The organism is Streptomyces synnematoformans (genome assembly GCF_039531005.1).
Classification (GTDB): domain Bacteria; phylum Actinomycetota; class Actinomycetes; order Streptomycetales; family Streptomycetaceae; genus Streptomyces; species Streptomyces synnematoformans.
In genome coordinates this window covers 54,782-112,452 of record NZ_BAAAPF010000002.1, presented here as the reverse complement: position 1 = coordinate 112,452, position 57,671 = coordinate 54,782, and the positions used below count along the sequence as shown (strand labels likewise).

The window sequence follows — 57,671 nt, the reverse complement described above, 5'->3', positions numbered from 1 at the left end:
AGCGCGCCGAAGCCGGACCAGACCAGCCGGGCGCGCAGGTCGTGCCGCTGCCGCTGCCAGGACTCGGGGAGCGAGAAGGCCAGCACGGTCCAGGTGCCGTCCCAGTCGGTGTTGACCGGCCCGCGCTGCCACACGCGCGCCTCGCCGTCGCGCAGGATCTCCGCGGAGCGCTCGGTGAGGCCGAAGTACATCCTGCGGCCCCGGCGGTGCCGGGCGAGCAGGCCCCGGCCCACCATGCGGGTGAGGGTCGAGCGCAGCGCGTGCTCGCTCACGCCGAGCCGGGCGAAGACGTCGATGAAGCTGCCGGAGAAGACGGCGACGTCCCGGCCGAGCACGTAGTTGCCGAGGAAGGTCAGCATCACCGACTGCGGGCGCAGGCCCGCGGTGCCGCCGGCGGAGCCCGTGCGTCTGGCCAGAGGGTCGTCGTCCACTGCAGCGTTCACCGATTCTGCTCCCATGCGGTCAGCGTAATGACAGCGCGCGGCGCGGCGGCCCCGCGGCGGCGTGCCCGCGACCCGTTACCGCGACCCATTGATGTTGGGCAGATTATTGACGACAGTCAAGTTCACGCCTATCTTCACACTGCATTCCCGGCCTCGCCGACCGCCTTCCAGGCCTGGCCCCGCACGGCCGCACGGCACCACGAAACGCCCCTCGCCCGGACACCCCCAACTGCCCCCGGGCGCGGCACCCTCGGGAGGTTGACATGCGCAGATTCCTGCCCCTGCTCGCCGCGGTGGCGCTGCTCGCCACCGCCTGCGGCGACGGCGCCGGAGCAGACGGCGACGGCGGCCCGATCCAGCTCGGCTTCATCGAGTCGCTGTCCGGCACCTACGCCCCTCTCGGCACCGAGGCGGCGAAGACCGTCGAGCTGGCGGTGGACCAGATCAACAAGGAGGGCGGTATCGACGGCCGCACGATCGAGCTGACCACGCTCGACGACAAGACCGCCCCCGACCAGGCCGTCATCCACTTCAACAAGCTCAAGGAGCAGGGCGTCGACGCCATCATCGGCTCGACGTTCTCCAACGCCGCGCTGGCGGTCGCGCCGATGGCGGAGCGGGAGCAGATCCCGTACGTCTCCCTCGCGCCCGCCGACGAGCAGGTGGACCCGGTCCGGCCGCACACCTTCGTCGTGCCGGCGATCTCCTCGAAGTACGCCGAGTCGATGCTGCGGTACTTCGAGGCGGAGGGGATCACCAGGATCGCCGTGGCCTACGACACCAACAACGCCTACGCGAAGGCCGGGTTCGAGGGGATGGAGGAGGGCGCGTCCGCGCACGGCGTGGAGATGGTGCGGATCGAGCGGTTCGAGACCAACACCTCCGACTTCAGCTCCGTCCTCACCCACGTCCGGGGTTCGGACGCGCAGGCGCTGGCCGTGTGGGCGAGCGGGGCGCCCGGGGTGACGATCGCCAAGCAGTACGCCGCCGCCGGGCTCGACATCCCGATGGTGATGACCGCGTCGCAGGCCAGCAAGCTGTGGCTGGAGCCGGTCGGCTCCGCTGCCGAGGGCGTGTACGTGCAGAGCGCGGTCGGCGTGGTCGGCGACGAGCTGCCGGACGGCAGGCTGAAGTCCGTCATCGACAGGATGGCCGACCCGTTCGAGGAGAAGTACGGCTACCCGCCGCCGCAGTTCGCCATGGACGGGTACGCGGGTGTGCTGCTGATCGCCGCCGCGTTCGAGCAGGCCGGCGGCACCGACAAGGCGGAGGTGCGCGCCGCGCTGGAGTCGATGGACCTGGTCACCCCGACCGGCCGCTACACCTACAGCGCCGACGACCACTCGGGCCTGGACGTCGTCAACATCTCCATGAACCAGGTGCGGGACGGCAGGCTGGTACCCACCGAGTGGGGCCGCGAGCAGCTGGCCAAGGCCGCGGAAGACGCGGGATGACGGCCGCGGCGATGCTGCGCGTCGAGGAGCTGAGCCGCGCCTTCGGCGCCGTGTACGCCGTGCGGGACGTGAGCCTGTCCGTCGCCGAGGGCGAGACCCGCGCGGTGATCGGCCCCAACGGCGCCGGCAAGTCCACGCTGTTCAACCTCGTCAGCGGTCATCTCACGCCCGGCCACGGCACCGTGCACTACGCCGCGGGCGACCGGCTGCGCCGTATCGACCGGCTGTCCGCGCACGCCCGCGCCCGCCAGGGCATCGCGATCGTGTTCCAGAGCGCACGGCTGTTCCACGGGATGACCGCCCTGGAGAACGTCATGGTCGGCGCGCACGCCCGCACCCGGCACGGCTTCCTCTCCGCCGCGCTGCGGCTGCCGCGGCACCACCGCGAGGAGGCCGCCATCACCGCCGACGCGCTCGCGGCGCTCGACCGCGTGGGCCTGCGGGACTGGGCCCACCGCTCCGCGGACGCGCTGCCGCTCGGGCAGCAGCGTGCCCTGCAGGTGGCCAGGGCGCTGTGCGCCCGGCCGCGGCTGCTGCTGCTCGACGAGCCGGCGTCGGGACTGCGCGCCGGCGAACGCGAGGCGCTGGCCCGGCTGATCGAGGGCCTGCGCGCGGAGGGACTGACGATGATGCTCATCGAGCACGACGTGGCGTTCGTCGCCCGGCTCGCCGACCGGGTCACCGTGCTCCACCTCGGGCGGCAGATCGCGGAGGGCACCCCCGAGCAGATCCGCGGCGACGACGCGGTCCTGGCGGCCTACCTCGGGCAGGAGGCCCCCGCATGACCTCCTCCACGCGGGACTCCGCCCCGCCCGGCGCCCCCGGCGCCCCCGGCGCCCCCGGCGCATCCTGTGCCCCCGCGGCCGCGGTGGTCGCGGTCGACGACGTCGTCGTCCGCCACGGCACCGCGACCGCCGTGGACCGGGTCAGCCTGACCGTCGCCCCCGGCGAGGCGGTCGCCCTGGTGGGCCCGAACGGAGCCGGGAAGACCTCGCTGGTCAACACGATCATGGGGTTGATCCGGCCGGCGGCCGGTCGCGTGGCCGTACGCGGCCGGGCGGCGCTGGTGCCCGAGGGCCGCCAGATGTTCCCCGACCTGGACGTGGAGGACAACCTCCGGCTCGGCGCCTGGCCGCTGCGCTCCCGCGGCGCCGCCGCACGCGACACCTCCCGGGTCTACGAGGTGCTGCCGGACCTGGCGGGCATCCGCCGCCGCAAGGCGGGCACGCTGTCCGGCGGTGAGCAGCAGATGGTCGCGTTCGGCCGGGCGCTGATGGCCGACCCGGACGTGCTCGTCGTCGACGAACTCTCCCTCGGCCTCGCCCCGCTCATCACCGCGGCGCTCGCGGACCACCTGCGGGAGCTCAACACCGTCCGCGGTCTCGCCCTGCTGCTGATCGAGCAGAACGCCCGGCTGGCGCTGGAGCTGTGCACGCGCGCCTACGTCCTGGAGTCGGGCCGCGTCCGCGCCGAGGGCCCGTCGGCCCGGCTGGCGGAGAGCGCCGAGGTCGCGGCCGCCTACCTCGGCGGCCCCGCGGAGCCGCCGCCGGCGGCCGGCGGCGCGGAAGGAGACGGGGCGTGAGCGAGTTCGTCCAGTACCTGGTCTCCGGGCTCGCCGTCGGCTGCAGCTTCGCGCTGCTCGGCAGCGGCCTGGTGACGATCCACCGGGTGACCCGCGTGGTGAACTTCGCCCAGGGCATGTTCGCCGTGGTCGCGGGCCTGACCGCGGGCTCGCTGCTGTCGGCGGGGCTGCCGCACGGTCTGGCCGAGGCCGTCGCCGTGCTGACGGCGGGCGCGGCGGGGCTGCTCGTCGGCGTCGCCGCCGTCGGCCGACGCGGCACCAGCCCGCAGTCCGCGCTGATCGTCACCCTCGGCATCGGCTTCCTGGCCTACGCGGTCGAGATCGTGATCTGGGGCGAGGACCCGCGCTCGTTCCCCGGGCTCGGCGGGGCGGTGGAGATCGCCGGCGCGCACCTGCAGAAGCAGTACTTCCTGGTGATCGGTGCGGCGGCGCTCGCCTTCGCCGCGCTGGGCCTGTTCTTCACCCGCACCCTCCTCGGCAAGGCGCTCGGCGCCTGCGCCTCGAACCCGTACGCCGCGCGCGCCGTCGGCATCGACGTCACCCGCATGGGGCTCGTCGCCTTCACCCTCGGCGGCGTGCTCGGGGGCGTGGCCGGCGTGCTCGTCACGCCGCTGCAGTCCCTGTCGTACAACAGCGACGTCCTGCTGATCACCAACGGGTTCGCGGCCGCGATCCTCGGCGGCCTGACCCGGCTGGGCCCCGCGCTGGCGGGCGGGCTCGCCCTGGGCGTCGCGGAGTCCATGGTCGCCGGCTACTACGAGGCCTCCTACCAGAGCGTCGTGGCGCTGGCCCTGATGCTCGCGGTCATGGTCTGGCGGGCCTCGCAGCACACCGCCCTGCAGGAGGAGGCTTCACTGTGAACAAGCCGACGACGCAGCCGCGCTCCCAGGGGGGACCGCCGACCCGCGCGCGGCGCGCAGCGGGGAAGCGGTCACCGGCGCCGGCGCGGACACCGGCCCGGCTCGCCGCCTTGGGACCCGCCGCCCGGTTGCGCCGGCCCCGCGTCCTGGCCGTCGTCGCCGTGTGCGCCGCCGCCCTGGCGCTGCCGCAGGTGCTGCCGGCCTCGGACGTCCCGGTCCTCGTCACGCTGCTGCTGTCGGCCATCGTGGTCACCGGGCTGTCGATGCTCATGGGCTATGCGGGTCAGATCTCCCTCGGCCACGCGGCGTTCTACCTCATCGGCGCCTACACGGCCGCGCTCCTCGCCACCCACGGCAGGCCGACGTGGCTCGGCCTGGCCGCCGCGCCGCTGGCCGCGGCCGTCGTCGCCGCGGTGATCGGCGTGCCGCTGCTGCGGCTGCGCGGCCACCAACTGGCGTTCGCGACACTCGCCATGCAGCTCATCCTGCTCAACGTGGTGGGACAGCAGGAGTGGACCGGCGGCGACATCGGCCTGCAGGGCGTGCCCCGGCTGACGGTGGCCGGATACGAGTTCAGCAGCGCGAAGTCGTACGCCTACCTCACGCTCGCCGCCCTCGCCCTGGTCGTGATCGTCACCCGCAACGTGGTCGCCTCCCGCCCCGGCCGCGGCCTGCGGGCGCTGGCGACCAGCGAGGTGGCCGCCGAGTCCGCCGGGGTGCCGGTGGTGGCGTACAAGCTGGCGGTCTTCAGCCTCTCGGCCGGCTTCGCGGGCCTCGCGGGCGGGATCTACGCCTTCTACACCGGCTACCTGGCGCCCGGGTCCTTCCCGGTGCTGCTGTCCTTCGAGTTCGTGGTGATGGCCGTGATCGGCGGCCTGGGCACCGTGTGGGGCGCGCTCGCCGGCGCGGCCGTGATCACGCTGCTGCTGCAGGAGCTGAACGAGCTGGGCACCGCCGAGGGCATGCCGGGCTCCGCCCCCGCCGTGCTGTCGTACGCGGTGTACGGGCTGCTCCTCGTCCTCGTCGTGCTGTACCTGCCGCGCGGCCTGGTGCCGAGCGCGACGGCGTGGTGGGAGCGGCGCCGGGCGCGGCGCCGCTCCGGCGGCCCCCACGACGACAGCCCGGCCGACGGTCCCGGCACCGGCACCGGCGCTGCGGCCGGGAAGGGGACGTAGCGGCGGCGACGGCGCGGCCGCCGCCCTGTGCGCCGGCGTGCCGCGTTCCTCTACGGTGTCCCCCAGATCCAGCAGGGGGAGTGTCCATGCCGCCGTCCCGTACGACGCCGCCCGGCGCCGCAGGGCAGTCCGCCGGCGGGGTGCCGCCGGCCGAGGCCGTCGCCCCGCTGCTGCGCGGCGTCGCGGTGCTGCGCACGCTCACCGACGCCGGCGGGACGCTGAGCCTGAGCGAGCTGGAACGCGCCACCGGCCTGGCGCGCTCCACCGTCGACCGGGTGACCGGCACGCTCGCGCGCATGGGCTACCTGCGGCTGGACGGCCGCGACGCCGCCCTGTCCCCGCGGCTGATGGAGCTGGGCAACGCCTACCTCGCCGCCCTCCGGCTCCCCGGGCTGCTCGACGGGTACGCCGAGGAGCTGGCCGACGAGCTGGACGAGTCCGTCTCCCTGGCCGTCCCCGACGGCGACGGCATCCGCTTCATCCACCAGGCGACCCGGCGCCGCACCATGTCCCTGAGCTTCCGCATCGGCGACCTGCTGCCCGCCGAGCGCACCGCGCCGGGGCCGGTGTTCGCCGCGGACTGGACCGAGGCGCAGTGGGCGCGGTGGGCCGCGCGCCGGGACGCCGACCCCGAGGACCGGGGCTTCCCGGGCGTGCCGCCGCGCGGCCGGGACGGCCGCGCGCCCCGCGGCCGGGACGACTTCGCCGGGCGCGCGCCGCGGGCCCGCGACCGGGGCTGGGCGGTGGACGACCAGCTGATCGAGCCCGGTCTCATCGCCCTCGCCCTGCCCGTACGCGACCCGGACGGCCGGGTGGTGTGCGCGCTCAGCGTGGTGAGCCACACCAGCAGGCACAGCGCGGACTCGCTGCCGGAGGCGCTGCTGCCCCACGTGCGCGCGACCGTGGCCGCGATGGAGCGGGAGCTGCGGCAGGCCGGACCCTCCCCCGCCGGCTACACCCCCGTTGGCGGGGGTACCCCCACTCCCGCCGGCTACACCCCCGTTGGCGGGGGCACCCCCACTCCTACGCCCCCCGCGCCCGCCGGGCTCGCCGCCTGGACCGGCGCGTCCAAGCAAGAGCTGGGCAGGGAGTTCGTCGAATCGCTCGCCCGCGGCCTGACCGTGCTGACGGCGTTCGGCGAGGGCCGCGAGGCGCTGACGCTCGCGGCCGTCGCGCGGGCCACCGGGCTGGCCCGGGCCACCGCCCGCCGCGCCCTGATCACCTGGGAGCACCTCGGGTACGTCGCCGGGGCCGAGGGGACGTTCCGGCTCACCCCGCGGGTCCTCGCCCTCGGCTTCCCGCCGCTCTCCCGCACGACGCTGCCGCAGATCGCCACGCCGCACCTCGCCGCGCTGGCGCGGCGGGTGCACGACTCGGCGTCGCTGGCCGTGCTCGCCGGGGACGACGTGCAGTACACCGCGCGGGTGGCCACGAGCCGCATCATGAGCGTCAACATCACCCTCGGCACCCGCTTCCCCGCCTACGCGACGTCCATGGGCCGGGTGCTGCTCGCCGGCCTGCCGGACGCCGAGCGCGCGGCCCGGCTGGCGCGTACGGAGCTGCGGCCGCTCACCCCGTACACGCTCACCCGGCGGCCGGACCTGGCGAAGGCCCTGGACCGCGTCCGGCGCGAGGGGTACGCCCTGGTCGACGAGGAGCTGGAGGAGGGGCTGCGCTCGATCGCCGTGCCGGTGCGCGACCGGGACGGGGAAGTCGTGGCGGCGGTCAACGTCGCGATGCACAGCAGCCGCCGCAGCGTCGCGGAGTGCGTCGCCGGCGTCCTGCCCGAGCTGCGCGCCGAAGTCGCCCGCATCGAGGCCGACCTGCACGTCGCCGGGCGGTTCGCCCGTATCCCCGCGGCCTGAGCCCGGGGCCCTTGACTTCCCGGGCGGCCGGGAGGACGCTGACCGCCCGACGAAGAGTGAATGAGACTTCACTGAGCGAACACGCCTGTCGGAGCCGGGCTCTGCACCGCACAGCCGCAGGAGAGGACCCGCCGCCATGCCCGTCACGCGCGAACTACTCATCGGCGGCAAGGACATGCCCGCCGCCTCCGGCCGCACCACCGCCGACACCGGCCCCTCCGGCGAGGTGTACGCCACCGTCGCCGCCGCCGGGCCCGAGGACGTCGCGCGGGCGGTGGCGGCCGCCGACGCGGCCTTCCCCGCGTGGGCCGCGGTCAGCCCGTTCGCGCGCCGGGCGGTCTTCCTCGACGCCGCGGACCTGCTCGACGGCCGGGCCGACCGGGTCGCCCGGCTGATGGCGGAGGAGACCGGCGGCACCCGGCCGTGGGCGCTGTTCAACGTCGCCCTCGCCGCGCACATCCTACGGGAGGCGGGCGCCGCGGTCACCGCGCCCCGCGGTGACGTGCTCAGCGCCCAGGAGGAGGGCGTGCTGGGCATGGCGGTGCGCGAGCCGATGGGCGTCGTCGCCGCGTTCGCGCCCTGGAACGCCCCCGTCATCCTGGGCGTACGAGCCGTGGCCGCGCCGCTCGCGGCCGGCAACGCCGTCGTGCTGAAGCCGAGCGAGGACGCGCCGCTGGCCTGCGGACTCCTCGTCGCCGACGTACTGCGCGAGGCCGGGCTGCCCGACGGCGTGCTGAACGTGGTCACCAACGCGCCGGAGGACGCGGCCGGGATCGCCGAGGCCCTCATCTCCGACCCCCGGGTCCGTGCCGTCAACTTCACCGGGTCCACGGAGGTGGGGCGCGCCGTCGGCACCCGCGCGGCCGCCCACCTCAAACCCGCGCTGCTGGAGCTGGGCGGCAAGAACTCCGTCGTCGTGCTCGCCGACGCCGACGTGGGCCACGCGGTCGACGCCGCCGCCTTCGGCGTCTTCCTCAACTCCGGTCAGATCTGCATGTCGGCGGACCGTGTCCTGGTCCACGAGAGTCTCGCCGGGGAGTTCTCCGAGCGGTTCGCCGCCAAGGCCGCCGGGCTGCCGGCGGGCGACCCCCGGCAGCCGGGCACCGTGGTCGGCCCGCTGATCAGCGCGGCCGCCGCACAGCGGGTCGCCGGGCTGGTGGCGGACGCGGTGGCCGGCGGCGCCACGGTGCTCGCCGGCGGCGGGGCCGCCGAGGGGGCGCTGTACCCGGCCACGGTCCTCACCGGGGTCGGCGAGGCGAGCGACCTGTACCGCGCCGAGTCGTTCGGCCCGGTGTGCGCCGTCACCGCCTTCGCCGACGACGACGCGGCCGTGTCCCTGGCCAACGACACCGAGAACGGCCTGACGTGCGGCATCATCACGGAGAACGCCACCCACGGGCTGGCCGTCGCCCGCCGCGTGCGCACCGGCATCGTGCACGTGGGCGACCAGTCCGTCGCCGACGAGCCGCAGGCCCCGTTCGGCGGCGTCGGCGCCTCCGGACACGGGCGGTTCGGCGGCCGCTGGGGCATCGAGGCCTTCTCCTGCACGCGCTGGCTGACCGTCGCCACCCGGCACGCGGCATATCCCTTCTGAGGGTCCCTTCTGACGCATGCCCGTCCGGGCCGCCGCGGTCCCCTCCTCGTCCGCGGCGGCCCCGGGTCGGTCCGGGAGGCGGGGCCGTCAGGCGTAGAAGCGGGAGATGCTCTGCAGCACGCAGGCCGGCTTCGCGCCGCCCTCGATCTCGATCGTGCCGTCGACGGTGAGCTGCACGCCGCCGCCCGGCACGTCCGCGACCTCGGCGAGCCGCGCCGCCAGCCGGATCCGCGCGCCGGCCGGGACCGGCGCGGGGAAGCGGACCCTGTTCAGGCCGTAGTTGACCTTCGTGGTGACGCCCTCGACCGCAAGGAGCCCGGTGAACAGCGGGAGGAACAGCGACAGCGTGAGGTGCCCGTGGGCGATGGCCGCGCCGAAGGGGCCGGCCGCGGCGCGTTCGGGGTCGGTGTGGATCCACTGGTGGTCGCCGGTGGCGTCGGCGAAGGCGTCGATGCGGTCCTGGGTGATCTCGGTCCAGGCGGTGGTGCCCAGGTCGCTGCCGGCGAGCTTCCGCAGCTCGGCCAGGCCGTTGACGGTGACGGTCATCGGGGGCTCCTGTCGTCGGGGGTGCCGTGCCGGCTGCGGACGCGGGCCTTGAGGAGCTTGCCGGAGGCGGTGCGGGGCAGTTCGGCCACGGTCACGACGGACTTGGGGATCTTGTACGGGGCGAGCCGGCCGGACAGCGCCGCGAGGACCTCGTCCGGGTCGAGGACCGCGCCCTCGCGGGCGACGACCACCGCGCGGCCGACCTCGCCCCACTTGTCGTCGGGAACGCCGATGACGGCGCACTCCACGACGTCGGGGTGGGCGAGCAGGGCGTTCTCGACCTCGGCGGGGTAGATGTTCTCGCCGCCCGAGATGATCACGTCCTTGAGGCGGTCGACGATGGTGACGTAGCCGTCGGCGTCGACGCGGGCGGCGTCGCCGGAGCGGAACCAGCCGTCGGCGAAGGCCGCGGCGCTCTCCTCGGGCAGGCCCCAGTAGCCGGGCATGACGTGCGGGCCGCGCACCAGGACCTCGCCGGTCTCGCCGACGTCCACCGGGGTGAGGTCGGGGCGGGCGACGCGCACGTCGCTGAAGAAGTGCGGCACGCCCGCGGAACCGGCCTTGGCGGTGGCGTGCTCGGCGTCGAGGAAGAGGGTGCCGGGGGCCGCCTCGGTCATGCCGTAGCCCTGCAGGAGGGTCAGGCCGCGGCGCTGGCAGGCGGCGATGAGCGGGGCGGGGACGGGAGAGCCGCCGCAGGTGAGGAGGCGCAGCGAGGAGAGGTCCGCGTCGTCCCACCGCGGGTGGCGGACAATCCGGTCGTACATCGCGGGCACCCCGAACAGGAACGTGACGCGGTGCCGCTCGACGAGGTCGAGGGTGCCGCCCGGGTCGAACGCACCGGTGACGACGCAGGTGCCGCCCTTGAGCAGCACCGGCAGCGCGAGCATGTTGAGCCCGGCGATGTGGAACAGCGGCGCGGAGACGAGGGCGACCTCGTCGGCGGCGAGGTCGTGGTCGATCAGGACGTTGACCGCGTTCCAGGTGAGGTTGCCGTGGGTGAGCACGGCGCCCTTGGGGCGGCCGGTCGTGCCCGAGGTGTACACGAGGAGCGCGGTGTCGTCGAGGGCGACCGGCTCGTCGAGGGGGTCGCCGGCCGCGGCGGCGAGCAGGTCCTCGTACGCGGCGTCGCCCGCGGGGAGGCGCACGGGGGCGGCGCCCGCGGCGGCTGCGGCAGCCTCGGCCGCCACGGCCCCGTGCGAGGGCGGGTGGAGCAGCGCCCGGGCGCCGGAGTCGGCGAGCTGGTACGCGACCTCGGGCGCGGTCAGCCGGAAGTTGAGGGGGACGAACACCGCGCCGAGGATCCCGGTGGCGAACAGCGCCTCCAGGAAGGCGGGGTGGTTGGGGCCGAGGTAGGCGACGCGGTCCCCGCGCCGGACGCCGTGGGCGTGCAGGACGTGGGCGAGGCGGGTGGAGCGGTCGTGCAGCCCGGCGTAGCTGACGGCCCGCGGGTCCGGTCCGTGGTGGAGCAGGGCGGTGCGACGGGGGGTCTTGCGGGCCCGCCGCGCGGGCCACGACCCCAGTCCCTCGTTGCGCATCTGTGCGCCCCTTTGCGGCTCGACGGGGGTTTACGAGCGGGTGAGCCCGAGCAGCCGGGCGGCGTTCTCCTTCAGGATCGCGGGCCTGACCTCGTCCTTGATGGGCAGCTCGGCGAAGTCCGCAAGCCACCGGTCGGGGGTCAGGACGGGGAAGTCAGAGCCGAAGAGCACCTTGTCCTTCAGCAGCGAGTTGGCGTACTTGACCAGCTGCGGCGGGAAGTACTTCGGCGACCAGCCGGACAGGTCGATGTGGACCCCGGGCTTGTGCGTGGCCACGGCCAGCGCCTCGTCCTGCCAGGGGAACGACGGGTGGGCCAGGATGATCTTCAGCTGGGGGAAGTCGGCGGCGACGTCGTCCACGCACATCGGGTGGGAGTACTTCAGCCGGATGCCGCCCCCGCCGGGGACGCCCGCGCCGATGCCGGTCTGCCCGGTGTGGAACAGCGCGATGGTGCCGGTCTCCTCGATCACCTCGTACAGCCCGTAGGCGAGGCGGTCGTCGGGGAAGAACCCCTGGATGCTGGGGTGGAACTTGAACCCGCGCACCCCGTGCTCCTCGACCAGCCGGCGGGCCTGCCGCACGCCGGCGCGGCCGCGGAAGGGGTCGATGCTGGCGAAGGGGATGAGCACGTCGGGGTTGGCCGCGGCCGCCTCGGCGACCTCTTCGTTGGGGACGGGCCGGGTGCCGGTCGCGGACTCGGCGTCGACGGTAAAGACCACCGCGGCCATGTTCCGCTCGCGGTAGTACGCGGCGGTCTCCTGCAGAGTGGGCTTGCGCTCGCCCTGGACCTTGAAGTACGCGCTGGACGCGGCGTGCAGGCCGGCGTCGAGGGAGGCGTGGCCCCGCGCGGACACCTCGGCGTGGGTGTGGACGTCGAGCGCGGCGATGCGGTCGACGTCGATGGCGGCCGTCACGACGGGCCGCCCTCCGGGGACCGCGGGGCCGGGGGCTCCGGCGTCGGGAGCTTCGGCGGGAGGATGCCCACCGACTGCGGCTCGCGGCCGACCGAGGTGTGCCAGGCGGCGGCGACGGCCTCCGGGGTCCAGCCCCCGTCCGCGTACGCGACGGCGGTCTCCTGCGGGTGCGACCACAGGGTGAGCCGGTCGCCGCCGATGCCGATGCACTGCCCGGTGATGTCGCGGGCGGCGTCGGATGCCAGGAACGGCACGAGCGCGGCGCAGTCCTCCGGGGTGCCGAAGCCCTCGCCCTTGCGCAGGAAGTCGGGCAGCGGCTCGCCGCGGTGCAGCGCCTCCACGTAGGGGGCGAAGGCCGCGATGGTCTCGGTCATCGCGGTGGCGGCGACCGGCACCACCGCGTTCACCGTGATGCCCGCGCGGGCCAGCTCCATGGACCAGGTGCGGGCCATGGCGGCGATGCCGGCCTTGGCGGCGGCGTAGTTGGTCTGCCCGAAGTTGCCGCGCTGCCCCGCGGGCGAGCCGACGAGCACCAGGGTGCCGCCCCCGCCCTGCTCGCGCATGCGCACGGCGGCGGCGCGGGCGCAGGTGAAGGTGCCCCTGAGGTGGGTGGTCACGACGGCGTCGAAGTCCTCGTCGGTCATCTTCCACAGCACCCTGTCGCGCAGGATGCCGGCGTTGGTGACCATGACGTCGAGCCGCCCGAACTCCGCCACGGCGCGGTCGACGAGGCGCTCGGCGGCCTCCGCGGTGCCGACGGCGGCGGCCTCGGCGACGGCGCTGCCGCCGGACTCCCGCAGGGACTTCGCAGCCCGCTCGGCGACGCCGGCGTCGAGGTCGTTGACGACGACGGACGCCCCGGCCGCGGTGAGCGCGGCGGCGTAGGCGAGGCCGAGCCCGCGGCCGCTGCCGGTCACGACGGCGGCCTTGCCGGTGAGTTGAGGGCCGCCGGGCGGGGCCGGCGGGGCGGTGGCGGAGGGATCAGGCACGTGGTGTCCCTTCTCGGAGCGGACGGCGGCGGCGGGCGGCCGGGGAGCTGCGCGCCCGGCCCCGCGGCGGGCCGACAGAAAGGAAGTTATGACCAATAATTGTTGTCGTCAATAGTTGTTGAGAGCCAGTATGTGGGGCATGCTGGTGCTGTCCCGTCCGACGCCCCGTGGGCACACGGGCCAGCACCCGGAGCACGACATCACCGACCACGACCCGCCCTGGATGCGCGACCTGCACGCCGACACCGGCTATCTGCTGTACCGGCTCGGGCTGCGCTCCGGCCGGCTGTTCAACGCCACCCTGGAGGAGTCCGGGCTGCGGCTGCGGCACTACGCGCTGCTGCGCTATCTCGCCTCCGTGGACGGCGCCCCGCAGCGGGAGCTGAGCGAGCGCCTCGGCTACGACCCGAGCGCGATCGTGAGCCTCGTGGACGACCTGGAGCGGTTCGGCTTCGCCGTCCGCACGGCCTCCCCCGCCGACCGCCGCAGCCGCATCGTCGCCCTCACCGACCGGGGCCGGGACACGCTGCGCGACACCGGCAAGGGCGGTCGCCGGGTCACCGACGAGCTGCTCGCCCCGCTGCACCCCGACGAGCGGGCCACGCTGCACGCGCTGCTGCTGCGCATCGCGGAACCCGGGCCCTCCGAGTAGAGCTGACGGACGGCGCCGATGCCGGACCCCGCAGGACAGCAGCCGCAGGGCCGCGGGCCCGGCGCGGCGCCGCCGCACTCCCGCTCCGCCGCGGACCGGCTGCTGGCCGTCCTCGGCGCGTTCGACCACGCCAACCCGGCGCTGTCGCTGACCGGGATCGCCCGGCGCGCCCGCCTCACCCCCGCCACCGCGCACCGCCTGGTGGGGGTCCTGACCGCGTGGGGCGCGCTCGAACGGGACGAGCGGGGCAGTTACCACATCGGGCTGCGGGTGTGGGAGCTCGCGGCGCTGGCCCCGCGCGGCCATGCGCTGCGCGAGGCGGCGCTGCCGTTCCTGGAGGACCTGTACGAGGCCACCCACGAGAACGTGCATCTCGCGGTCCGCGACGGCCTGGACACGGTGTACATCGAGCGGATCTCCGGCCGCTCCGCGGTCGGCGTGCGCAGCCGGGTCGGCGCGCGGTGGCCGCTGCACGCCACGGGCGTCGGCCTGGTGCTCCTCGCCCACAGCTCCCCGGCCGTCCAGGACGAGGTGTGCGCACGGCCGCTGGTGGCCTTCACGCCGCACACGCTCTCCGATCCGGTGCGGCTGCGGCGCACCCTGGCCGACGTCCGGCGCACCGGATGCGCCGTGAGCGACCGCCAGATCACCGAGGACGCGCTGTCGGTGGCCGCGCCGGTGCGCGGCCCGCGCGGCGACGTGGTGGCGGCGGTGTCGCTCGTCGTCCACGCCGCGGGGACGCAGCCGCCGATGCTGATCCCCGCCGTGCGGCTGGCGGCCCGCGGCATCTCGCGGGCGCTGGGCCGGCCGGGGGCGCCGCCTCTCGGGGAGGGTCCCGGTCCCGGCTGACCGCGGCGCCGCGGGGGCCCGGTGCGCGCGCGGCGGGGGCGGGGCGGTGAGCGTGCGGGTCGGGCGGGGGCGCATGGCGCGTCGCTCCCTTTCTCCGGGCGGAGCGGGTGCGGGCTCCCGGGGGAGGCGCCGGGAGCCTGACGCGGAATGTAGGGCGAATTTCCAACCACAGTCAATAAATCGCACAACATCGGCGGGAGGCTTTCCACCGGGCGGAAGTCCCGTTGCCCGCCGGCGCCGGCCGTCACGACGCTGACCGCAGGACCCCCGGCGGAGCGGAGCGGCTCCGCCCCGCAGCGAGGAGAGCGCCATGACCGCATTCCCCAGGAACCAGTGGTACGTCGCCGCATACGGCAGCGAGGTGGGCCGGGAACTGCTCGGCCGGACGGTCCTCGGCGAGCCGATCGCCTTCTACCGGACCGCGGACGGCGCGGGCGAGGTCGTCGCCCTGGCCGACCGCTGCGTGCACCGCCGCTACCCGCTGTCGCAGGGCCGGCTGGACGGCGACACGCTGGTGTGCGGATACCACGGCTTCACCTACGACAGGACCGGCGCCTGCGTCTTCGTCCCCGGGCAGAAGCGCGTTCCGCGCACCGCCCGCGTGGCGGCGTACCCCGTCGTGGAGCAGGACTCCCTCGTCTGGGTCTGGATCGGCGAGCCCGCCCTCGCGGACCCGCGGGCCGTGCCGCGGGCGCCGCATCTGGCGGGCCCGGGGTGGACCTCGGTCAGCGGCATGGAGCCCGTCGACTGCGACTTCGGGCTGCTGGTCGACAACCTGCTGGACCTCTCCCACGAGACGTACCTGCACGGCGGCTACATCGGCACCCCCGAGGTCGCCGAGACGCCGATCACCACGGAGGTCGACGAGGGCGCCGGCATCGTACGCGTCAGCCGGCACATGGACGACGCCGCGTGCCCGTCGTTCTACGCCCGCTCCACCGGGATCGAGGGCCGCATCACCCGCTGGCAGGACATCGAATACCACGCGCCCTGCCTGTACCTGCTGCACAGCCGCGTCGCCCCCGTCGGCGTCCTGCCGAACCCGGACGGCACCGACCCGGACGCCTTCCACATCGAGATCACCTACGCCATCACCCCGTCCGCCCCCGGCAGGGTCTACGACTTCTGGGCCGTCTCCCGGGACTTCGCCCGGGACGATCCGGAGGTCACCACCGTCCTGCGGGACCTCAACCACACCGTGGTGATGCAGGACGTCGACGCGCTCACCATCCTGCAGCGGGCCCTGGACGCCGAGCCGGCCGGCGGCCAGGAGCTGAGCATCAACATCGACACGGGCGGCCTCGCGGCCCGGCGCATCCTCGCGCGGCTGGCCGAGGAGGGCGCGGCGCCCGGGGAGCGCGTCTCGTGAGCGGCGGCCCCGGCACCGAGGTGTTCCGCGTCGACTGGCTGCCGGGCACGGACCTCCTGCACGGCGTGTGCCACTGCGGCGCCGAGCACGTCGCGCAGGACCCCGTCGAGATGTGGCGGTGGATGCTCGCCCACCCCGTGGGGCACACGGCATGACCGAGCCCGCCCTGGACCTCGTCGTCGCCGGCAGGCGCCGGGCGGCCGACGGGGTCCTCGCGCTCACCCTCCGCCACCCCGCGGACGAGGAGTTGCCCGCCTGGCGGCCGGGGGCGCACGTGGACCTGCTGCTGCCCGCCGGGCGCGTACGGCAGTACTCGCTGTGCTCGGACCCGGCGGACCGCCGCCGCTGGCGGATCGCGGTGCTGCGCGAGCGGGGCGGGCGCGGAGGCTCCGCCTACGTGCACGACCACCTGCCGGTGGGCGCGCCGGTACGGGTGCGCGGGCCCCGCAACGCGTTCGCGCTCCACCCGGCGCCGCGCTACCGGTTCGTCGCCGGCGGCATCGGGATCGCCCCGATCCTGCCGATGGTCGCCGCGGCGGACGCGGCCGGCGCGGACTGGTCGCTGCTCTACGGCGGCCGCACCCGCGCCGCCATGTCCTTCACCGGCGAACTGGCCGGCTACGGCGACCGCGTCGCCGTCGTCCCCCAGGACGAGTCGGGCCTGCCCGACCTCGCGCCGCACCTGGGCGCGCCGCGGCCGGACACCCTCGTCTACTGCTGCGGGCCGGCGCCGCTGCTGGACGCGGTGGCCGGCCTGTGCGGCTCCTGGCCGGCGGGAGCGCTCCACACGGAGCGCTTCCAGCCGCGCACGTCCCCGGACGCCTCTCCGGACACGTCCCGGGACACCGGCCCCGACCACGCCTTCGAGCTGGTGCTCGCGCGCTCCGGCCGCACCCTCGCCGTGCCCGCGGACGCCTCCGTGCTCGACACCGTACGGGCGGCGGGCGTCGAGGTGCTCTTCTCCTGCACCGAGGGCACCTGCGGCACCTGCGAGACCGACGTCCTCGAAGGCACGCCGGACCACCGCGACTCGCTGCTCACCGAAGAGGAGCGGCAGGCGGGCGACACGATGATGATCTGCGTCTCGCGCTGCCGCGGGACCCGCCTGGTGCTCGATCTCTGATCTCTCACCGGACTTCCCAGGCCGGCCGGTGGAGCCGATCGTTGTACACGATGATGTCGGCGCGGCCGGCCGGGCGGGCCGTGGCGAAGTAGAGCTGCTGGGCGGGGATGTAGCGGTGGCGCCAGGACCGCTCGATCTCGGCGGCGCCGGCGGCGGACCCGGCCAGCGCCGCACTCCGGTCCCTGGCGCGGTCCACCGTCTGCGCGAAGGGGACGGACACGAAGACGCGCAGGTCCCACCGGTCGACGAGTTCCGGGCGCAGGAGGAACACGCCGTCGAAGAGCAGGACGGCGTCCGCGGGGGCGGTCGCGACCGGCGGGGACGAGGCGGTGTCGGTGTCCGCGTCGTAGACCGCGTGCCGGAACCTCCGGTCCCCGCCCGGGCCCAGCGGATCGAGCAGGACCCGGCACAGCGCGGCGCGGTCGTGGGCATCGAAGTAGCAGCCTTCGGCCGAGTACCGGCCGCGCCGGTAGCGCCGGGCACGGGGGACGAGGAAGTCGTCGACGGTCGCGCGGATGACGGCGCGGTCCTCCGCGCGCAGGACGGCGGCGAGTTCGTCGGCCAGCATGGTCTTGCCGGCGGCGGGCGGCCCGTCGACGGCGACCCGCAGCGGGTGCGCGGCCGTGACGGACCTGATCGCCTCGGCCAGCATGCTGATCAGCTCGCCACGGGTGCCTTGTCCCATTGCCGCCTCTCCGGGGTGGGGCGTAAGCGCAAGCACGGGTCTCTGGTTCCCGCCGGGTCGCCTCTGTATGTTCTGTCGCGTGTGGGAAGGATTCCGCAGGCGCAGGAGGACACGGCGACACGGGGCCGGGCGGGGGCGGGAGTTGGAGCTGGAGCGGCAGCTCCAGGAGTGCCGGCTGGCGCTGGCCGAGCGCGATCAGTCGGTACGCCGACTGCGCGCCGACCTGGACCGCGCCCGGGACGCGTCCGGGGACGAGGCCGTACGGCAGGGGCACGCCCGGGTCGAGGAGCTGGTGGAGGCCATGGGAGCCGCGCTGGTGCAGCTGGCCACGCAGGCCCAGCTGCACCGCAACGGCACCGTGGAGGTGCGTGCGGACGACGTGGTCGCGGTCGGCGCGCGACTGATGCGGTCGTTGTCCGCGGCCGGTGTGGACACGCTCGGCACGCTCGACGAGGAAGTCGCGTTCGATCCCGGCCGGCACGATCCCCTGAGCATGAGCAGCGCACCGGAGGCGGGGGCACGGGTGCGGATCCGGGTGGTCGGCCTGCGCTACCGGGACCGCGTGCTGCGCCGGGCCGGGGTCGAACCGGTCGTCGCGGACCGGGAGTCCTGATGGCGGGTCGTCTGGGCATCGACTTCGGTACCAGCAACACCGTGGTCGCGCTCTGGGACGACGCGGCCGGTCGGGGATCGGCCGTGCGCCTGACCGACTACGGGCGATCGTTCGGCCAGGGTGACGACCGGGTGCCCGTGGTGCCCTCCCTGATCCATTACGCCGGGGACCGCCGCCGGCTCCTCGGCGAACAGGTCCTGGCCCGCAACCTCTACCACGCCGCCGGCACGTTCCGGTGGATGAAACGCTACGTCGGCAACCGCAGCCCCCTGACGATGGCCGCGAACGGGCGGCAGGTCTCCCCCGCCGAAGCCGGCCGCGACTTCCTGTCCGCCGTGCTGGCGTTCGCCGCGGTCGAGACGGGAGCCGAGGGCGAGGAGGTCGCGCTGACCGCGCCGGTGGAGTCGTTCGAGCACTACGAGAACTGGCTGGGCGAGGTCGCCGAGGCCGCGGGTCTTACCCGGTACCGGCTGATCGACGAGCCGTCCGCGGCGGCGCTGGGCTACTGCGCGCACATCCAGCCCGGACACGTCTACCTGATGTTCGACTTCGGCGGCGGAACGGTGCAGGCCGCCGTGGTCCGGGTGCAGGACGAGGAGGAGCGCGCGGCGACCGGGCGTACCTGCCGGGTGCTCGGCAAGGCCGGCGACGAGCTGGGGGGCGCCACCGTCGACCAGTGGATCTTCGAGGAACTGCTGGCGCGCAACGACCGCCACGACAGCGACGACGAGGTGCGCCGCATCAGCCGCGCGCTGCTGGTGGAGTGCGAGCGCGCGAAGGAGGCACTGTCCGCGCGGGAACACGCCGAGATCAGCGTGCTGGACCCGGACACCGGCGCGGTACTCGGCCTCGAACTGGTCCGGGACGGCGCCCCGCGGGGCGATCAGCGGCTCGTGTCGTTCGAGGAACTGCTGGACCGCCGGGAGCTGTTCTCCCGGATCGACCGCGTGGTCCGCAGGGCGCTGCGGGACGCGTCGACCCGGGGCTACGACGAAGACGACCTGGCCGCCGTGCTGATGGTCGGCGGAAGCAGCCTGATCCCCTCGGTACGGCGGACGCTGGAGCGGATCTTCGGGCGCGACCGGGTGCTCTCCGAGCGCCCGCTGGACGCGGTCGCGCGCGGGGCGGCCGCGTTCGCCGCCGGCACCGACTTCTACGACCACATCCAGCACGACTACGCGGTGCGCTGGTTCGACCGGCAGGCCGGGCGGTACGAATACCGCACCTGCGTCACCGCGGGCACCGCCTACCCGAGCACCGAGCCGGTGCACAGCATGACCGTGAACGCCACGCACGACGGACAGACCGAGCTGGGTATCGCGATCTACGAGCTGAGCCGCCATCGCGGCGGCGACGGCGGAAACACCGAGCTGGTGTGCGACCCGTCCGGGGCGTGGCGGGTGCGCGCGGCGCCGGCCGACGAGGACCGCCACCGATTCTGGGTGAACGAGAAGAGCCCGACGTTCCTGCGCGCCGATCCCGCCGCGACGGCGGGGCAGGCCCGGTTCCGGGTCGAGTTCGGCATCGACGGCAACAAACGGTTGCTGCTGACGGCTTACGACCTCGTCAGCGGGCGGCTGACACACCGGGACTTCCCGGTGGTGAAGCTGACCTGACCTGCGGGAGTGAGGAGAACACCGTGGAGTTCCAGGAGATCGAGGTGACGATAGCGCCCGACGGAACGGCACGGATCGAGGTACGCGGCGTCGCCGGCGGCGGCTGCCTCGACGTGACGGCCGCCCTGGAGAAGGCGCTCGGCGGCGAGGTCGTCAGCCGCGAACTCACCGCGGACGCCTACGCGGTGGCCGGCGAGCAGGTGCCGGACCACCTCCGGCGCGGGCCGCAGACGTGACCGTACCCGGGTGGCTGCGGATGCACGGCTTCGAACCGTTCAGCGCCGCCAACGGACCGGGCACCCGGGCCGTCATCTGGGTGCAGGGCTGCACCCTGTCCTGCCCCGGCTGCTTCAACCCGGAGACGCATGCGCGGGCAGGCGAGGAGGTCGAGGAGGTCGAGGTGGCCGAGCTGTACGACCGCGTGGCCGGGCTCGCGGACCGGGTCGAGGGCGTCACGATCACCGGCGGCGAGCCGCTGCAGCAGCGCGGCGCCGTACTGGAACTGCTGCGGCGGATACGTGGCGGCACGGGCCTGTCGACGATCCTGTTCACCGGCTACGACTGGCCCGAGGTGCGGCGGATGCGCGAGCTTGACGAACTGCGCCGCTGTGTCGATGTGCTGCTGGCCGGCCGGTACCGGGAGGACCGGCGGGTCGCGAGCGGACTGCGGGGGTCGGACAACAAGACCGTCCGGCTGTTCTCGGAGCGCTACACCCGCGCCGATCTCGACGCCGTGCCCGAGGCCGAGGTCATCGTGCGCCCCGACGGCCGGGTGACCCTGACGGGCATCGACCCGCCCACGGGGTGGTGAGGAGCCGCGATGCGCGACGACAAGGTGGAGCGGCTCGCCCGCATTCTTGAATCCGGCGGGTCGATGCTGATCTCGCCGCGACGCGCGGCGAGTCGGCTGGCCAGGGCGGGAACGGTGGGCGCCGTACGCGCCCTGGCCGAGGAGCTGGCCAGAAGCCACGACCACGGCGGCCACGAGGTCGCCCGGCGGGCGCTGGCGCGGCTGGACAACCAGGACGCGATCGACGCGGCGTGCCACGTCTGGAGCTATCGGCGCAGCACCGAACTCGACCGACTGGTGGAGCAGAACGGCTGGATCGCCTCGCATCCGCCGTATGTTCGGGCACGCACCGCGCTGCGGGCCGGCCGCCCGGATGCGCTGGACGGCGATGAGCTGACCGTGGAGTCGCTGATCACCATCGCCGACCTCGACCTCGACCCGGAGCTACGCGCCCGGGCCGCCGCCGCGCTGGCCGGGCTGAGCACCCAGGAGGCCCGCGAGCACGTGTGTGCGGCGGCCATCGACGACGGGAGCCCGGTGGCGCTCGGCGCGGCCCTCGCCGGCGGGTTCACGCCGAAGGACCCCGGCCGCCGCGCCGTGCTCCTGTTCCTCACCGAACAGCTGGACGCCTACGGGCAGCTGGACTTCGACGGGCGCCTGCTGCGGGCCGCGCACGGCGCGGCGGACCCGTACCTGCGCGCCCGGCTGGCCGCGGTGGCGCGGAAGACCGGTCGGCTGGACTGGGTGCGCGCGGTGACGCTCCACCGCTCCGACGAGCGGCTCGTGGAGCTGTCCGTCGACGAGTGGGACACCTCGCGCGCCACGCTCGTCGGCGCCGGGCGGTGGGCGGACCTGTGGCGGCTGGCGCTGGCCGCACCCCCGGCCTGGGCGGTACGCCTCCTGCAGGATCTCGGCCGCTCCGGCTGGCGCCCGCGGCCGGCGGCGGAGCGCGCCGATTTCGAGGCGCTCGTCGGGCTCGCCGAACGGTGCAGCCGGCATCCGGTGGACGGGCCGCTACTCGAACCCGAAGGAGGCCGCGCGGTACGTGCCCTCGCCGTCTCCGGCGACGGCGAGGTGCTCGCCGCCGGCGGCGATGACGGCGTGGTCACGGTGTGGTCGCTGCCCGAGGTGAGGCAGCTCCGGCGGATCGACGCGAGCCCCGGCACCGTCACGTCGATCGTCGTCGAGGGCGGCACGCTGGTCGCGGCAGGTTCGGCCGGGATGACGTCCTGGCGGCTACGGGACGGCGCGGAGCTGCAGCGGGTGTATGAAACGCGGGCGAATCTCGTGCTCTCGCCGGACGGCACCACGCTGTTCTCCATGAGCTACGACGGCAAGCCCGCCGTCTGGGAGTGGCCGGGGCTGCGTAAGGTCCGTACCGCCGAAGACTTCTACGGCTCCATGTCCCACGTCGTGGCGACCCCGGGCCGGGAACTCGCAGCCGGCCTCGACCGGTGGGGCATCAGGGTGTGGGAACTGCCGTCCGGCCGCCTGCTGGACCGGATCGGCGGCAACGGCCCGCTCGCGCTCGCACCGGACGGCGGCCTGCTGGCGGGCACGCCGGGACGGCAGCCGCCGCCCCCCGCGCAGCGCGGCGACATCGCGCTGTGGCACCTGCCTTCCGGCGAGGCCGTAGGCGAACTCACCGGGCACGACGGAAACATCACCTGCCTGACGATCACCCCGGACGGCAGCCTGCTGGCCAGTGCGGGCCGCGAAGGGACGGTGCGCCTGTGGCGGTTGCCGTCCGGTGAGCCGGCGGGAGTGATCGACATCCACGAGCGCCCGGTCCAGTGGGAGCTGGGGAGCGGGAACGAGGTCGGTCGTCTCGCGGTCACGGCGGACAGCCGCTTCCTGATCGCAGGCAGCCGCAACGGCTGCCTGCGGTCGTGGCGGCTGCCCTCTGGGCAACCCGTCGAAGCCCCGCTGGGGCTCAGGTCCGAAGTCACCGCGCTGGCGGTGACGCCCGGCGGATACGTGGTCGCCGCGAGCAACGCCGGTGCGGTCCGGCTGTGGCAGCCCGCGGTCCTGTCGCGGGCTGGTACCCCGGCTGGCCGGCTCGGGCCCGCTGAGGTCGAGCGGTTACGGGCGTCCACGGGCGCTGCGGGCCAGGGGCCCTGGGTGGATCTCATGGAACGGATGGTCAGGCGCCGGCACCGGCACGACGTGGAGATCGCCGACGAGTCGGCCGCGGCCGCCGCAACCGACATCGAGCTCCGGGAGTGACCGGCGCCGAGAGCGACGAGGTCGCCCGGCTGGCCGCCGAAGCAGGCTCCTCCCGCCGAGCGCTGTTCGGCGCCCGGCGGCGGCGCCGCGCGGCGCACCGCCTGGCCGCTCTGCGCACACCGGCCGCCGTGCGGGCGCTGGCGGCCGCCTATGCCGGAAGCCCGGATCGCACGGTGGTGACGATCGCGGCGGACGGGCTGACCGGGCTCGACGACCAGGCGGAGATCGACGCGCTGTGCGAGGTGGTGCTCACCACCGACAGCGAGCGGTTGACCCACCTGGTCACGTCCGCCGGGTACCGGCATTCCGACCCGGCCCGCCGCGCGCTGCTGCTGTTCCTGACGGGGCGGTTCGAGGAGTACGCCGAACTGGACTTCGACGGCAGCGCGCTGGCCGCCGCCCGTACGGCCGCCGACGACTCGCTGCGCGCGCGGCTCGCCGAGCGGGCCCGGGAGTCCGGACGTGTCGAATGGGTCCGCGCGGCCGTCGGCACCGGCCGCCGTGACACCGCGGTGAAGCTGTCCGACGCGGAGTGGGACGCCGCGATCGACATACTCCTGGCCGCCGGCAGACCGGCGCAGCTGTGGCAGCTCGCCTTGCAAGCGCCGCTGTCCTGGTCGGTACGCATCCTGTACGAACTGCACCGGTACGACTGGCAACCGGACGCAGGGCCCGGCCGGGCCCGCTACCGTGAGCTGACCACGCTGGCCCGGCAGTGCGCCGGGAACCCGGCCAGGGGAGACGACGACGCGCTGGCGCTGCCCGGACGCGTCGGCACGGTCAATCGCCTGGTGACCACGCCGGACGGCCGCCTGCTCGCGGCCGCGGGCTACGGCGGTGTGCGACTGTGGCACCTGCCCACCGGCGAACCGGCAGGTCAGCTGGCCGACGGGCACTGGTTCAACCTGGTGGTCCTCCCGGACGGGAACCATCTGGCCGGCAGCAGACTCCGCGAGACGGCGCTGTGGCGGCTGCCCTCGGGTGAGAAGGTCGGCGCCGTGCGCACCTCGCAGCGCGCGGCCTCGTCGGCCGTGCTGCTGGCGACGTCGGACGAGGAGCTGCTGATCGCCTCCGGCGGGACCGTGTACCGGTGGCGCCGCCCCTGGGGCCCGACGACCGACGAGGTCGAAGCCGATGCGGTCTCTCACGCCGTGCGGTCCGCGTCCGACGGCCGTTTCTGCGTCGCCGGGGGCACCCGCCTGCCGCCGTGCATCGAAAGCGCTTTGTCCGCGACCGGTGCCCTGCGCCCTGTTCCGTCGGTCCAGGGCACCCCGCTGGTCCCGACCGGCAACGACGTCACCGTCTTCTGGCTGTGGCGGACGTCTGCACCGCAGTCCGCGGGCGTGCTGTCGGGATACACCGGGTCGCTGGCGCACCTGGCCGTGACGGCGGACGGTACTCTGCTCGCCAGAGGCGGATCGGACCGTAAGATCCGGCTGTCGCGGATGCCCTCGGACGAGCCGGCCGGGGTCCTGACCGGCCACAAAAGGCGGGTGACGGCTCTTGCCATGTCCGCGGACGGGGACACGCTGGCAAGCGGCGACGCCGGCGGAACGGTCCGGCTGTGGCGGCTGCCCTCCGGCGAACCCGCCGGGGTCCGCAACGAACACGACCGGCAGGTCACCGAGATCGTGTTCACCCCGGACGGCGGATCGCTGGTCAGCGGCGACGGTCGGGGCAGCCTGTGGCTGCGGCACCTCTGGCATCCGGAGCTGACGGCGCTCTGCCGGCTCCCGGCCCGTGACCTGCACCCCGGGCGGCTCAACACGCTGCGGCGAAAGGCGCGGTCCGCGCCGGAGCGTCCGTGGGTCGACGTGATCTCCGCATTGGTGCGGTACGGCCATCGGGACGACATCGAGGTCGCCGACACCGGCCGGATCCGGGGCACGACCGACATCGAGGTGAGCGACGGATGAGCGACGACCTGATCGGTGGCGGAGGTGTGTTCCGGGCGCGCCGCCGCCGTCGCGACGTACGACGGCTTGCCGAAGCGGGCACACCGGACGCTGCCCGCACGCTGGTCGAGGTGCTGCTGCGCGCCGCGGACGGACAGCTCGCGGAGATCGCCGAACGCGGTCTGCGCCAGCTCACCGACCAGGCCGCGATCGACGCGCTGTGCGAGGCACCGCTGGAGTACGACGACACGCGGCTGACCACGTTGATCGACGAGGCCGGCCACCGGCACTCCGACCCCGCCCGGCGGGCGACCCTGCTGTTCCTGGCCGGTGACTTCGACGCGTACGCCGAACTCGACTTCGACGGCACGATGCTGGCCGCGGCGCGGGCCGTCGCCGACGGCCCGTTGCGTACCCGGCTGGCAGCGCGCGCCCGCGAGTCCGGTCGGCTCGAATGGGTGCGGGCGATCGCCCCCGCACGCCCCGGTCCCGACGCCGCGGCCGACGTGTCGGAGGCGGAATGGGACGCCGCGGTCGGCATCCTCACCGCCACCGGGCGTCTGGACGAGCTGTGGCGGCTGGTGCAGCACGCCCCGCCGGTCTGGGGTGCGCACATCCTCGGCGAGCTGGACCGGCGGGGATGGCGACCGACCGACGGCCCGGACGCCGACGGTTTCGCCGAGCTGACCACGCTGGCCGGCGCCTGCTCGGGCTGCCCCGGTGCGGGCGTGCTCGACCCCGAGCCGGCCCAGTGGGATGCCTACGGGACCGGGGAGGTCAGCCTTTCGTTCACCACGGACGGCTCGGCCCTCGTCGCCGGCAAGAACGATGGCTTCCACGGCGCATGGTGGCTCGACGAGGAGAACCAGCCCACGCACCACGTGACCGGCACGGACGACCTCGACGGAGTCAACGACGTCCTAGCCGTGCCGGTCACCGACGCGGTGGCGGTCGCCGGCATGACGGGTTCGCGGATCTGCCGGCCGGAGCGGGCACCCGTCAAGGGCATACGGGCCCTCTCGCCCGATCACCCGAGACTTGCCCTCGACCTGGCCGCCACGTCGGACGGCCGGCTCGTGGTCGGTGCAAGTGCTGGCGTGGTGGTGTGGCGACCACCGTGGCAGGAACCGGATCTTCTGCCGCACACCGAGCAGTTGCACGGGGTCGCCGTGTCGCCCGCGGGTGGCGGGTGCGCGGCCGGCTTCGTGTTGAACAAGCCGACCGTGTTGCTGTGGAACCTGACCGCCGGCGGCTCCCCGACTCCCCTGACCGGGCACAAGGGCCAGGTGCACTGCCTCGCAACGACACCGGACGGCCGACTACTGATCAGCGGTGGCAGCGACGGCACCATTCGGCTCTGGCACCTGCCCTCCGGTGAACCGGCCGGCGTCATCAGCTCCGGGCACACCAGCTTGGAGATGCGCCTGGCGGTGACTCCGGACGGCGGCCTGCTCGTCTCTGCCGGAGTCGAGGGTGCGTTGCGGCTGTGGCACCTGCCCTCGGGAGCGCCCGCAGGCGTCCTGACCGAGGACGGGCCATGGGTGACGTGCCTCACGATCCGGCCGGACGGGAGGTTGCTGGCCACCGCCGACTCCGACATGACCGTACGGCTGTGGCACCTGCCCTCAGGGGAGGCCGCCGGCACCCTGACGGGCCCCACCGGAGACAGGCTGCTCAGCGACCTGGCGTTCTCTCCCGACGGCACCCCGGCTCGCCGGCGGCTGGGAGCCTATGGAGTCCGCCGAGGACGGCGACATCCTGCTGTGGCGCCTGTGCCACCCGGCGCTGTGGACAGCGACCCGGACTCCCGTCGGCGCGCTCGGCACCGACGCGTACGACCTGCCGGCGGCCGTGACCGACGACCGGGAACGCGCCTGGGCGCGGCTCGTCGCCGGGCTGGTGCGGTGGCGCCGGCGGCACGACGTCGAGCTGGGCGACGTCACGCCCGGCGCACCCGGCGGCAGTGACATCGAGATCGACCGGGGACCGTCCGGTCGGCTACGTTCATGAGGCTGGTCGGCGAAGGGACCGGGGGGTGTTCGGTGGGATTCGAGAACGACCTCGACCTGTATCTGCGCGCGCGGTACACCCTGATCGTGGCCGTGACGGTGGAGGAGGAGCGGGCGTTGGAGGCGGTTCGCGCCGTGTGCGAACGCGGCCGCCGCCGGTGCCTCGCGTGGGATCTCGCCGACGGGTTCGAGGCGCTGCACGCGGACGGCCAGAGCGGGTCCCTGCCCACCGCCCGCGACCCGATCTCGGTGATCGAGCAGGTGGAGAAGGCCGAGGACGGCACCGTCTTCGTCCTCAAGGACTTCCACGACTGCTGGAGCAACCCGCAGGTGAAACGCAAGCTGCGCAGCGCGGCGCAGCGGCTGAAGTTCACCCGCAAGTCGGTCATCGTCATCTCGCCGAACCGCACGGTGCCCGAGGAGCTGCGCGACGAGGCCGTGGTGCTTGCTCTGCCGCTACCGGACCGCGGGCAGCTGGACGAGGTGCTGGGCGGGCTGACGGCGACCCCGGGCGTGAAGGTCGGCCTCACCCCGGCGGGCCGGGAGAAGCTCGGGCAGGCGGCGCTCGGGATGACGGCCGCGCAGGCACGCCGCGCGTACGCCAAGGCGATCGTCCGGGACAACGCGCTCGACGAACGGCACATCGAGGCCGTGGTGCAGGAGAAGAAGGACATCATCAGGGAGAGCGAGGCGCTGGAGTTCTATCCGGTGCACGAGACCCCCGACGACGTGGGCGGGCTGGACGTGCTCAAGCAGTGGCTGCGGCTGCGGGAGCGGGCGTTCACCGAGGAGGCCCGCGACTACGGCCTGCCCGCGCCCAAGGGCATCGCGCTGATCGGGATTCCGGGCACCGGCAAGAGCCTCACGGCCAAAATGATCGGTGGCCTGTGGCGGCTTCCACTGCTGCGGCTGGACGTCGGCGCGCTGTTCGGTTCCCTGGTCGGGGAGGCCGAGGAGCGGACGCGCCGCGCGCTGCGGCTCGCGGAGACGGTCGCGCCGTGCGTGGTGTGGATCGACGAGATGGAGAAGGCGCTCGCGCACGGCGGCGGCGACTCCGGCACCAGCACCAGGGTGTTCGGCACCATCCTGACCTGGATGCAGGAGAAGACCGCGCCGTGCTTCGTCGTCGGCACCGCCAACGACGTCGCCAGCCTGCCGCCCGAGGTCCTGCGCAAGGGCCGGTTCGACGAGATCTTCTTCCTCGACCTGCCGACCGCCGGCGAGCGCGCGGAGATCGTCGAGGTGCACCTGCGTAAACGCAGGAGGCTGCCGGCGGACTTCGACGTCACGTCCCTGGCCCGCGACTCGGAGGGGTACGTGGGCGCGGAGATCGAACAGGCCGTCGTGGACGCCATGTACGTGGGGTTCAACGCGGACCGCGAGTTCACCACCGACGACATACACACCGCGCTGGCCCGGCAGGTGCCGCTGTCGGTGTCGCAGCGCGAGACGATCGGCGCGCTGCGTGCCTGGCTGCGGGAGGGCCGGGCGCAGTCGGCGTCGTTCGCCGAGACGAGGGAGGCCGAGAGCAAGTTCGTCGTTCCCCTCGACCCGCTGGAGCCCTACGAGCCCTACGAGCCTGACGAGCCCGATGAAGACCAGGAGTGACGGAGTCGCCGCATGTCCCATTTCAGCGTGCTCACTACGGCATTGACCGATACGGACGCCCTGTGCGCCGCCCTCGCGGACGTCGGGTACGGCGACGTCGAGGTGCACGACACCGCGCAGCCGCTGTACGGCTACCGCGGCGACCTGCGGGAGAACACGGCACACGTCATCGTCCGGCGCGTACACGTCGGCCGGCTGTCGAACGACATCGGTTTCCGCCACGAAGAGGACGGCCGCTTCAGCGCCGTCATCAGCGACTACGACCGCCACAAGCACGGCACGGCCTGGCTGGACCGGCTCACCGCCCGCCACGCCTACCACGTCACCGCGGCCCGGCTCACCGAGGAGGGCTTCCACCTCGCCGAGGAGACCACCGAACGGGACGGCACCGTACGCATGGTCCTGCGCCGGGTGCGGTAGGCGGTCGGCGCGGGGGCGGTGCGGTGGGGTGCGGTGGGGTGCGGGCCGTACGGGCTACGTCGCGGCCGCGCCCGCGGCTCTGGCGCGGAGCGTGCGTTTGTCGACCTTGCCGAGGTGTGTTCGGGGCAGCTCGGGCAGCAGTTCGAGGCGGGACGGCTGGTACCACTCCGTCATGCCCCGGGAGGTGAGGTACGCGCGCAGCTCCGCGAGGGTGGGCGGGTCGTCCGCGTCTTCCGGCACCACCACGGCGCAGGGCAGTTCGGAGTGCTCCGGGTCGGGGTAGCCGACGAGCGCCGCGTCGCGGACCCGCGGGTGGTCGCGCAGCTCGTCCTCCACGTCCTGGACGGGGATCAGCTGGGAGTCGGATCCCTTGACCCGGTCCGCCGCGCGGCCGCGGAACCGCAGGCCGCCGCGGCCGTCGTCGTCGACCAGGTCTCCGGTGGCGTACCAGCCGTCGGTGCTCGCGCTGCTCCAGCGCAGCCGCCCGGTGTCGCGCTCGGCGGTGGCCAGGCAGGCGGCGGGGCTGCGGACGAAGAGGTGGGAGGTGCCGTCGCCCGCGGGCTCCAGGCGCAGTTCGACTCCCGGCATGGCGCGGCCCATGCTCAGCGCCGGCCAGTCGTCGGGGTCGTCGACGGCGGTGGCCGTGCCGCCGCCGAGTTCGGTCATCCCCCACTCGTTGACGAGGCGTTCGCACACGGTGGCGCGGATACGGGGCACGAGCGTGCGGGGCAGCGGGGTACCCACGCTGACCACGGTGCGCAGCGTGCCGAGCGGCCGGGGGGCGCGGCGCTGTTCGGCGACGAGTTGCGCGAGGGCCCAGGGCACGGCGAGCAGCACCTGCGTGCCGTTGCGGGCGAGCATGTCGAGGTAGGCGCCGGGGTCCCAGACGTCGGCGAAGTGCGCCGGGGCGCGGTGGACGAGCGGGGCGAGCGCCAGGTTGCACAGGCCGACCGAGTGGCTGATCCCGCCGGGTGTCGTCCGTGACGCCGCCGCACCGTTCTCGCGGCGGGGTGCGGTTTTGACGGCGGCGTAGAGGGTGTTGGGGCTGTGCAGAACGGCGGTCGGGGCGCCCGCCGTGCCGGAGGTGAACACGATGACGGAGGTCTGGTCGGGGTGCAGGGGCGCGGGGTCCGGTGCCGGGTCGGCGGCCTCCAGCAGCCGCGTGGTGAAGGAGAGCGCGCCGGTGACCGCCGCGGCCCCGAGGACGATGCGGTGCCGCAGCCGGGGCAGCCGCCCGGCCGCCGCGGCGGCCGCCACGGACTCCGCGGGCCTCGCGCCTTCCCACTCGTTCACCAGCACGCAGGCGCGGGCCCGGGTGCCGGCCAGGACGCGCTCCAGTTCCCGCGGGCCGGTGCTCTGCGGGACGAGCGCGGCGACGATGCCGAGCCGGTCGCAGGCGAGGGCGAGCGCCGCGGTCTCCCACCGGCTGGGGAGCTGGACGGCCAGCACGTCCCCGCGGCCCAGGCCCAGCGCGCCCAGCCCGGCGGCGACCCGCTCCACCCGGTCGCTGAGCTGACGGTACGTCAGGGGGACGTCGCGTCCTTCGCGTACCCGGTGACCGACCAGCGCGACCTGATCGGGCGTCTCGCGGGCGGCGCGCAGCAGGTCCCCGGTGAAGCCGCCGTCCCGCCAGTGCCCGGCCGCGCGGTGCGCCGCGGCGGCCGAGTCGGCGGGACGTACGCCGGACAGCAGCGCGTGCATGGGCATGAACTCCTCCTGGGGACGTGGCCCGCGGCGGCAGGCGTACGGAACGGCGGGCGGCGCTCAGGCGGCCGCACCGCCGGCGCGCTCGGCGCCGAGGCGGGCGGTGGCCGCGTTCAGGCGCGCGACGATGTCCTCGATCACGCACGGTTGGTCCGGCGTGGATCTGCGCCGGAAGAAGAAGCCGCTGCACCAGGGCGTCTCGCCCCATCGGTCCAGGCTCCGGGCGGCCAGGGCGGCGGCCTCGGGGAGCCGGCGCCAGGGGATCTGCGGGCACCAGTGGTGAATCGGGTGGTACATGTCGTCGAGGTGGTTGCCGAGCAGGTGCCGGGTGAGCCAGTGCGAGGTCCAGCCGCGGGTCTGCAGCAGCGGGTCCGTGTTCTCGATGACGCCGGCGTGATTGCCCAGGTCGGTCAGCCAGTTGACGACGGGCCTGACGAAGAGCGCGGGCAGCACCCAGTACAGCAGGAAGTACGGCGCGGCACCGAGCGGCCAGCACACGGCCACGACGCCCGCCCACAAGCCCGTCCGTGCCGCGAACGCCCGCCACGGCTCGTCCGGGGCCCTGGTGACCAGGGTGAGGACGGCGTTCTTCGGCAGGTGCCAGACGGCGTTGCGCGCAACAGCCCGCAGGACGAAGGAGCGCCGCGTGGGCTTGGCCGCACGGATGTTGCCGGCCCGGTAGGACTGGAACATCGGGTCCTCGTCGGAGCCGAGCTTGGCGTGGTGGACCAGGTGGCTGTTGCGGTAGGGCAGGAAGCCCTCGCCGAGGAGCGCCGTCAGCACGTACCCGACGAGGCGGTTTCCCCTCCGGCCGGCGAGCAGCTTGGAGTGGACGCATTCGTGGACCAGGTTCGCCAGGTGGCGCTGGCGTATGCCGATGTAGCCGGCGGCCAGCAGCGGGCCCCAGACGTGCCCGGCGAGGGTGCCGAGCGAGGCCGCCGCCGCGATGGCCGCGAGGTCCACCACGACGTCGCGCATCCCCACGGTGGGACGGCCGCAGAGGGCTTCCAGCTCGGTGACGAGTTCCCGGCCCAGGACCCGGCGCATCTGCCCCGAGGCTCCGGTTCCGTATCGCGTGCGGCACCGCGGCGCGGGCCGCCGCGCGGTGCGGGGGGTCCTCATGCTCATCCGGCTCCTCCTGACGCAGGGGCGCGGCATGGGAGTGGCGAGCGCCTCACCACCACGTGACGCTAGAAATCATAAAAGGTCAGGATTCGGGATGAGTGCGGTGATTCGGCCGTTCGGGGTGGTGACCTACCGCTGCGCTTCCGGAGAGCTGCGCGGCAGCCACCGGCGGAGCGTCCGGCGCGGGGGCCGTACCACCACGCGGCCGTGGATCTTCTGCCCGACCAGCTCCACCCGCAGCGTGACCGGCGCGCCGGGGGCCACGGGCGGCTGACGGTGCGTCATCTTGCTGTGGAGCAGCTGCAGCCCGTCAGTGTCGACCACGATGCCCGGCCCGGTCACCAGCGTCAGGGTCTTGCCCATCATGGCGACCTCGATCCGCAGGGTGTCCTGCGTGATCACCGCCTCGCTGAAGTCGAGCGTCACCTCGCAGTACGTCACGGCGAGCTGCATCCTGCGCGGCACCACCCAGCGGCCCTCGCGCCTGACCGGGCCGCTGTGGAGCTGCTCGATCCGTACCAGGTCCTTCACCTCCGCCCCCGCCGTGCGGGCGGCGGCCGGCAGGGGCGGCAGGTCGGCGGTGAGTGCGGTCAGTTCGCTCCGCGTCCGCGCCGACAGCGCCGCTTCCAGGCGCTGGTCCAGCTCCGCCGCTGTCAGCAGGCCCTCCCCCGCCGCGATCCGCAGCACGTCCACCACCCGGTCCCGGTCGGCGTGCGAGGCGCGCAGCTCCGGCGGCGAGCCGGGGGCGGCGTGCTCCCCGGCGGGCGAGGTCTCTCCCGACATGCTTCCGTCCTGATCCCGTCTGACGATGCGCGCGGTACGGCGGCGGCGCGAGCGTACGGCTAACGCTATATCGCGACATAGATCCGGCCAAGCCCGCCCGGGAGAGACGTGGCCCCCGGCGTTGATGGTCTCGGTCGAAACTCGACCGAGACCGCGCGTGGGTGCCATGGTCGTGTCCGAGGGGCGGGTTGACCATTATGCCCACGCCTTCGCCCTCGCACGGAGAACATCACCGGCCTGGGGGTGATACGTCTCCGCACTGATTCCAGCGTCCTGCCAGACGGAGGCGACGACAGTCCTTGGTCACCCGCACGGGCGCCCAAGGACTGTCGCCATACCCGGCGCCGGATTGAGCGGGCACACCACGGCCATCCGCCGTCCTCGTGACAGCACCGGACACCGGTGCCGGTATCCGGATAGGACATCTCGGTTTCGTCGACGATCCCAGCGAGCTTCCGCGGCCGAACTGCGGGGCTGACGGTGCACCCTCGCTCGCTCACGGCCCGAGTCCGCTGCCGGACGCCGGCCTCGGCTGATGGCGCGTTCGGACCACGACGGTCCTCTCCGCGGCAACGGGGTCAGAAATCACGTCGGCGACAGACCTGTGATCCGCCGGTCGCTGATGATCGCTGTACGAGACGTGCTCCCCCGCCACACGACCATGACGGACGACCAGGAGCTCGTTAGCCGATGCCGGGCTTGGCCGCGTCGGTCACGGCGACGGTTTCGCCGAAGTCAGCCAGCTGCCGGTCGGACCAGCCCAGTCTCGCGGGAGCCTGGATGTGGACCCAGTTGCCGTTGTCGTCCTGGTAGTGGAGGACGGCTTGGTCGCGGTGGGTGACGACGCCGGGCCACTCCCCCACCTGAACCGGTGTGCCGTCGTCCGGGAGTTTCTTCTGCTCGCTCTTGGAGTACACGGTGACGACCAGTTTCCCCACGAAATTGTCAGGATGGGTGGTGTCGCCGTCCGGCGCGATCGTGAGGGAGAACTCGTTCGAGCCCTGGACGAACCATCCGTCGGGCACCTTGTCGACGATGAAGCCGTCCGGTTGCTCACCGGACCACGCCACCAGGCTCACTCCGGTGCTCTGCCGCGTCGGAGAGTCGCCCGGCTGGGCAGGACCGGTCACGCGGTCGCGGCCGGCGTCAGCGGGACCAGCGGGGTCGGTGTCGACCGCGTCGGTCCAGACGAGCGCCGAGCCGGCCAGGACGCCGGCCGCGAGCGTGGCTCCGACGGACGAGGCGATCAGGCGCGTGCGCCGCTTCCGTGCCAAGCCGGCCCGGCCGCGCTGCACGTCGGCTTCGATCGTTTCCGCCGATGGGCCGACCTCGGTCGACCGCGCCGCATCGGCCAACAGCCGTTCGATGTCACTCATGTGTGATTCCTTCGAGCCTCGGTTGGTGTCGGGACAGCGGGGCCGCGCGTCTCGTCGGGCGACGATTCGGACAGAGCCGCCCGCAGCCGATCCAGGCCGTGAGCGGTTTGGCTCTTGACGTTGCCCTCGCTGCAGCCCAGGGCATCGGCGGTGTCCGCGACGCTCACGTCGAGTACGTGTCGGAGAATGACGGTGGCCCGCATCCGAGGCGGCAGTTCGGCCAGCGCCCGGAAGACAGCCGCGTCCGGGTCTGTTGGAGCAGGCTGGACAACGGCGACGTCGGGGGGCTCGGCGTAGGCCTCCTCGTGTCGGGTGTGCGACCGGCGCCGGTCGTCTATGTGGGCGTTGGTCAGGATCTTGCGGGCGTACTGCTCCCGGGTGCCGGCGCGAATCCTCCGCCAGTTCAGGTACATCCGCAGCAACACGGTCTGTACGAGGTCCTCGGCCCGGTGCGAGTTGCCTGCGGAGAGCAGCGTCGCGGCACGCAGGAGCGAGGGCCTGCTGTGGGCGACGAAGGTGCGGAACTCGTCCTCCCAGGCAGCTGAGTCACGTTTCCACCTCATGCCCCTTGTACGTACGGGAGGATCGGTCGGGTTGTACGGCCGGTAGCCCCCAGGGGCGATGTGCCCGCGGTGCCCGCGGTGCCCGCCGGCCGGTCGGGCCGGCAAGGCCGGCGCGGCCGCACCTGCCGGCCCACTGCTGGGACCCGTGCTCCGGCACCGGGCGAACCCCTGCCCGCCGAACGGCGGCGACCCCGTCTACGTAGTCGACGCCTTCGCCCTCGACGTCCTTTGTCGAGCCCGAGCCGACGCCTGTACCGTGAGCCCACCCCGCCGCATCACGAGCGCCGGGCCCTCCCGATCGCGAATCGGATGGTGACGACCGTGGGCGGCGAGAAGAGCGGTGTCTGTGCTTCGGTGCGGCAACGTCGAGTCGGCCGGCGGTCTCCACGCGGCACGGCTCGGCAGAGCGTCCAGGTGAACAGCGACGCCGGACCACGTCGAGGTGGTCGCGAACGGGGATGTGGCGCTCGCCACCGCCGGGGCCTGTGGCGGTACCCCCAGCCCTGCGCCGACTGGAGCATGCGCCCCCGCACGCTGACTCCGACCTGAGCATCGGAGGTTGTGGCCGTGACGCGGATCGGCGTGACCGGACACCGGGACATTCCCGCCGCCGCCCTGGAGTCCGTACGCTCGGGCATCCGGGCGACGCTGTGCAGGCGCAGCGTGGTGGAAGCGCTGAGCAGTCTCGCGGCGGGTGCCGATCAGCTCTTCGCGGACATCGCTCTGAGCTGCGGCGTCCCGGTCACGGCGGTCATCCCCGGCATGGACTACGAGCGGAGTCTCGGCACCGGAGACGCGCTGACCGGCTACCGCCGGCTGCTGACGTCGAGTGTGTCCCAGGTGCGGTTGCCGCGCGAGGCGAGCGACGAGGCGGCCTACCGCGCGGCGGGACGCTGGATCGTCGATCACGTCGACTCCATGGTCGCCGTCTGGGACGGGTGTCCCGCGCGAGGGCCGGGCGGCACGGGGGAGGTGGTGGCGTACGCGCACCGCGTCGGTGTCCCGGTGACCGTGGTGTGGAGCCCCGGGGTGCGCCGGCGGTGAGTCCGCCGCGGTCCTCGCGCCCCGCGGGCCGGAAGCCGTCAGGAGCCGAACCGCCCCAGCCAGTCGGTGTGCTGGGGGGAGACCAGCCGCTCCGTCTCCGCCACCGCGTCTGCCCAGTTCTCCTCCGTCACCGTGGTACCCATGGCGACGCGCATCGTGTCCAGTTCCTGCTCGACGCGGGAGTGGGCGTAGGTGAGCGGCCGGTGCCGCCGCACTTCATGCCAGGCCACCGCGGCGGCCGCGGCTGCGGAGAGCAGGCCGGTGAGGTCCCAGCCGCCTGTCATCCCCACGGTGCGCAGCACCGCCGCCAGCAGTGCGATGAACGTCAGGCCGGCGGTCACGGACGACCAGCGGACGGCGGCCTGGTGTTCCTGGACCGACTTGTTCCGGTACCAGACGAGCTGTTCCAGCACCCGTTCCCGCAGGTAGAAGTTGCGGCGGGCCTCGAAGGACGTGGCCCGTACCGCGCGCATGGCCGGGGTGATCTGCCCGGCCCCGAGCAGGTCGGAGGTGGCGCGGGAATCCTCCCATCCCACTTGCCGCAGTTCGCTGAGGCGTTCCTCCAGGCGTTCCGCGAACAGCGCCTCCGGGTTGGGCACGCCCGTGTGGAGTGGACCGCCACGGACCATGTAGTGCCACGCCAGCGACTTGACGGTCTCGGCGACGGCCCGGTGCACCTGCCACGCGGCCCGGGCTCGCCGGCGCGCGGTGTGCAGCCCGACGACGATCGTCAGCCCGTACAGGACCGCCGCGAGGGCGGTCGGCGCCCGGGTGTCCGTCTGCTCGGCGGCCATCGCCGCGGTGGCGGCCAGCAGCAGGATCGTCAGATGCAGGCGTATCGACTGAAAGGACTCCCGCTGCCGGACGATTGCCTCAAGGTCGTTCACACGGAACAGCGGCGGAAGATCCTGGTCACGTAATGTGGTGCTCGGCCCCGGAGTTCTCGCAGCGGCCATTCCCGCCCCCCACCCACGCAGGTGCCCTCGTTCTTACCCGCCTTGTGGACTAATCACTCCGGGTCTGTCCACTCCGGGTGCAGCACGGTGCTATACACTCCGTGCTCTCGCCGGGGTTGTTCCGGCAGGAATCGTCGGACAGTTCCAGTCCTCCCCAGGTGATCGGCTCAGGATCGGTCCCAGGCTGACCCGGGGCGGCTGGCCCGAGCCAAAGGTCTGCAGTCATGCACCTTCCAGTGACCGCGTTGAAGCGGCGATCTTCCACCCCCCGGTCCGTGGGCAAGCAGCATGTCCCCCTTTCCGCCGCCGGGCCCGGCCACGCCGAGGCACTGCGCTCCGCCTGGCGTGTGACGGACTTCGCGGGCGAGTCACCCACGAAACCGATCACTTTCGACTCGGCGCTCTGACCTCGTCTCCCCGCCACCCGATCGGGTACACCCTGGCGTCACAGGCTCGCGGTAACACCATGGTGAGAGCGGCAAGACTCTGCTAACGCAGCACGTTCGGCCTTCGGGACGCAGCGACGCTTGCGATACTTGGGTGTGACGAGCATCCCGATGCCGCCTCCGCTCCGGCAGGTGGTCCTCAAGCTGCACAGCAGATGCGACCTGGCCTGCGATCACTGCTATGTGTACGAGCACGCCGACCAGAGCTGGAGAGCGCGGCCGATCGTCATCTCCGAGGACACGGTCAAGCATGTCGCCCATCGGCTCGCCGCCTACGTGGAAGAACGAGGCCTGGACTCCGTCTCGGTGATCCTGCACGGCGGCGAGCCCCTGCTCGCGGGCCCCGCCCGGCTCCGCAGCACGTGTGCGGAGCTCACCCGGGCCCTCACCCGGGTCGCCCGCCTCGACCTTCGCATTCACACCAACGGCGTGCAGCTCAGCACCCGCCATCTTCAGGTTTTCCGGGAGTTCGGCGTCAAGGTCAGCATCTCCCTCGACGGCGACCGGGCCGCCAACGACCTCCACCGGCGTGACCGCAGGGGCGGAAGCAGCTACGACCGGGTCATCCGCGCGGTCCGGCTGCTGCGCACGCCGGAGTACCGTCACCTGTTCACGGGTCTCCTCTGTACCGTCGACCTGCGTAATGACCCCGTAGCCGTACACAAGGCGCTCACAGCGCTCGACCCACCCCGTATCGATTACCTGCTGCCCCACTCCACCTGGGAGAGCCCCCCGCCCCGGCCGGACGCGGGCTCCCCGACCCCGTACGCCGACTGGCTGCTGAAGATCTTCGACCTGTGGCAGGGCCAGGGGCGCGGCGTCCGCGTGCGCACCTTCGAGTCGGTGCTCAGCACCCTGCGCGGCGGTCCCAGTCTGACCGAGGCCATGGGGCTGGCGCCCTCGGACCTGGCGGTGGTCGAGACCGACGGCTCGTTCGAGCAGGCCGACTCGCTCAAGACGGCGTACCACGGGGCGCCGGCCACCGGGTACGACGTCCACTGGAACAGCTTCGCGGAGTTGGCCGAGCATCCGGGTGTACGGGCCCGCCAGGCGGGCATCGACGGGGTCAGCGCGGAGTGCCGCCGGTGCCCTGTGGTGCAGTCCTGCGGCGGCGGCCTGTACGCGCACCGGTACAGCGCGGAGCGCGGCTTCGACAACCCCTCCGTGTACTGCGCCGATCTGCGGGCCCTCGTCGACGGGGTGGCCGAACGGATCACGGACAGGACCCGCAGCCCGGCGGTGCACAGCGACGACGAACTCCGCTTCGCCCAGGAGCGGCTGACCCGCGACCTACTCTCCCACCTGCACCACCGCCACGCCGGGACTGCGGAATGGGACGAGGCCTGGCGGCTCCTGGTGCGCCTCGACTCCGACGAGGCCACAGCCTTCCACCTCAACGCACTGCTCGCCCACCCCTACGTCCGCACCGCAGTGCGCCGCGCTCTCACCGAGGAGGAGCCGGTCGACGCCGGCCTACTGGCCTCCGTGGCCATGGCCGCCGCCGTACGGGCACGGGCGGAGGCGGTGCTGACGTGGGACCATACGAAGCCGGAGCTGCACCTGCCGACGCTGGGCACGCTGCGGCTGCCCGGCCCCGGCCGGGTCGACGTCCGCTCCTCCGGCCGCCGGATCGTCGTGCGGCGGGGCCCGGACTCCTACGACACCGGCGACCCCGAGCGATGGCGGCCACTGCGCTCCTGGGACTCCGCGGCCGAACGGGACGGCGCGACCGCCCCACGCCTTCTCGTCGACGACGCCGACCCGTACCGCGACTGCTTCCCCCGCCCCGCCGCCGGTCCGCTGAACTCCGACGACCTCGGCGCTTTCCTCGAACGGCTGTCCACCGGATACGCCTTGCTGCACGCACACACACCCGGCTGGTGGGAGAGCGACGACGCCTGGCTCGTCACCACCGTCACCCCGCTGGCGGCGGGCGCAGGGCTGAGGCTCGGCGCACACGGACTGGGTGCGCTGGGCGTGGGCGTCGACATCGGCCCCGGGGAGTTCGCCCGCGCCCTGCCGCGTGTGGCGCGGCGGGCGAGGTTCGCCGCACTACGGGAGACGGCGGACCTGGCCGTGCCCGGCAGCCCCGCGGAACGGCTGCTGGACGAGGCGGACGACTGGGTCGCCAAGGCATCCTTCTGGCAGCGGGACCCGGCCGCCGGCGCGGACCGCCGCGGCGACGCGCTCGACCGGGCCGGCCGGGCCCTGGTGGGGCTCGGCACCCGTCCTCGACGCGAACTCACACCGAACGGCGCGGTGCTGGCGGGCAGCCTGTGGACGCAGTGGGCCGAGCAGCACGGCCATGTTGCGCGGCTGGCCGGATTCTTCCGTGGACTGGGCGTACGAGAGGGCGGCTCCCTCCTCGTCCACGCCTCCCTGGGCGGCAGCGGACTGCCTCCGGACGAGGTGCGGGACGCGCTGCTGGACGTCCTCGGCCCCGACGGCACGCTGGTCGTCCCGGCCTTCACGCCGGAGAACTCCGACACCTCCTCCGCCCACCTGGCCCGTACCGCGGGCATGAGCGAGTGGGAGAAGGCGGGATTCCGCGCCTCGATGCCGCCGTTCGAGCCGGAGACCACCCCGTGCCCGGGCATGGGAGCGTTGGCGGAGTGCGTCCGCACGACACCCGGTGCCGTGCGCAGCGCCCATCCGCAGACCTCCTTCGCCGGCCTCGGGCCACGGGCAGCGGAGCTGCTCGGCGAGCACGACGTGACCTGCCATCTCGGGGAACGCTCACCGCTGGCCCGGCTCTACCGGGACGGGGCCCAGGTACTGCTGCTGGGTGTGGGCTTCGAGGCGTGCAGCTCTTTCCATCTCGCCGAGTACCGGATGAATCCGGCCCGCCCCCTGCGAACCTATCGCTGCGTGCTGCGGGAGAAGGGATACTGGTTCGCGTACGAGGATCTCGATCTGCACGACGAGGACTTCGGTGAGATCGGCCGCATGCTGCCGCCAGAGCTCCTGACGGTCGATCAGGTGGCCGGCAAGCGGGCGACGTTGTTCGGCATGAAGGAGGCGGTCGACCGCGCGGTCAGCTACATGGCCACGTCTCGTCGTTGAGGCGGCGTGTGGGAGGCGGACCGTATGTGGGGGGGCGGGATACGGGGCAGGCCACCTGCCTCTGACCGGACAACTCCGCTGGCGGGAGGACCAGCCGTCCGGAGGCAGGCGGTCACATGGAGACAGCGTGGTGGGAGCGGGCGGCGGACAACCAGCCCTATTTCTTTCTCAGTTATGCGCACATGCCGCGCTGGGAGCAGGGCGGCGGCGATCCCGACCACTGGGTGCACGTCCTGTACAAGGACCTGTGTGAGAACATCATGCATCTCACCGACCTGCCGGCGGGCGCACCCGCGGGCTTCATGGACCGGGAGCTGCGGTCCGGAGAAGGCTGGTCGGAGAAGCTCGCCGAGAATCTCGCCACCTGCCGGGTGTTCATCCCGCTGTTCTCGCCCCGCTACTTCGCCAGCGAGATGTGCGGCCGGGAGCTGTTCGCGTTCAACCAGCGCCTCGTCGACGCCAGGACGACCGGACTGGGTGCCATTCCCGCCATCGTGCCCGTGCTGTGGACCCGCGTCGACTACAGCCAGCTTCCGGAGTCTGTGGGGCACCTGCACATCGACAACTCCGCCTTCGGCGGCGCCCACGCCAGTGGGGGCACCCCCGCCAATGAGGGCGTAGCCGGCGGGGGAGAGGGCCTGTACCGGCTGATCAAGCTCAACCGGCGGCGGGACGAGTACCAGGAGACCGTCCTGCAACTCGCCGAGCACATCGTACGCGTCGCCCAGGACTCGCCGCTGCCGCCCGGCACGCCCCGGGACTACGACGCCACGCCCAGCGCGTTCAAGCCACGCGGCCAGGGCACCCGCCGCATCCATCTGACGGTCGCCGCCCCCACCCGGGGCACCCTCCCGGAGCACCGCGACGTCCGCCCCTACGGGGAGCGGGCGCAGGACTGGAACCCGTACCACAGCGAGGCCACCCGCCCGTTGTCGGCACACGCCGCGGAGCTGATCCGCTCGCTCGACTACCGGGTCACCGTCTCCTCCCTGGACGAGGCGGACGCCTCCCTCGGCGCGGAAAGGGAGGCCGGCGTCGAGGGGACCCCGGACGGCGACGCCGGGCCCGACCAGCCGCACCTCCTGATCGTCGACCGCTGGGTGGCCACCGCCGAGAAGCACTGCGACGAGCTGAAGCGCTTGGACGGCCACGCCCGGTCCTGGATGAACGTGGTCGTCCCCTGGAACCACGCAGACATCCAGTGCCACAGCGCCGAGGGCGTGGAGCTGTGCCAGGTGCTCGAGAACCTGATGCCCAGGCTGCTCGACCGGGGGCGGCGCACCCCCTGGCACCGGGCCGTCGACGGCGTGCCCACGCTGAAGGAGTTCACCGACCTGCTACCGGCTGTCGTGGCCCACGCGGCCGGGCAGTTCCTCAGGCACGCGCACGCACATCCCCCCAGCGGGCCGCACGTCCCCAGACCGCGTCTCCTGGGCCCGGCACCGCCGGCCGACGCCCAGGGCCCCCACGAGGGAGGAGAGGAATGACGACCCGACCCCAAGGACGGATCATCACTTTCTACTCGTACAAGGGCGGCACCGGCCGCACCATGGCCCTCGCCAACGTGGCGTGGATCCTCGCCGCCAACGGCAAGCGCGTGCTCGCCGTCGACTGGGATCTGGAGGCCCCCGGGCTGCACCGCTTCTTCCACCCGTTCCTCGACGGCAGTGCCCTGGCGTCGACCACCGGCGTCATCGACCTCATCACCGAGTACTCCTGGGCCGCGACAACCGGCCCACCGCGCGCCGGGGAGTGGCACCGGGAGTACGCCAGGACGGAGGACCACGCGGTCTCCCTCGCCCCCGGGCGGCTCCGCTGGAGCTTCCCCGAGAACGGCTGCCTGGACTTTCTCTCGGCCGGCCGGCAGAGCCGCGAGTACTCGGCGACGGTGAGCTCCTTCGAGTGGGACAACTTCTACGAGCGGCTCGGCGGTGGCCTGTTCCTGGACGCGCTGCGCGACGACATGAAGTCCGTGTACGACTACGTCCTCATCGACAGCCGCACCGGCCTGTCGGACAATGCGGACATCTGCACCATCCACCTGCCCGACGTGCTGGTCGACTGCTTCACGCTCAGCGACCAGTCCCTCGACGGTGCCGCGCTGGTGGCCCGCAGCGTGGCGGACGGCTACCGCGGCAGGAAGATCCGGGTGCTGCCGGTGCCGATGCGGATCGACGAGGGCGAGAAGGACAAGATGGACGCCGGACGCGCCCTGGCACGGCTGAAGTTCGACGGGCTGCCCGCCGGGCTCAGCGGGGAGGAGCTCACGGCGTACTGGGGTGCCGTGGAGATCCCGTACCGGCCGTACTACGCCTACGAGGAGACCCTGGCCACCGTCAGCGACGAGCCGGGGCTCGCCAACTCCCTCCTGTCCGCCTTCGAACGGCTTACCGGCGTGATCACCGACGGCGACGTGGACACCATGCCGACCATGCCCGAGCCGGTGCGACTGCGGTGCAAGGACGCGTTCACGCGGCGCCGGCCTTCCACCACGAAGCCCGACATCGTGCTCGCGTACGTGGCCGAGAACCGGATGTGGGCCGACTGGATCGAGTCGCTGCTGACCCGCTCCGGCTGCCGCGTCACACCGATCGACCTTTCTCTGCGGGCCATGGAGCAGCCGGACGACCCGGCGCGCACAGTGGTGCTCTTATCGAAGCCGTTCTTCAAGTCCCGCGGCAGGGAAGCCGCGTGGCGCACCCTGGCCGAGACCGACCTGGACGGCTCTCCGGGCGGACTGGTCCCGCTGCGCCTCGACGACGTACAGGCGCCCGGCGCCTATCCCGACCGCAACGTGGTCAGCCTCGGGGTGGATGAGGCGGCGGATACGGCGAGCGTGCTGAAGGCCCTGGGCCTGCCCGCCCTGCCCGACAGCACCGGCACCGCGCGCCGCTATCCCGGCAGTACGCCGCGGATCTGGAACGCCCCCCAGCGCAACGCCGCGTTCACCGGCCGCAACGTCGTCCTGGAGCAGATGCGCGACCAGCTCGGCAGCGGCATGTCGGCCGTCCTCCCACGGTCCCAGGCGTTGTTCGGGCTCGGTGGGGTCGGCAAGACGCAGGTCGCCATCGAATACGTGCACCGGTTCATGGCGGAGTACGACCTGGTGTGGTGGATCTCCGCGGAGAATCTGGACAACGTGGTCGCCTCACTCGCCGAACTCGCCGCCCGACTCGGCACGCACAGCGGCGAGAACATGGCCATGGCCAGCCGCGAGGCCGTGCGGATGCTGTCCCGCGGGGAGCCGACCAGCCGATGGATCCTGGTCTTCGACAACGCGGACGACCCGGACGCCCTCACCGACTACTTCCCGTCGGAAGGCGGCGGACACATCCTCATCACCTCCCGGAACCAGGCCTGGGCACAGCACGGCGACTCGTTGCCCATCGACGTGTTCCTGCGCGAGGAGAGCGTCGACCACCTGATGAGCCACGACGCCCGGCTCACCGCAGAGGATGCCGACCGGGTGGCGACCACCGTGGGCGACCTGCCGCTGGCCGTGGTGCAGGCCGCGGCCTGGCTCGCGGAGACGGCGACCCCGATCGAGGACTACCTGCGGCAACTGGCGGAGCAGACCACCGACGCGCTCAGCCTCAACCAGCCCGTCGGCTACCCGCATCCGGTGGCGGCCACCTGGAACATCTCCATCGCACGGCTGAAGGAGCGCTCCCCCGCTTCCGTACGGCTGCTTGAGCTGTGTGCGTTCCTGGCGCCCGAACCGATCTCCGCCCAGCTCCTCTACAGCAAGGAGATGATCGACGCACTGAAGCCGTACGACCCGGCGCTGCAGGAGAAGCTGGTGCTCGGCCGGGTGATCCGGGAGATAGGCCGGTTCGCACTGGCCAAGATCGACCAGGTGAGCAACTCCCTGCAGGTGCACCGGCTGGTGCAGGCCGTCATCCGCGCACAGCTCACCGAGGAGGAGCAGCGGGAGGCCCGGCACGTCGTGCACTCCGTTCTGGCCGGCGCCCGGCCCGACGGCGAAGAACCGATCGACGACCCCGAGACGTGGCCGCAGTTCGGCATCATCTGGCCGCACCTGCTCCCCTCGGACGCGCCCCACTGCGTCGCCCACGAGACCCGCCGGCTGCTGATCGACCGCGTCCGCTACCTGTGGAAGCGCGGCGACTTCCCCCGTGCCCAGCAGCTCACCGAGGAAACCCTCGACCACTGGCGGCCGACTCTGGGCGAAACGGACGTCCAGTACCTGTACCTGCGCAGCCAGCTCGCCAACGTCCTGCGCTCCCAGGGGCGGTACGTCGAGGCCCGGGACATCGACACCGACCTCCTGGAGCAGCAGCGTCAGGCTCTCGGCCCCGACCATCCGCACACGTACGTCACCATGTCCAGCCTGGCCAGCGACCTCGCCGCGCTCGGCGCCTACGGCCGGGCGGCGGAGTTGGCCCGCGAGGCGCACGAGGGCTTCGGCCGGATCTTCCACAGCTCCCACCGGCGCACGCTGAGCGCCGCGAACAACCTGGCGCTGACCCTGCGCATGGACGGCCGCTACCGCGACGCACTCAAGCTGGACCAGGACGTGTTGAACATGCGTACGGAGGTTCTCGGCCCCGACCATCCGTACACCCTGGCGTCCGCTGAGCGGCTCGGCCGCGACCTGCGCGAGGTCGGCCGTTACACGGAGGCCACGTCACTGCTCCAACGGACGTACGAAGTGTACAAGCGGGTCCTCGGCAAGGATTTCCCCGGCACCCTGCGGTGTGCCAAGTCCCTGGCCGTATCGCTGCGCAGGAGCGGACAGTTCGAGAACGCCCGCCGGCTCACCGCCGCGACCCGGGCCCAGTACAGGGCCCAGTACGAGGAGGCGACTCCGGACTCGCTCGCCTGCGACCTCAACATGGCCGCCGACCTGTTCGCCGCCGACGAGCGCCAGGCGGCTTGCGAGGTCGCCCGGGAGGTTATCGCCGAGTACACGAAGAGGCCCGGCGAAGCACACCCGCACACCCAGGCGGCGCTCAACAACCTCGCGATCTTCCACTGGGGCTGCGGGGACGACGACGAGGCCGAGACGGTGTTCCGTGCCGTGCTGCCCCGCATGAGGGAGGTGCTCGGTGACGCGCACCCGCACACGATGTTCTGCGCGATCAACTACGCCAACGTACTCGCCCGTCAGCGCCGCTGGGAGGAGGCACGGACGCTGGAGGCCGAGGCGGTGGAGGTGCTGGGCAGATCCCTCGGCCGCCACCATCCGGAGACTCTGGCCATCGTCACCAACGTTGCGCTCACCCTCAAGGCCCTCGGGCACACGGACGAGGCCCAGGTGATGCGCGACGAGGCGATGACCGAACTGCGGCGGCAGCTCGGCGAGGACAACGGGATCACGAAGGTCGCGGGCGACAACCGGCGGATCTACCGCGACCTGGAGCCCCTCACAGTGTGAGCGCCCGGCGCGGCCGGCGTGTCCGACAGCAGCCAGGCGATGGCTTCCGGCAGGGCGCGCAGCGCCGCGAAGTGGGCCGCGCCGGGGTCGAGCACAGCCGTGGCCCGGGCGATGCGCCCGGCGAGCCAGGAGTGGTGCGCCACGGGGGAGAACGCGTCCTTCCTGCCGTGCCACAGCAGCACCGGCACCTGGATGTCCGCCGGGTCGAAGCCCCAGTCGGCAATCAGCGCGAGGATGTCGTCGACCCATCCGTACGGCGACTTGCGCAGCGCCTCGCGGTAGTTGCGCAGCAGCATGGCCCGGATGCCGCGATCCGAGACGATCTGCCGGTCCTCGTCGGTCAGATCGCCGCGCAGTTCGTCGAGCAGCCGGGCCGGGTCCTCGCGGATCGCGGCGGAGCGCGGAATGAGCCGGGCGACGAACCGCTCCGGGTCGGTGGCGGCCGTCCGGAACTCCCGCACGTTGCCGGGAGCCATCCCCTCGAACCAGTCGAGCCCCTCCGCGTCCCGCGGCGCCAGCCCGACCAGCGCGGCGGCCCGCGTCACCCGCCGCGGCAGCAGCGCGGCGCAGGCCAGGGCATGCGGAGCGCCCCCCGATCGGCCCGCCACGACGAAGCGGTTCAGCCCCAGCGCATCGGCGACCTGGAGCACGTCCTCCACGACGTCGGCCACCCGGCGACCCGGCCTGCGGTCGGAACCGCCGTAGCCGGGACGGTCGTACGAGATGAGCCGGATACCCCGCTGGTAGAGGAACATGGGCCGTGGCCGGGGCCCGACGCGGCTCCCCGGCATGCCGTGCAGCAGGAACACCGGCCGGCCGCACGGATCTCCTGAGCACTCCACCCGCAGTATCCGACCGTCCGTCGCCCGGACCCGGTCAGGCGCCGGCACGACATCATGCACAGCGCATCCCCTCCCCGGGCCCGAACCGGGACCACCCTCCCAGAAGTTCCCGCCCTCTCCGCCCCCGAAACGACCGCACCCCCCTGTCCCTTCGGCGGCCCGACCCGCACCGCAGTCCGCACCGCAAGCGCCCGGTCCGCCAACGACTGCGCGCGCTCACACTCTCGTCCCCGGCGACGCGGTCGGATGGCCGTGACGGACCAGCCGACGTGTCAGTGGGGATCGGGCTCGCGGATGTGGTGGCACTCGTCAGGCGTCGGCGAGGAGGGGGTCGTACGGGGTGCCCGTGCGGCGGCCCGTCATGAAGGAGAGGAAGTCGCCCACGAAGGCGCTGCGGCCGTGGGCGCCGTCGGTGGTGGTGAGGTCGCGGTGAAAGGCGGTACGGAAGAGGGTGCGGTACTCGTCCGCGTCGATGCTCCCGTTGCCGTCCTTGTCGGTGGCGTCGAAGAGGACCTCAGCAACGCGGATGAGCGCCGGCCCGGCGAGGGAGGGAACGGCGGCGGCGTACTCCTCGGCGCTGACGCGGCCGTCGCCGTCCGTGTCGAGGGCGGCCTGCAGTTCGCGCCACCAGGCGGCGAAGGCGTCGTAGAGCCGGGTCTCCTCGGGTTCGTCCAGGTCGAGGCGGGTGGAGAGTTCGCGTGCCATGGCGGCGAGGTCAGGCCAGTCGAGGTGGCCGTCGCCGGTCTGGTCCAGCACTCGGCGGAAGAACTCCTCCGCTGAGCGCCGGGTTTCCTGTGCGGCTGCCGGGGGTGCCGGAGCGGGGCCGGTGTCGCCGCTCAGTGGTGTGAGGAGGCGGAGCAGGGCTGATGCCCGCTTCATGCGGGCGCGCAGGGCGGTCACGGTGCGGGCGCGGGGGTCGTCGCTGTCGGGCGGGAGCGAGAGGGCTTCGATGATGCTTTCGGCCTTGATCCAGCCCCCGGGCAGGAACCGGGTGAGCCCGGCGGCGAGGTAGGCGCCCTGCATGAGGGTGGGGGCGCCGGGCATCTCGGGCAGGCCGGCCCGGCGCCGGTAGGGCTCGGGGAGCGAGGCGACGGTGATGGCGCCGAGGACCGGACCGGCGACGGTGCGGCCGGCCGCCCACAGTGTCGGCGCGCCGTGGAGCAGCGCAGGGGCGGGCAGGTGGTCGAAGAGCCGGTAGAGGATGATGCGGGCCGCCTCGGTGTTCTCCAGCTCGTTTTCGACGATCCGGTCGAAGTACTGCCAGAAGTCGTGGAGGTCCTCGGGGAGTTCTGCGGCGTCGCCGTCGAGCGCGGCGAGGAACGTGCGGTACTCGGCGTACATCAGCTCCATCGTGTCCTGGTCGAGCGGCTGGCCGCTCAGCCGGCACATGGTGACGGCGCTCTCGAAGAGGGTGGCGACCACCCAGGCGCGGGTCGCGCGGTCCATCGCGTCGTAGGCGCGGCCGCGGGAGTCGGAGCCGCTCATGCGGGCGTGCAGCCGGTTGAGCCGGGCGGCCTCCCGTTCGCGTACCGCCGGGTCGGTGCCGAACATGCGCCGCATGCTGAGGAAGGTGTTGCGCAGTCGGCGCCACGGGTGGGCGACGAAGGTGGAGTTGTCGGCGAGAGCGGCGCCGACCTGCGGGTGAGCGGCCTCCAGCACGGTGGCGCGGATGATGGCCAGGGCCCAGCGCGGGTCGTCGAAGAAGCCGCTAAACTCCGATGTCGGGCCGAACAGTAATGCCTCGTCGGCCGTTCCGGGGGCTTCGGTGGTCATGAGGGGTCTCCGTTCGTCCCGGCGGACACGCCGCCGAAGCGGCGGTCGCGGCGTTGATAGGCGTGCAGGTAGGCGAGGAAGTCGGGCGCCCGCAAGTCCGGCCAGAGCACCTCGGGGAAGACCCACTCGGCGTAGGCGACCTGCCAGAGCATGAAGTTGGAGATGCGCTGCTCACCGGAGGTACGGATGACGAGATCCACATCGGGGGTGTCGGGGAAGGGCAGGTGGTCCGCGAAGAGCCGCTCGGTCACCTCGTCGGCGGGCGTCCCGCTGCGGATCAGCGACCTTGCAGCCTCGACTATGTCCCGGCGCCCGCCGTGGTCGAAGGCGACGGTCAGCGTCATCCCCCGGTTGTCGGCGGTGAGCGCCGCCAGGTCGCAGAAGTCCTGGGTCAGTTCCCGGGGGATGCGCGGGTCGGCGACCCCGAGGAAACGGCAGCGGATGCCGCGCGCGAGCAGCAGCGGCGCATGCTTGCGCACCACCCGGCGGACCAGACGCATCAGGAATTCGACCTCGGTACCAGAGCGGTTCCAGTTCTCGGTGGAGAAGGCGTACAGAGTGAGCCACTCCACGCCGGCGGCCCGGGCCGCCTCGATGACGTCGATGACGGCGGTCTCCGCGGCCCGGTGACCCGCCGTACGGGGAAGCGAACGCCGCCGCGCCCACCGGCCGTTGCCATCCATCACGCAGGCCACGTGCCGCGGCCCCGCCCCGTCCGGGGCGGCACGGCCGGCCGTACCGCGCTCGGTCACGCCCACCCTGCCTCGCCGCTCCCGCCTCGCCCACGCCCCACCGACGTGTTCTCTCCTGAGAGTCTGACGGCGCGAACGGGCCCCGCGCGGCTGAACGATCGGCCGTCACCCCCAGCTCTTATGTTCGAATATGCCCGAATGCCAGAGCGTCGAACTCGCGGTGACCTTCGCGCTCCGGTCCGGGGTCAGGGTCACACTCGCTGCCCTGGCCTCTCTGTCGGAAGGAGCGGGGCGGGCGTCACATCGGATGTGCGTGCGGCGCGGGGTTGTGAGGTTTGCCGTGTGCCGAAGCTGAATCAGATCATCGCGGTCGAGAAGAGCGTCAGGTCCAAGCCCTCCACGAGCTCACCCGGGTTCACCAGGACGTGCAGAAGCCCGCCCTGCTGGCCGGTATCTGTTCTTCAACGCCGCCGGTGTGCGCACACGGGTGGCAAGCAGGAGCCCGGGAGCTGGACATGCTCCCGGGCTCCGTCACGTTCTGTGCCCGCTGCCTGTGCTGTGACCGGGAAGTTCACCGGGTCGAGTGGTCAGGCCGCGGCGGGTAGGGGTCTGCCGCCCCTGCGAATGCTTCTTTCGCTGCGGATTCGGACACGTTCGCGTCGTTGGGCGGCAGTCGCGTGCGGAAACGTACAACTGACAGGCGGGGTGATCCGTTTCCGCGGCCGTTCCGCATGCCTGATCCGCATAGCCCCGAAATCCTGCGTATCGTCACGTATCACCCAGTGCCGTACGAGTCCGGGGGGACCCTTGGACGCCGCAGAGCCTTTCGATCTCTCCCGCCGCCGCTTCCTCCGAGCCACCGCCGCCGCAGGCGCGGTCACCACCACCGGTGCCGTTCTCGACGCACCGGGCGCGGTCGGGCGCGCCGCCGCCGGCGCGACCTTGTCGTTCCTGTCGTTCACCGCCGCCACCAACGGCTCCGCCGCCCTCGCCCCCGACGGCGATCACCTCGTCGCCGAGGTGCAGAACGTCCTGTGGTCGATCCCCCGGTCGGATGGCAAGGCGGTTGCGCTCACCACCGCCGGACTGGAGCCCAGCCGCCCGCACTTCGCGCCCGACGGCAGCCGCCTCGTCGTCTGCGCGTACCGCGGTGGCGGCTTCCACCTATGGACGCTGCGCCCGGACGGTTCCGGACTCGCGCAGCTGACCGATGGGCCCTGGGACGACCGCGCGCCCGCCTGGTCTCCCGACGGCACGCGCATCGCGTTCTGCACCGAGCGCGGTGGCGACGCGGTGGCCGGCAGTCCGTACCGCATCTGGGTGCTTCAGGTGGCCACCGGCGAGCTGACGCAGCTGACCGGGCTGCCGGACCAGCCCGGTCCGCATCAGGGCGGCGCCTGGGAGGACTTCGACCCGGCCTGGTCGCCGGACGGCGCGCGGGTGTTCTTCGTACGCGCCGCGGTCGGCAGCCGCGGCCCGCTCGCGGCCCGCACCGTCGCATCCGTAGCCGCGCCCGCCCCGGGAGAGGTGCGAGTCGAGCACACGGAGACCACAGAGTCCCAGGTGATGGCTCCGGCGGTGAGCCCGGGCGGGCGGCTGGCGTATCTGCGTACGACCACGGCACCTTCGGCGTCGTGCACCCTCGTCGTCGACGGGGCACCCGTCGACGTCGGTTCCGGGGGCGCCGGGGACGCGGATGTGGCGCCGGTGCCGCCACGCTGGATCTCCGGCGAGGAACTGCTGCTTACCGCCGGCGGGCAGTTCCGCATCCTCAACCCCGCGGTTCCCTCGCGGGCGGAGACGGTCCCCTTCACCGCCGAGCTTCCGGTCGAGCGTCCCCGGTACCGGGCCAAGGAGTACGACTTCGAGGACGGCGGCGTGCGCCGGGTGCGCGCCGTGCACCTGCCCGCGCTGTCGCCCGACGGCCGGCGGCTGGCCTTCTGCGCGCTCGGCGCGCTGTGGATCGCGGACACCACCGGCGGCCGGCGCCCGCGCAAGGTCCTGCAGGCGGACAGGACCCGCTACGTCCACGCCCCCGCGTGGACTCCCGACGGCCGCGGCCTGGTCTACGCAGACGACCGCGACGGCCTGTTCGCCGTACGCCGCCGCGACCTCGCCTCCGGCGAGGAGACCGTGCTCGCCAGGGGCGGCCGGGTCTTCCCCGCGCTGTCCCCGGGCGGCCGGCGGCTCGCGTGCATCGACATGACCGGCAATCTCGTCGTGAGCGACCCGGACTCCGGTACGGAGGAGGTGCTCGCCGCGCCGCTCGGCGCGGGCGGACTGCCGGGCCGGCCAACCTGGTCACCCGACGGGCGGTACCTGGCGCTGTGCGACCGCAACCGGCTCAACCAGCGCTTCCGCGAGGGCTACAACCTCATCCGTGTCGTCGACGCCGCCTCCGGCGCCGCCCGCCTCCACCCCGTCGCGCCGCACACCTCGATCTCCGACCGCTACGACTCCGGCCCCGTCTGGTCACCGGACGGCCGGTGGCTGGCGGTCGTCGCGGAGTCCGCGCTGTGGCTGCTGCCCGTACGGCCCGACGGCACACCGGACGGTACGCCGCGGCAGCTGACCGACGAGGCCGCCGACCACCCGTCGTTCTCCGGCGACGGACGGCAACTGGCGTACCTGTCGGCGGGGCGCGTGCGCCTGGTCGACCTCGCCACCGGCGCCGCTCGCACCGTGCGCGTCCCGCTCGACTACCGCCGCCCCGTCGCCCCCGACACCGTCCTGCACGCCGGCCGGCTCTGGGACGGCACCTCCGACGCCGTACGCGACGACGCCGACCTCGTCATCCGCCGCGGCCGGATCGCCGCCGTCGCACCGCACCGCGCCGGCCGCCCCGCGGCCCGCCGCGTCGACGCCTCCGCGCGCACCGTCATCCCCGGGCTCTGGGACGCCCACTGCCACCCCTGGCAGTCCACCTACGGCGGCCGGCAGACCGCCCTGCAACTCGCGTACGGCATCACCACCGCCCTGTCGCTGGGCGGCTTCGCCTACGAACAGGCCCGCATCCGCGAGGCCGCCGACGCCGGCGACCTGGCCGGACCCCGGCTGCTGGCCACCGGCGAGCTGCTCGACGGCGCGCGTGTCGCGTACAGCATGAGCCGCGCCCACGGCACCCGGGCGGGCCTGCGCCGCTCGCTGGCGCGGGCGGAGGGGCTGGACTGGGACTTCATCAAGACGTACGTGCGCGCACCCGGCTGGGTCATGGCCCAGGCCGCGGCCTTCGCGCACGAGCGGCTCGGCGTACGCAGCGGCAGCCATCTGTGCTCCCCAGGCGTGCAGCTCGGCCAGGACCTGACGACACATCTGCAGGCCACACAGCGGTTGGAGTTCGGCCACGCCACGACCGCCACGGGCCGCTCGTACGCCGACCTCATCGAGATCTACACCGCGACCGGCGACTTCCACCTCGTCGCCACCCCCTTCCCCGCCCTCGCCCTCCTCGGCGCCGACCCCGCCCTCGCCGCCGACCCGCGCGTGACCGCACTCATGCCACCCTGGGACACCGCCGCCGTCGAACAGCGCGCCGGACAGCCGCCGACCACCGCGGAACTGGCCACGCTGGCCACGGAAATGGACGTCTACCGGCGGGTGCTGGCCGCCGGCGGCCTCGTCGCCCTCGGCACCGACCAACCCCTCGTGCCCGTCGGCCTCCACCTCCACCTCGCACTGCGCGCCCTGCACCGCTCCGGCCTGTCCGCCGCCGAGGCACTGCGCACCGCGACCGTGCTCCCAGCGCGGGTCTTCGGCGCGGCCGGGCACCTCGGCACGCTGGAGCCGGGAAAGTACGCCGACCTGACGGTGATCGACGGCGACCCGTTCACCGACTTCGCCACGCTCGTACGTACCGAGGCGGTGCTGCGGGGCGGCAGGCCCTTCACCCAGGCGGACCTGGTGCGCTCCTTCGAACCGGCGGCGGCCCTGCGGGACAGCGGCCACAGCGCCGCGACCGGCGAGGACTGGCTGGAGGCCGGACGGCTCATGCGCGCGCGATGATGCCTGCGGCGCGTGCGGCGCGCAGCCAGTCCGGGAACTCGCTCGTCAGGGCCTCGTAAAGTGCCGCGTCGGACAGGGCCTCGGGGGCGTTACCGGCCGGGAAGAAGCCGGCGTTGTCCACAACCCGCTTGGCCGGAACCGGTAGCTCGTCGAGCTTGCGCAGGAAGTCGAACTGCTTGTTCTCCGGATCGCCGAACCCTACGAACTGCCAGAAGATCGGCAGCCGGGCAGCGGTGCACAGCACGTGCTCGGCCGCGGTGCGGGACGTGGGGCCGCCGTCCGTCTGGAAGATCACCAGGGCGGGTGCGGCCGCACCCGAGGCCGAGTAGTGATCGATGACGGCCTGCATGGCCAGGTGGTAGTTCGTCCGCCCCATGGGCCCGAAGCTGCCGTGCAGCGCGCCGATACGTCCCTCGTACTCCTGCAGGTTCAGCTCGGCGAGGCCGTCGACGTCGGTGGAGAAGAAGACGACGGGCACCGTGCCATCGTCGTCGAGGTGCGCCGACAGCCCCAGCGCCTGCTCCGCCAGTTGCTGGACGGTGCCGTTCTTGTAGTGGCTGCTCATGCTGCGAGAGCGGTCGAGCACCAGGTACACGGCGGCGCGCTGCCCGGACAGGCCGGTCTTCTCCAGGGAGATGCCCGCGGTCTTGTACAGGTCGACCAGGCGCGGCGCGGCGGCTCGGACCTTCTCCAAGCTGATGGCCGAGCTCTCGGCGGGCGGCCGATGCCGCGGCTTGGTGTAATCGATCGCCATCGTAGATCCCCCGGAGCGGACGGACAGAAAGCGCCCACGGTACGTCGACGGGGCTGACAGCAGGAGGGGTCGACCGGCCCCGGCTGCGCCGCGGCGCACGGCGCCATCCGTCCGCACGGTGGTGCCGAGCGGCGGTACGCGGGAGTCGAGGGCCGGAGGCGAGGCTCCGGCCCCCGGGTAAGAGGTCCTGTCTCAGCAGATGTCCCTGCTCGCGTTGCCGGAGATGTTCCAGGTGGTGTTGTCGCCGCAGGGCGATTCCCGCACCGATGTGTTGTTCACGGTGAGGGTGATCGAGACGTCCCGCGTGTTGGGGAACTCGGAGCGCGCGGCGATACGCACCTCGCCGCCGCCGTTGACCGTGCCGCCCTGGATGGTGACGTTGTAGCAGTTCTCGATCAGGATCGAGTTGTTGCCGTTGTTCGCCAGATCGACCGAGCGGATGAGCAGGCCGCCCGACTGCGAGACGCAGAAGATGCCGCGGCCGCCGCCCCGCGAGATGACCCGGTCGACGGTGATGTTGGTGTTGTACGAGCCGTTGGACAGGCGCCCGTTGGTGTTGGCGGTGCGGAAGGTGGCGTACCCGGTGCCGGAGGCGACGTTGTCGCCGTCGACCGTGCCGATCTGGGCGTTGCGCGTGTTGTTGAGCAGCAGCCCGCTGTAGCCGACGTTGCGCGCCACGACGGTGCCGATGCGCAGCCCGTCGACGTTCCAGGTCTCCACGCCGTGGTTGCCCGTGCCCGAGACGGTGACATGGTCCATGCTCACGTCGGTGCTTCCGGGCTGGTCACGCTCGAAGCGGATGCCGAGGCCGCCGCTGAGGTTGAGGTTGATCTGTCCGAGGTGGAGGCCGTTCATGCCGTAGAAGCGCATCCCGAAGTAGGGGCTGCCCGTCATGTTCATGTACGGGATGGACACGTTGGTCCCGTTCACCGCCTCGACAGCGCCGCGTCCGGAGAGGTTGCCGACGTTCATCGTGCCGCAGACCTCAAGGGCGGTGTGGCTGGGCAGCGTGACGGCCGAGTTCCCGATGGAGCCCGAGGCCATGACGGACACCCGCTCCTGAACGTTGCGGCCGGAGGTGAGGGAGTTGACCGCGGCCTGGACGGCCGCGCGGTAGTCGCCGCCGGTGTAGACGGTGCTCGAACCGTTGCGGGCGGTGTAGTCGCCGCTGCTGCCGGTCACCGTGGCGTTCGGGGTGCCGGCCCCGCAGTCACCGCCGCCCGGACCGCCCTCGTCGGCCCTGACCAGCTGCCACTGCTGGTTGGCGGCGCCGGTCGGGGCGTACTGGGAGATCCGGTCGCCCGGGGTCGTCGAATGTTCCCAGACGTCCAGGGCTTTGCCGGAGTGGCGGTTGACGAGGGTGGCATAGCCGCCGCTCTCCTGGACCTCCCACTGCTGGTTGGCGCCGTTGAGATCGTTCCACTGCACCATCGTGGCGCCGTCGTCGGCGCTCCACTCGTACGTCTCCAGCACGTGGCCGGAATGCCGGGCCTGGATACGGTAGTAGCCGCCGCCGGCGTCGATGAACCGGAACTGCTGGTTGGTGGCGTTCGTGGGGTTCCACTGGACAAGCTGTGCGCCCGGTTCCGTCGAGGCCCCCTCGACATCGAGCGCCAGGCCGGAGTGCCTACTGATCAGGTTGTACCAGACACCGGTCTCGACGGCCTGAGCCGAGGGAACCGCGACCAGGGAGATGACCACTCCGACGACAGCGGCGAGGAGGGCCGAGGTGAGGGTGAGGAGTTTTCGTCCAGTTCGGGGCATGGGGCTCCTTCGCTACATGGCGGTCTGCGGACGGGAAACCGCTCGGCGGCACGCGGCGAGCGAGCCACCTGGTCGACAAGTGGTTGCCGGGCCACACGGATTGGTTGCCGGGCTGGACAGAAAAGATGCGCATGCCTGCCCCGTACGGCGTCCCGCCCGGCAGTGGTCGCGCGGCGGGCTGCCGACCACGGTGCCGCCTGCGTCGAGCACGTAGCGGGGCACTGTAAACGAACGGCCCGTGAACCGCCCCGGGTTCTTCGGAGGCTCTTGGTTGTGACTGTGACCTGCGGGTTTTGAGTGTTCTGGTAGTAGGTGGCTTCATATTCGGCGGGCGGCACGTGGCCGATCTCACCGTGCAGCCGGCGGTGGTTGTGCCAGTCGACCCATTCGGCGGTGGCCAGCTCGACCTCGGACAACGTCCGCCACGGCCGTTGCGGTTTGATCAGCTCGGTCTTATACAGGCCGATGGCCGACTCGTTGGAGTGACGTATCAACTCGCCGGCCACCGGCGGGACGCCGGCCCGGTCACGCCGCCACAGCACCATCTCCAAGGCGGATGAGCGCCTTGAACTCGGCGTCGCGGGTCGCGCGGGCCGAGACCGGGCGGTTTCTGGCCGCGTAGTAGGTGGACGGGGCGATGCTGATGCCGTGCTCGGACAACACGGTGCAGATCGGCTCGACGCCGCCGAAGCGGTCCCGGTGCTCGTCGATGAAGCTCACGAGCGTGTGTGTGGCCGGTCGAGCTCGGCCGCGAAGAAAGCGGACGCGGCCTTGAGGATCTCATTCGCCCGCTTGAGCTCGGCGTTCTCCTTGCGAAGCCGCTTCAGCTCGGCCGACTCCTCCGTCGTGGTGCCCGGCCGCTGACCGGCATCCACCTGGTCGCGGCGCACCCACTGGCGCACGGTCTCGGCCGCGCCGATACCCAGCTTGGCCGCGACTGCCTTCATAGCAGCCCATTCGGTGTCGTAGTCGGGCCGCACCTCGGCGACCATGCGCACCGCACGACGGCGCAGCTCAGCGGGGTAAGGGGACGGACGTGCCACAGCTCGATCCTCTCAGGAAATCGAGCCTCCATCCGACCCGGGGCGGTTCAATCAAGCCGTTGCTGTGAACCGGGAGTCCAGGTTGATAGCACCGTCCGTCACGGATCAGAGCCCACAGGACGTTCACCCGTCGGCGGGCCAACGCGAGGACCGCTTGGGTGTGACGCTTACCCTCGGCACGCTTGCGTTCGTAGAAGCGCCTGGACGCCTCGCAGTTGCGGATGCTGATCAGCGCCGGGGCGGTGCAGGTTGCCGTTCACGTTGCCGGAGTCCCGGGGGACGGGGGCAACGCCAGCAAGGTTGGCCAAGCGGTCGGGCTGCCGAGGCGGCTGATCGACACACTGGCGGAGGACCCGGCACAGCGGAGTCGGTGCCGAGGCAACTCGGCGTGGCGCCGCATGATCAAGCCCGTCGACGCCGTCCTCGTCCATCAGCGCCACGGTCTGGACGCCGGACACGACTCAGAGTATATGATAATGATTTTCATAATCTAATTCGCTCCGGTATCCGCATGGCTCAGGGGAGGAACCCATGTCCGTCAGGGACGCCACGGCACAGCCCAACAGGGCTGAGCGCACGGACAAGGGACCGCCGGGCGGCGGGGATCCGCTCCTCGTCTTGCTGGGCAGTATCCGGGCACGCCTGTGTCTGGCCCTGGCCGTGGGCGCCGTCAGTGGGATCCTCGGGGTCGCCGGGTTGGTGCTGGTCGGGTTCGCGCTGGACGAACTCTTCACCGCCGACCCGTCCGGTATCCGGGTCGCGTGGCTTCTCATCGCCGCCGGGGCGGTCATGATCGGCCGGTTCGCGATGCGCAAGTGGGCCTTCGACCTGTCGCACCTCGCATCGTTCGTCCTGGAGACCACTCCGGCGCGATCTGGCCGAGCATCTGTCGACCGTGCCGCTCGGTGAGGTCCAGGCCCTCGGTTCCGGGGCGCTCAAGAAGGTCGTCCAGGACGATGTCCGCGCTCTGCACGGGGCCGTGGCCGACGCGACGCCGATGCTCGGCGCGAGCCTGGCCCAGCCCCTCGCCGCACTCGCCGCGCTCGCGGTCGTCGACTGGCGGCTGCTGCTGGCGGTGCTCGCGCTCGTTCCCGCCGTGGCGATCGGTTTCAGTCTCGTGACGCGCGACTACGCGGCCCAGCGCCGCGCCTACGACGAGGCCAACGAAGCCGTCAACGAGGCCGTCGTCGAGTTCGTCCAGGGCATGCCGGTGGTCCGCACCTTCGATGACGGCACGACCTCGTTCGCCCGCTTTTCCGACCGAGTCGAGGACTTCACCAGGGCAACCGAGGTCTGGCAGCGGCAGGGCAAGACCGCCGGCGTCCTCACCCGAGCCGCGATGACGCCCCTTCCCACCCTGGTGATCATCCTCGCGGTCGGCACCTGGCTGGTGTCGGCGGGTTCCATGTCCGTCATCGACCTCGTGCTCGCCACAATGCTCGGCACGATGCCGATCGAGTCGGTGGTGCCGCTGATGTACCTGAGCAACTTCATCACCGACTCCCGCGCCGGGGCCGTCCGCATCAACGA

The 57,671-nt window shown here is 72.9% G+C and carries 45 protein-coding genes and 3 pseudogenes (2 of these 48 running past the window's edge); 28 read left to right on the top strand and 20 right to left on the bottom strand.

Annotation, left to right across the window (positions count from 1 at the left end; all coding sequences use genetic code 11):
- Window positions 1-458 carry the 5' portion of a PaaX family transcriptional regulator C-terminal domain-containing protein gene (locus ABD317_RS01270; protein ID WP_199788925.1) on the bottom strand. 421 nt of this gene lie to the left of the window's left edge, so only the first 458 of its 879 coding nucleotides appear in the window; it begins with the start codon at window positions 456-458; its stop codon lies off the left edge, out of view.
- A gap of 248 nt (window positions 459-706) precedes the next feature.
- On the opposite strand from ABD317_RS01270, the gene ABD317_RS01265 reads away from it, so the two are divergent.
- From ABD317_RS01265 to ABD317_RS01235, 7 genes are all read left to right on the top strand, one after another.
- A complete protein-coding gene (locus tag ABD317_RS01265) occupies window positions 707-1,897 on the top strand; it encodes an ABC transporter substrate-binding protein (protein ID WP_344286880.1) in 1,191 nt (396 codons plus the stop codon).
- Window positions 1,894-2,682 carry an ABC transporter ATP-binding protein gene (locus ABD317_RS01260; RefSeq protein ID WP_344286878.1) on the top strand — a complete coding sequence of 263 codons (789 nt, stop codon included), beginning with the start codon at window positions 1,894-1,896 and terminating at the stop codon, window positions 2,680-2,682. The genes ABD317_RS01265 and ABD317_RS01260 overlap by 4 nt, the downstream gene beginning before the upstream one ends.
- A complete protein-coding gene (locus tag ABD317_RS01255; RefSeq protein WP_344286876.1) occupies window positions 2,679-3,479 on the top strand; it encodes an ABC transporter ATP-binding protein in 801 nt (266 codons plus the stop codon). The genes ABD317_RS01260 and ABD317_RS01255 overlap by 4 nt, the downstream gene beginning before the upstream one ends.
- A complete protein-coding gene (locus tag ABD317_RS01250; RefSeq protein ID WP_344286874.1) occupies window positions 3,476-4,339 on the top strand; it encodes a branched-chain amino acid ABC transporter permease in 864 nt (287 codons plus the stop codon). The genes ABD317_RS01255 and ABD317_RS01250 overlap by 4 nt, the downstream gene beginning before the upstream one ends.
- A 110-nt stretch (window positions 4,340-4,449) precedes the next feature.
- Entirely contained in the window at window positions 4,450-5,514 is a 1,065-nt protein-coding gene (locus ABD317_RS01245) for a branched-chain amino acid ABC transporter permease (protein ID WP_344286872.1), read from the top strand.
- Between the two features lie 86 nt (window positions 5,515-5,600).
- Window positions 5,601-7,379, top strand: a complete 1,779-nt coding sequence (locus tag ABD317_RS01240) for an IclR family transcriptional regulator domain-containing protein (RefSeq protein WP_344286870.1) — start codon at window positions 5,601-5,603, stop codon at window positions 7,377-7,379.
- A 136-nt stretch (window positions 7,380-7,515) separates the two neighbouring features.
- Window positions 7,516-8,973, top strand: coding sequence for an aldehyde dehydrogenase family protein (locus ABD317_RS01235; RefSeq protein WP_344286868.1), 1,458 nt, complete (start codon window positions 7,516-7,518; stop codon window positions 8,971-8,973).
- A gap of 87 nt (window positions 8,974-9,060) precedes the next feature.
- Here ABD317_RS01235 and ABD317_RS01230 read toward each other — a convergent pair whose 3' ends face one another.
- The 4 genes from ABD317_RS01230 to ABD317_RS01215 are packed head-to-tail and all read right to left on the bottom strand — an operon-like array spanning window position 9,061 to window position 12,958.
- A complete protein-coding gene (locus ABD317_RS01230; RefSeq protein WP_344286866.1) occupies window positions 9,061-9,519 on the bottom strand; it encodes a MaoC family dehydratase in 459 nt (152 codons plus the stop codon).
- Window positions 9,516-11,054, bottom strand: coding sequence for an acyl-CoA synthetase (locus ABD317_RS01225; protein WP_344286864.1), 1,539 nt, complete (start codon window positions 11,052-11,054; stop codon window positions 9,516-9,518). Before ABD317_RS01225 ends, ABD317_RS01230 begins: the two co-directional genes overlap by 4 nt.
- A gap of 30 nt (window positions 11,055-11,084) precedes the next feature.
- The gene (locus ABD317_RS01220; protein ID WP_425582242.1) at window positions 11,085-11,969 is read right to left on the bottom strand and encodes an amidohydrolase family protein; all 885 of its coding nucleotides are present in this window, start codon (window positions 11,967-11,969) and stop codon (window positions 11,085-11,087) included.
- Entirely contained in the window at window positions 11,966-12,958 is a 993-nt protein-coding gene (locus ABD317_RS01215) for an SDR family NAD(P)-dependent oxidoreductase (RefSeq protein ID WP_344286862.1), read from the bottom strand. The genes ABD317_RS01220 and ABD317_RS01215 overlap by 4 nt, the downstream gene beginning before the upstream one ends.
- 223 nt (window positions 12,959-13,181) lie before the next feature.
- Between ABD317_RS01215 and ABD317_RS01210 the strand changes: the two genes are divergently transcribed.
- From ABD317_RS01210 to ABD317_RS01190, 5 genes are all read left to right on the top strand, one after another.
- On the top strand, window positions 13,182-13,610 hold the full coding sequence (locus ABD317_RS01210) for a MarR family winged helix-turn-helix transcriptional regulator (RefSeq protein ID WP_344286918.1): 429 nt from the start codon (window positions 13,182-13,184) through the stop codon (window positions 13,608-13,610).
- 18 nt (window positions 13,611-13,628) lie between these two features.
- The gene (locus ABD317_RS01205; protein ID WP_344286860.1) at window positions 13,629-14,459 is read left to right on the top strand and encodes an IclR family transcriptional regulator; all 831 of its coding nucleotides are present in this window, start codon (window positions 13,629-13,631) and stop codon (window positions 14,457-14,459) included.
- A gap of 310 nt (window positions 14,460-14,769) precedes the next feature.
- Window positions 14,770-15,828 carry an aromatic ring-hydroxylating dioxygenase subunit alpha gene (locus tag ABD317_RS01200; RefSeq protein WP_344286858.1) on the top strand — a complete coding sequence of 353 codons (1,059 nt, stop codon included), beginning with the start codon at window positions 14,770-14,772 and terminating at the stop codon, window positions 15,826-15,828.
- Window positions 15,825-15,983, top strand: coding sequence for a hypothetical protein (locus ABD317_RS01195; RefSeq protein WP_199788926.1), 159 nt, complete (start codon window positions 15,825-15,827; stop codon window positions 15,981-15,983). Before ABD317_RS01200 ends, ABD317_RS01195 begins: the two co-directional genes overlap by 4 nt.
- Window positions 15,980-16,951, top strand: coding sequence for a PDR/VanB family oxidoreductase (locus tag ABD317_RS01190; protein ID WP_344286855.1), 972 nt, complete (start codon window positions 15,980-15,982; stop codon window positions 16,949-16,951). Before ABD317_RS01195 ends, ABD317_RS01190 begins: the two co-directional genes overlap by 4 nt.
- A 4-nt stretch (window positions 16,952-16,955) precedes the next feature.
- Here ABD317_RS01190 and ABD317_RS01185 read toward each other — a convergent pair whose 3' ends face one another.
- The gene (locus tag ABD317_RS01185) at window positions 16,956-17,636 is read right to left on the bottom strand and encodes a cytidylate kinase family protein (RefSeq protein ID WP_344286853.1); all 681 of its coding nucleotides are present in this window, start codon (window positions 17,634-17,636) and stop codon (window positions 16,956-16,958) included.
- Between the two features lie 79 nt (window positions 17,637-17,715).
- Here ABD317_RS01185 and ABD317_RS01180 point away from each other — a divergent pair, with 79 nt between their 5' ends.
- The 9 genes from ABD317_RS01180 (at window position 17,716) to ABD317_RS01140 (ending at window position 28,813) form a co-directional block, all read left to right on the top strand.
- On the top strand, window positions 17,716-18,249 hold the full coding sequence (locus ABD317_RS01180) for a nucleotide exchange factor GrpE (RefSeq protein ID WP_344286851.1): 534 nt from the start codon (window positions 17,716-17,718) through the stop codon (window positions 18,247-18,249).
- Window positions 18,249-19,865, top strand: coding sequence for an Hsp70 family protein (locus ABD317_RS01175; protein WP_344286849.1), 1,617 nt, complete (start codon window positions 18,249-18,251; stop codon window positions 19,863-19,865). The genes ABD317_RS01180 and ABD317_RS01175 overlap by 1 nt, the downstream gene beginning before the upstream one ends.
- A gap of 23 nt (window positions 19,866-19,888) precedes the next feature.
- Window positions 19,889-20,101, top strand: coding sequence for a DUF2997 domain-containing protein (locus tag ABD317_RS01170; protein ID WP_344286847.1), 213 nt, complete (start codon window positions 19,889-19,891; stop codon window positions 20,099-20,101).
- The gene (locus ABD317_RS01165; RefSeq protein WP_344286845.1) at window positions 20,098-20,676 is read left to right on the top strand and encodes a 4Fe-4S single cluster domain-containing protein; all 579 of its coding nucleotides are present in this window, start codon (window positions 20,098-20,100) and stop codon (window positions 20,674-20,676) included. The genes ABD317_RS01170 and ABD317_RS01165 overlap by 4 nt, the downstream gene beginning before the upstream one ends.
- Window positions 20,677-20,685: 9 nt before the next feature.
- Entirely contained in the window at window positions 20,686-22,881 is a 2,196-nt protein-coding gene (locus ABD317_RS01160) for a WD40 repeat domain-containing protein (RefSeq protein WP_344286843.1), read from the top strand.
- Window positions 22,878-24,797: a WD40 repeat domain-containing protein gene (locus tag ABD317_RS01155; RefSeq protein ID WP_344286841.1), complete on the top strand. Its 1,920-nt coding sequence runs from the start codon at window positions 22,878-22,880 to the stop codon at window positions 24,795-24,797. The genes ABD317_RS01160 and ABD317_RS01155 overlap by 4 nt, the downstream gene beginning before the upstream one ends.
- Window positions 24,794-26,743, top strand: a complete 1,950-nt coding sequence (locus ABD317_RS01150; protein ID WP_344286839.1) for a WD40 repeat domain-containing protein — start codon at window positions 24,794-24,796, stop codon at window positions 26,741-26,743. The genes ABD317_RS01155 and ABD317_RS01150 overlap by 4 nt, the downstream gene beginning before the upstream one ends.
- 75 nt (window positions 26,744-26,818) lie before the next feature.
- A complete protein-coding gene (locus ABD317_RS01145) occupies window positions 26,819-28,393 on the top strand; it encodes an AAA family ATPase (RefSeq protein WP_344286837.1) in 1,575 nt (524 codons plus the stop codon).
- A gap of 42 nt (window positions 28,394-28,435) precedes the next feature.
- Window positions 28,436-28,813, top strand: coding sequence for a DUF1257 domain-containing protein (locus ABD317_RS01140; protein ID WP_344286835.1), 378 nt, complete (start codon window positions 28,436-28,438; stop codon window positions 28,811-28,813).
- Window positions 28,814-28,867: 54 nt separating this feature from the next.
- On the opposite strand, the gene ABD317_RS01135 is transcribed toward ABD317_RS01140, so the two are convergent.
- The 5 genes from ABD317_RS01135 to ABD317_RS01115 all read right to left on the bottom strand — a co-directional run bounded on the left by ABD317_RS01135 (window position 28,868) and on the right by ABD317_RS01115 (window position 34,364).
- Window positions 28,868-30,520, bottom strand: coding sequence for an AMP-binding protein (locus tag ABD317_RS01135; RefSeq protein ID WP_344286833.1), 1,653 nt, complete (start codon window positions 30,518-30,520; stop codon window positions 28,868-28,870).
- A 57-nt stretch (window positions 30,521-30,577) separates the two neighbouring features.
- Window positions 30,578-31,564 (bottom strand): fatty acid desaturase family protein, encoded by a 987-nt coding sequence (locus ABD317_RS01130; protein ID WP_344286831.1) that lies wholly within the window; start codon window positions 31,562-31,564, stop codon window positions 30,578-30,580.
- Window positions 31,565-31,771: 207 nt separating this feature from the next.
- Window positions 31,772-32,425 carry a DUF1707 SHOCT-like domain-containing protein gene (locus ABD317_RS01125; RefSeq protein ID WP_344286829.1) on the bottom strand — a complete coding sequence of 218 codons (654 nt, stop codon included), beginning with the start codon at window positions 32,423-32,425 and terminating at the stop codon, window positions 31,772-31,774.
- A 683-nt stretch (window positions 32,426-33,108) separates the two neighbouring features.
- The gene (locus ABD317_RS01120) at window positions 33,109-33,801 is read right to left on the bottom strand and encodes a hypothetical protein (RefSeq protein ID WP_344286827.1); all 693 of its coding nucleotides are present in this window, start codon (window positions 33,799-33,801) and stop codon (window positions 33,109-33,111) included.
- A complete protein-coding gene (locus ABD317_RS01115; RefSeq protein ID WP_344286825.1) occupies window positions 33,798-34,364 on the bottom strand; it encodes a SigE family RNA polymerase sigma factor in 567 nt (188 codons plus the stop codon). The genes ABD317_RS01120 and ABD317_RS01115 overlap by 4 nt, the downstream gene beginning before the upstream one ends.
- 567 nt (window positions 34,365-34,931) lie before the next feature.
- Here ABD317_RS01115 and ABD317_RS01110 point away from each other — a divergent pair.
- Window positions 34,932-35,408: a hypothetical protein gene (locus ABD317_RS01110; protein ID WP_027752243.1), complete on the top strand. Its 477-nt coding sequence runs from the start codon at window positions 34,932-34,934 to the stop codon at window positions 35,406-35,408.
- A 38-nt stretch (window positions 35,409-35,446) separates the two neighbouring features.
- Here ABD317_RS01110 and ABD317_RS01105 read toward each other — a convergent pair whose 3' ends face one another.
- The gene (locus ABD317_RS01105; RefSeq protein ID WP_344286821.1) at window positions 35,447-36,364 is read right to left on the bottom strand and encodes a DUF4231 domain-containing protein; all 918 of its coding nucleotides are present in this window, start codon (window positions 36,362-36,364) and stop codon (window positions 35,447-35,449) included.
- A 557-nt stretch (window positions 36,365-36,921) separates the two neighbouring features.
- Here ABD317_RS01105 and fxsBH point away from each other — a divergent pair.
- The 3 genes from fxsBH to fxsT all read left to right on the top strand — a co-directional run bounded on the left by fxsBH (window position 36,922) and on the right by fxsT (window position 45,271).
- Entirely contained in the window at window positions 36,922-39,873 is a 2,952-nt protein-coding gene (gene fxsBH / locus ABD317_RS01100) for a radical SAM/SPASM protein FxsBH, inactivated beta-hydroxylase extension form (protein ID WP_344286819.1), read from the top strand.
- A gap of 116 nt (window positions 39,874-39,989) precedes the next feature.
- A complete protein-coding gene (locus tag ABD317_RS01095; protein ID WP_344286817.1) occupies window positions 39,990-41,360 on the top strand; it encodes a TIR-like protein FxsC in 1,371 nt (456 codons plus the stop codon).
- Window positions 41,357-45,271: an FxSxx-COOH system tetratricopeptide repeat protein gene (fxsT, locus tag ABD317_RS01090; protein WP_344286815.1), complete on the top strand. Its 3,915-nt coding sequence runs from the start codon at window positions 41,357-41,359 to the stop codon at window positions 45,269-45,271. Before ABD317_RS01095 ends, fxsT begins: the two co-directional genes overlap by 4 nt.
- On the opposite strand, the gene ABD317_RS01085 is transcribed toward fxsT, so the two are convergent.
- The 3 genes from ABD317_RS01085 to uppS all read right to left on the bottom strand — a co-directional run bounded on the left by ABD317_RS01085 (window position 45,241) and on the right by uppS (window position 48,569).
- A complete protein-coding gene (locus ABD317_RS01085) occupies window positions 45,241-46,173 on the bottom strand; it encodes an alpha/beta fold hydrolase (RefSeq protein ID WP_344286813.1) in 933 nt (310 codons plus the stop codon). The two genes, fxsT and ABD317_RS01085, sit on opposite strands and share 31 nt — an antisense overlap.
- A gap of 249 nt (window positions 46,174-46,422) precedes the next feature.
- Window positions 46,423-47,886, bottom strand: coding sequence for an oxygenase MpaB family protein (locus ABD317_RS01080; protein ID WP_344286811.1), 1,464 nt, complete (start codon window positions 47,884-47,886; stop codon window positions 46,423-46,425).
- A complete protein-coding gene (uppS, locus tag ABD317_RS01075; RefSeq protein WP_344286916.1) occupies window positions 47,883-48,569 on the bottom strand; it encodes a polyprenyl diphosphate synthase in 687 nt (228 codons plus the stop codon). The genes ABD317_RS01080 and uppS overlap by 4 nt, the downstream gene beginning before the upstream one ends.
- Window positions 48,570-49,385: 816 nt before the next feature.
- On the opposite strand from uppS, the gene ABD317_RS01070 reads away from it, so the two are divergent.
- Entirely contained in the window at window positions 49,386-52,580 is a 3,195-nt protein-coding gene (locus ABD317_RS01070; RefSeq protein WP_344286809.1) for an amidohydrolase family protein, read from the top strand.
- On the opposite strand, the gene ABD317_RS01065 is transcribed toward ABD317_RS01070, so the two are convergent.
- The 5 genes and pseudogenes from ABD317_RS01065 to ABD317_RS01050 form a co-directional block, all read right to left on the bottom strand.
- On the bottom strand, window positions 52,564-53,334 hold the full coding sequence (locus tag ABD317_RS01065; RefSeq protein WP_344286807.1) for a VWA domain-containing protein: 771 nt from the start codon (window positions 53,332-53,334) through the stop codon (window positions 52,564-52,566). The two genes, ABD317_RS01070 and ABD317_RS01065, sit on opposite strands and share 17 nt — an antisense overlap.
- A gap of 192 nt (window positions 53,335-53,526) precedes the next feature.
- A complete protein-coding gene (locus ABD317_RS01060) occupies window positions 53,527-55,098 on the bottom strand; it encodes an RICIN domain-containing protein (RefSeq protein ID WP_344286805.1) in 1,572 nt (523 codons plus the stop codon).
- Window positions 55,099-55,427: 329 nt separating this feature from the next.
- A pseudogene (locus ABD317_RS37670) lies at window positions 55,428-55,643 on the bottom strand (integrase core domain-containing protein); the annotation flags it as partial.
- Between the two features lie 7 nt (window positions 55,644-55,650).
- A pseudogene (locus ABD317_RS37665) lies at window positions 55,651-56,141 on the bottom strand (transposase); the annotation flags it as partial.
- Window positions 56,113-56,455 (bottom strand): annotated as a pseudogene (locus tag ABD317_RS01050) (hypothetical protein); the annotation flags it as partial. The pseudogenes ABD317_RS01050 and ABD317_RS37665, both read right to left, overlap by 29 nt.
- Before the next feature lie 217 nt (window positions 56,456-56,672).
- Between ABD317_RS01050 and ABD317_RS01045 the strand changes: the two are divergent.
- Complete coding sequence (locus tag ABD317_RS01045) at window positions 56,673-57,050, top strand: hypothetical protein (RefSeq protein ID WP_344286803.1); 378 nt, start codon at window positions 56,673-56,675, stop codon at window positions 57,048-57,050.
- A protein-coding gene (locus tag ABD317_RS01040; RefSeq protein ID WP_344286801.1) for an ABC transporter ATP-binding protein crosses the window boundary here: on the top strand, window positions 57,037-57,671 show its 5' portion. The gene runs 883 nt beyond the window's last position; only the first 635 of its 1,518 coding nucleotides appear in the window; its start codon is at window positions 57,037-57,039; the stop codon falls past the right edge of the window. The genes ABD317_RS01045 and ABD317_RS01040 overlap by 14 nt, the downstream gene beginning before the upstream one ends.

Excerpts from the sequence above, each read along its gene's own strand:
- ABD317_RS01135 (WP_344286833.1), bottom strand. The coding sequence starts at position 30,520 with ATGCCCATGCACGCGCTGCTGTCCGGCGTACGTCCCGCCGACTCGGCC.
- ABD317_RS01045 (WP_344286803.1), top strand. The coding sequence starts at position 56,673 with ATGTCCGTCAGGGACGCCACGGCACAGCCCAACAGGGCTGAGCGCACG.
- ABD317_RS01095 (WP_344286817.1), top strand. The coding sequence starts at position 39,990 with ATGGAGACAGCGTGGTGGGAGCGGGCGGCGGACAACCAGCCCTATTTC.
- ABD317_RS01205 (WP_344286860.1), top strand. The coding sequence starts at position 13,629 with ATGCCGGACCCCGCAGGACAGCAGCCGCAGGGCCGCGGGCCCGGCGCG.
- ABD317_RS01260 (WP_344286878.1), top strand. The coding sequence starts at position 1,894 with ATGACGGCCGCGGCGATGCTGCGCGTCGAGGAGCTGAGCCGCGCCTTC.
- ABD317_RS01150 (WP_344286839.1), top strand. The coding sequence starts at position 24,794 with ATGAGCGACGACCTGATCGGTGGCGGAGGTGTGTTCCGGGCGCGCCGC.
- ABD317_RS01125 (WP_344286829.1), bottom strand. The coding sequence starts at position 32,425 with ATGTCGGGAGAGACCTCGCCCGCCGGGGAGCACGCCGCCCCCGGCTCG.
- ABD317_RS01160 (WP_344286843.1), top strand. The coding sequence starts at position 20,686 with ATGCGCGACGACAAGGTGGAGCGGCTCGCCCGCATTCTTGAATCCGGC.
- ABD317_RS01230 (WP_344286866.1), bottom strand. The coding sequence starts at position 9,519 with ATGACCGTCACCGTCAACGGCCTGGCCGAGCTGCGGAAGCTCGCCGGC.
- ABD317_RS01235 (WP_344286868.1), top strand. The coding sequence starts at position 7,516 with ATGCCCGTCACGCGCGAACTACTCATCGGCGGCAAGGACATGCCCGCC.
- ABD317_RS01130 (WP_344286831.1), bottom strand. The coding sequence starts at position 31,564 with ATGCGCCGGGTCCTGGGCCGGGAACTCGTCACCGAGCTGGAAGCCCTC.
- ABD317_RS01225 (WP_344286864.1), bottom strand. The coding sequence starts at position 11,054 with ATGCGCAACGAGGGACTGGGGTCGTGGCCCGCGCGGCGGGCCCGCAAG.
- ABD317_RS01200 (WP_344286858.1), top strand. The coding sequence starts at position 14,770 with ATGACCGCATTCCCCAGGAACCAGTGGTACGTCGCCGCATACGGCAGC.
- ABD317_RS01190 (WP_344286855.1), top strand. The coding sequence starts at position 15,980 with ATGACCGAGCCCGCCCTGGACCTCGTCGTCGCCGGCAGGCGCCGGGCG.
- ABD317_RS01115 (WP_344286825.1), bottom strand. The coding sequence starts at position 34,364 with ATGAGGTGGAAACGTGACTCAGCTGCCTGGGAGGACGAGTTCCGCACC.
- ABD317_RS01240 (WP_344286870.1), top strand. The coding sequence starts at position 5,601 with ATGCCGCCGTCCCGTACGACGCCGCCCGGCGCCGCAGGGCAGTCCGCC.
- ABD317_RS01080 (WP_344286811.1), bottom strand. The coding sequence starts at position 47,886 with ATGACCACCGAAGCCCCCGGAACGGCCGACGAGGCATTACTGTTCGGC.
- ABD317_RS01060 (WP_344286805.1), bottom strand. The coding sequence starts at position 55,098 with ATGCCCCGAACTGGACGAAAACTCCTCACCCTCACCTCGGCCCTCCTC.
- ABD317_RS01120 (WP_344286827.1), bottom strand. The coding sequence starts at position 33,801 with ATGAGTGACATCGAACGGCTGTTGGCCGATGCGGCGCGGTCGACCGAG.
- ABD317_RS01065 (WP_344286807.1), bottom strand. The coding sequence starts at position 53,334 with ATGGCGATCGATTACACCAAGCCGCGGCATCGGCCGCCCGCCGAGAGC.
- fxsT (WP_344286815.1), top strand. The coding sequence starts at position 41,357 with ATGACGACCCGACCCCAAGGACGGATCATCACTTTCTACTCGTACAAG.
- ABD317_RS01105 (WP_344286821.1), bottom strand. The coding sequence starts at position 36,364 with ATGGCCGCTGCGAGAACTCCGGGGCCGAGCACCACATTACGTGACCAG.
- fxsBH (WP_344286819.1), top strand. The coding sequence starts at position 36,922 with ATGCCGCCTCCGCTCCGGCAGGTGGTCCTCAAGCTGCACAGCAGATGC.
- ABD317_RS01210 (WP_344286918.1), top strand. The coding sequence starts at position 13,182 with ATGCGCGACCTGCACGCCGACACCGGCTATCTGCTGTACCGGCTCGGG.
- ABD317_RS01255 (WP_344286876.1), top strand. The coding sequence starts at position 2,679 with ATGACCTCCTCCACGCGGGACTCCGCCCCGCCCGGCGCCCCCGGCGCC.
- ABD317_RS01175 (WP_344286849.1), top strand. The coding sequence starts at position 18,249 with ATGGCGGGTCGTCTGGGCATCGACTTCGGTACCAGCAACACCGTGGTC.
- uppS (WP_344286916.1), bottom strand. The coding sequence starts at position 48,569 with ATGGATGGCAACGGCCGGTGGGCGCGGCGGCGTTCGCTTCCCCGTACG.
- ABD317_RS01185 (WP_344286853.1), bottom strand. The coding sequence starts at position 17,636 with ATGGGACAAGGCACCCGTGGCGAGCTGATCAGCATGCTGGCCGAGGCG.
- ABD317_RS01265 (WP_344286880.1), top strand. The coding sequence starts at position 707 with ATGCGCAGATTCCTGCCCCTGCTCGCCGCGGTGGCGCTGCTCGCCACC.